Source organism: Demequina zhanjiangensis (assembly GCF_030418315.1).
GTDB lineage: Bacteria > Actinomycetota > Actinomycetes > Actinomycetales > Demequinaceae > Demequina > Demequina zhanjiangensis.
In genome coordinates this window covers 1-56,339 of record NZ_JAUHPV010000010.1, presented here as the reverse complement: position 1 = coordinate 56,339, position 56,339 = coordinate 1, and the positions used below count along the sequence as shown (strand labels likewise).

Annotated in this window: 51 protein-coding genes and 1 tRNA gene (1 of these 52 running past the window's edge); 30 read left to right on the top strand and 22 right to left on the bottom strand. The window is 70.2% G+C overall.

The window, feature by feature from the left end:
* The 7 genes in view from QQX04_RS13660 to QQX04_RS13630 are tightly spaced (at most 50 nt apart) and all read right to left on the bottom strand, a layout consistent with a single transcriptional unit that may run on beyond the window.
* On the bottom strand, positions 1–86 hold the 5' end (the start) of the coding sequence (locus QQX04_RS13660; RefSeq protein ID WP_301130128.1) for an ABC transporter substrate-binding protein. Its footprint begins 1,099 nt before the window's first position; only the first 86 of its 1,185 coding nucleotides appear in the window; it begins with the start codon at positions 84–86; its stop codon lies beyond the left edge, outside the window.
* 50 nt (positions 87–136) lie between these two features.
* Entirely contained in the window at positions 137–904 is a 768-nt protein-coding gene (locus tag QQX04_RS13655) for an ABC transporter permease (protein ID WP_301130127.1), read from the bottom strand.
* Positions 901–1,707 carry an ABC transporter ATP-binding protein gene (locus QQX04_RS13650; RefSeq protein WP_301130125.1) on the bottom strand — a complete coding sequence of 269 codons (807 nt, stop codon included), beginning with the start codon at positions 1,705–1,707 and terminating at the stop codon, positions 901–903. The genes QQX04_RS13655 and QQX04_RS13650 overlap by 4 nt, the downstream gene beginning before the upstream one ends.
* The gene (locus tag QQX04_RS13645) at positions 1,704–2,576 is read right to left on the bottom strand and encodes an ABC transporter permease (RefSeq protein ID WP_301130124.1); all 873 of its coding nucleotides are present in this window, start codon (positions 2,574–2,576) and stop codon (positions 1,704–1,706) included. The genes QQX04_RS13650 and QQX04_RS13645 overlap by 4 nt, the downstream gene beginning before the upstream one ends.
* 14 nt (positions 2,577–2,590) lie before the next feature.
* The gene (locus QQX04_RS13640; protein WP_301130122.1) at positions 2,591–3,607 is read right to left on the bottom strand and encodes a TIGR03842 family LLM class F420-dependent oxidoreductase; all 1,017 of its coding nucleotides are present in this window, start codon (positions 3,605–3,607) and stop codon (positions 2,591–2,593) included.
* A 44-nt stretch (positions 3,608–3,651) separates the two neighbouring features.
* Positions 3,652–5,088 carry a dihydropyrimidinase gene (gene hydA, locus QQX04_RS13635; RefSeq protein ID WP_301130120.1) on the bottom strand — a complete coding sequence of 479 codons (1,437 nt, stop codon included), beginning with the start codon at positions 5,086–5,088 and terminating at the stop codon, positions 3,652–3,654.
* A gap of 28 nt (positions 5,089–5,116) precedes the next feature.
* A complete protein-coding gene (locus QQX04_RS13630) occupies positions 5,117–5,965 on the bottom strand; it encodes a nitrilase-related carbon-nitrogen hydrolase (protein ID WP_301130113.1) in 849 nt (282 codons plus the stop codon).
* Between the two features lie 148 nt (positions 5,966–6,113).
* Here QQX04_RS13630 and QQX04_RS13625 point away from each other — a divergent pair, with 148 nt between their 5' ends.
* The 4 genes from QQX04_RS13625 (at position 6,114) to QQX04_RS13610 (ending at position 10,450) form a co-directional block, all read left to right on the top strand.
* Positions 6,114–7,502, top strand: coding sequence for an aminotransferase class I/II-fold pyridoxal phosphate-dependent enzyme (locus tag QQX04_RS13625; RefSeq protein WP_301130112.1), 1,389 nt, complete (start codon positions 6,114–6,116; stop codon positions 7,500–7,502).
* Between the two features lie 132 nt (positions 7,503–7,634).
* Positions 7,635–8,636 carry a putative F420-0 ABC transporter substrate-binding protein gene (locus QQX04_RS13620; protein ID WP_301130110.1) on the top strand — a complete coding sequence of 334 codons (1,002 nt, stop codon included), beginning with the start codon at positions 7,635–7,637 and terminating at the stop codon, positions 8,634–8,636.
* A 3-nt stretch (positions 8,637–8,639) separates the two neighbouring features.
* On the top strand, positions 8,640–9,686 hold the full coding sequence (locus QQX04_RS13615) for an iron chelate uptake ABC transporter family permease subunit (protein ID WP_301130108.1): 1,047 nt from the start codon (positions 8,640–8,642) through the stop codon (positions 9,684–9,686).
* Entirely contained in the window at positions 9,677–10,450 is a 774-nt protein-coding gene (locus QQX04_RS13610) for an ABC transporter ATP-binding protein (RefSeq protein ID WP_301130106.1), read from the top strand. The genes QQX04_RS13615 and QQX04_RS13610 overlap by 10 nt, the downstream gene beginning before the upstream one ends.
* Positions 10,451–10,474: 24 nt before the next feature.
* Here the strand turns inward: QQX04_RS13610 and QQX04_RS13605 are convergent, their stop codons facing one another.
* A complete protein-coding gene (locus QQX04_RS13605; RefSeq protein ID WP_301130104.1) occupies positions 10,475–11,476 on the bottom strand; it encodes a TIGR03557 family F420-dependent LLM class oxidoreductase in 1,002 nt (333 codons plus the stop codon).
* 166 nt (positions 11,477–11,642) lie between these two features.
* Entirely contained in the window at positions 11,643–12,128 is a 486-nt protein-coding gene (locus QQX04_RS13600; RefSeq protein ID WP_301130102.1) for a rhodanese-like domain-containing protein, read from the bottom strand.
* A 146-nt stretch (positions 12,129–12,274) separates the two neighbouring features.
* Here QQX04_RS13600 and QQX04_RS13595 point away from each other — a divergent pair, with 146 nt between their 5' ends.
* Complete coding sequence (locus QQX04_RS13595; protein WP_301130101.1) at positions 12,275–13,033, top strand: hypothetical protein; 759 nt, start codon at positions 12,275–12,277, stop codon at positions 13,031–13,033.
* A gap of 98 nt (positions 13,034–13,131) precedes the next feature.
* Complete coding sequence (locus QQX04_RS13590) at positions 13,132–13,521, top strand: nuclear transport factor 2 family protein (protein WP_301130099.1); 390 nt, start codon at positions 13,132–13,134, stop codon at positions 13,519–13,521.
* A gap of 3 nt (positions 13,522–13,524) precedes the next feature.
* Here the strand turns inward: QQX04_RS13590 and QQX04_RS13585 are convergent, their stop codons facing one another.
* Complete coding sequence (locus QQX04_RS13585) at positions 13,525–15,030, bottom strand: M15 family metallopeptidase (protein WP_301130097.1); 1,506 nt, start codon at positions 15,028–15,030, stop codon at positions 13,525–13,527.
* Positions 15,031–15,465: 435 nt separating this feature from the next.
* Here QQX04_RS13585 and dnaK point away from each other — a divergent pair, with 435 nt between their 5' ends.
* The 4 genes from dnaK (at position 15,466) to QQX04_RS13565 (ending at position 19,428) form a co-directional block, all read left to right on the top strand.
* Complete coding sequence (gene dnaK, locus QQX04_RS13580) at positions 15,466–17,337, top strand: molecular chaperone DnaK (protein WP_301130095.1); 1,872 nt, start codon at positions 15,466–15,468, stop codon at positions 17,335–17,337.
* A 75-nt stretch (positions 17,338–17,412) separates the two neighbouring features.
* Positions 17,413–18,012 (top strand): nucleotide exchange factor GrpE, encoded by a 600-nt coding sequence (gene grpE / locus QQX04_RS13575; protein ID WP_301130093.1) that lies wholly within the window; start codon positions 17,413–17,415, stop codon positions 18,010–18,012.
* 31 nt (positions 18,013–18,043) lie between these two features.
* Positions 18,044–18,997: a DnaJ C-terminal domain-containing protein gene (locus QQX04_RS13570; protein ID WP_301130091.1), complete on the top strand. Its 954-nt coding sequence runs from the start codon at positions 18,044–18,046 to the stop codon at positions 18,995–18,997.
* Positions 18,998–19,014: 17 nt separating this feature from the next.
* Complete coding sequence (locus tag QQX04_RS13565) at positions 19,015–19,428, top strand: heat shock protein transcriptional repressor HspR (protein WP_301130089.1); 414 nt, start codon at positions 19,015–19,017, stop codon at positions 19,426–19,428.
* 4 nt (positions 19,429–19,432) lie between these two features.
* On the opposite strand, the gene QQX04_RS13560 is transcribed toward QQX04_RS13565, so the two are convergent.
* The gene (locus QQX04_RS13560; RefSeq protein ID WP_301130083.1) at positions 19,433–21,769 is read right to left on the bottom strand and encodes a putative bifunctional diguanylate cyclase/phosphodiesterase; all 2,337 of its coding nucleotides are present in this window, start codon (positions 21,767–21,769) and stop codon (positions 19,433–19,435) included.
* Between the two features lie 196 nt (positions 21,770–21,965).
* Positions 21,966–22,736 (bottom strand): hypothetical protein, encoded by a 771-nt coding sequence (locus QQX04_RS13555; RefSeq protein ID WP_301130081.1) that lies wholly within the window; start codon positions 22,734–22,736, stop codon positions 21,966–21,968.
* Between the two features lie 187 nt (positions 22,737–22,923).
* On the opposite strand from QQX04_RS13555, the gene QQX04_RS13550 reads away from it, so the two are divergent.
* The gene (locus QQX04_RS13550; protein WP_301130076.1) at positions 22,924–25,842 is read left to right on the top strand and encodes a sigma-70 family RNA polymerase sigma factor; all 2,919 of its coding nucleotides are present in this window, start codon (positions 22,924–22,926) and stop codon (positions 25,840–25,842) included.
* Between the two features lie 24 nt (positions 25,843–25,866).
* On the opposite strand, the gene QQX04_RS13545 is transcribed toward QQX04_RS13550, so the two are convergent.
* The 6 genes from QQX04_RS13545 to QQX04_RS13520 all read right to left on the bottom strand — a co-directional run bounded on the left by QQX04_RS13545 (position 25,867) and on the right by QQX04_RS13520 (position 34,061).
* Positions 25,867–26,472, bottom strand: a complete 606-nt coding sequence (locus QQX04_RS13545) for a DJ-1/PfpI family protein (protein WP_301130074.1) — start codon at positions 26,470–26,472, stop codon at positions 25,867–25,869.
* A 56-nt stretch (positions 26,473–26,528) separates the two neighbouring features.
* The gene (locus QQX04_RS13540; protein WP_301130072.1) at positions 26,529–27,815 is read right to left on the bottom strand and encodes a multidrug effflux MFS transporter; all 1,287 of its coding nucleotides are present in this window, start codon (positions 27,813–27,815) and stop codon (positions 26,529–26,531) included.
* Positions 27,816–28,094: 279 nt separating this feature from the next.
* A complete protein-coding gene (locus QQX04_RS13535; RefSeq protein ID WP_301130070.1) occupies positions 28,095–29,504 on the bottom strand; it encodes an aldehyde dehydrogenase family protein in 1,410 nt (469 codons plus the stop codon).
* A gap of 109 nt (positions 29,505–29,613) precedes the next feature.
* Positions 29,614–30,585: an AraC-like ligand-binding domain-containing protein gene (locus QQX04_RS13530; RefSeq protein WP_301130069.1), complete on the bottom strand. Its 972-nt coding sequence runs from the start codon at positions 30,583–30,585 to the stop codon at positions 29,614–29,616.
* A gap of 77 nt (positions 30,586–30,662) precedes the next feature.
* Positions 30,663–32,132: an NAD-dependent succinate-semialdehyde dehydrogenase gene (locus tag QQX04_RS13525; RefSeq protein ID WP_301130068.1), complete on the bottom strand. Its 1,470-nt coding sequence runs from the start codon at positions 32,130–32,132 to the stop codon at positions 30,663–30,665.
* 42 nt (positions 32,133–32,174) lie between these two features.
* On the bottom strand, positions 32,175–34,061 hold the full coding sequence (locus tag QQX04_RS13520) for an FAD-dependent monooxygenase (RefSeq protein WP_301130066.1): 1,887 nt from the start codon (positions 34,059–34,061) through the stop codon (positions 32,175–32,177).
* Between the two features lie 121 nt (positions 34,062–34,182).
* On the opposite strand from QQX04_RS13520, the gene QQX04_RS13515 reads away from it, so the two are divergent.
* From QQX04_RS13515 to QQX04_RS13455, 13 genes are all read left to right on the top strand, one after another.
* Entirely contained in the window at positions 34,183–35,694 is a 1,512-nt protein-coding gene (locus tag QQX04_RS13515) for a fumarylacetoacetate hydrolase family protein (protein WP_301130064.1), read from the top strand.
* The gene (locus tag QQX04_RS13510; RefSeq protein ID WP_301130062.1) at positions 35,691–36,368 is read left to right on the top strand and encodes a GntR family transcriptional regulator; all 678 of its coding nucleotides are present in this window, start codon (positions 35,691–35,693) and stop codon (positions 36,366–36,368) included. Before QQX04_RS13515 ends, QQX04_RS13510 begins: the two co-directional genes overlap by 4 nt.
* 23 nt (positions 36,369–36,391) lie before the next feature.
* Positions 36,392–37,921 carry a 5-carboxymethyl-2-hydroxymuconate semialdehyde dehydrogenase gene (hpaE, locus tag QQX04_RS13505; RefSeq protein ID WP_301130060.1) on the top strand — a complete coding sequence of 510 codons (1,530 nt, stop codon included), beginning with the start codon at positions 36,392–36,394 and terminating at the stop codon, positions 37,919–37,921.
* A 56-nt stretch (positions 37,922–37,977) separates the two neighbouring features.
* Complete coding sequence (gene hpaD, locus QQX04_RS13500) at positions 37,978–39,135, top strand: 3,4-dihydroxyphenylacetate 2,3-dioxygenase (RefSeq protein WP_301130058.1); 1,158 nt, start codon at positions 37,978–37,980, stop codon at positions 39,133–39,135.
* Between the two features lie 21 nt (positions 39,136–39,156).
* A complete protein-coding gene (hpaH, locus tag QQX04_RS13495) occupies positions 39,157–39,942 on the top strand; it encodes a 2-oxo-hept-4-ene-1,7-dioate hydratase (RefSeq protein WP_301130056.1) in 786 nt (261 codons plus the stop codon).
* The gene (locus QQX04_RS13490) at positions 39,927–40,730 is read left to right on the top strand and encodes an HpcH/HpaI aldolase family protein (protein WP_301130054.1); all 804 of its coding nucleotides are present in this window, start codon (positions 39,927–39,929) and stop codon (positions 40,728–40,730) included. The genes hpaH and QQX04_RS13490 overlap by 16 nt, the downstream gene beginning before the upstream one ends.
* A gap of 240 nt (positions 40,731–40,970) precedes the next feature.
* Complete coding sequence (locus QQX04_RS13485) at positions 40,971–42,206, top strand: ABC transporter substrate-binding protein (RefSeq protein ID WP_301130052.1); 1,236 nt, start codon at positions 40,971–40,973, stop codon at positions 42,204–42,206.
* Positions 42,207–42,285: 79 nt separating this feature from the next.
* Positions 42,286–43,149 (top strand): branched-chain amino acid ABC transporter permease, encoded by an 864-nt coding sequence (locus tag QQX04_RS13480; protein ID WP_301130051.1) that lies wholly within the window; start codon positions 42,286–42,288, stop codon positions 43,147–43,149.
* Complete coding sequence (locus QQX04_RS13475) at positions 43,136–44,962, top strand: branched-chain amino acid ABC transporter ATP-binding protein/permease (protein ID WP_301130049.1); 1,827 nt, start codon at positions 43,136–43,138, stop codon at positions 44,960–44,962. The genes QQX04_RS13480 and QQX04_RS13475 overlap by 14 nt, the downstream gene beginning before the upstream one ends.
* Positions 44,959–45,645: an ABC transporter ATP-binding protein gene (locus tag QQX04_RS13470; RefSeq protein WP_301130047.1), complete on the top strand. Its 687-nt coding sequence runs from the start codon at positions 44,959–44,961 to the stop codon at positions 45,643–45,645. The genes QQX04_RS13475 and QQX04_RS13470 overlap by 4 nt, the downstream gene beginning before the upstream one ends.
* 85 nt (positions 45,646–45,730) lie before the next feature.
* Positions 45,731–46,873 (top strand): zinc-dependent alcohol dehydrogenase, encoded by a 1,143-nt coding sequence (locus QQX04_RS13465; RefSeq protein WP_301130046.1) that lies wholly within the window; start codon positions 45,731–45,733, stop codon positions 46,871–46,873.
* A complete protein-coding gene (locus tag QQX04_RS13460) occupies positions 46,866–47,669 on the top strand; it encodes a MoaF C-terminal domain-containing protein (protein ID WP_301130044.1) in 804 nt (267 codons plus the stop codon). Before QQX04_RS13465 ends, QQX04_RS13460 begins: the two co-directional genes overlap by 8 nt.
* A gap of 10 nt (positions 47,670–47,679) precedes the next feature.
* Positions 47,680–48,072 carry a nuclear transport factor 2 family protein gene (locus QQX04_RS13455; RefSeq protein WP_301130042.1) on the top strand — a complete coding sequence of 131 codons (393 nt, stop codon included), beginning with the start codon at positions 47,680–47,682 and terminating at the stop codon, positions 48,070–48,072.
* 165 nt (positions 48,073–48,237) lie between these two features.
* Here QQX04_RS13455 and QQX04_RS13450 read toward each other — a convergent pair whose 3' ends face one another.
* The gene (locus tag QQX04_RS13450) at positions 48,238–49,785 is read right to left on the bottom strand and encodes a GMC family oxidoreductase (RefSeq protein ID WP_301130040.1); all 1,548 of its coding nucleotides are present in this window, start codon (positions 49,783–49,785) and stop codon (positions 48,238–48,240) included.
* 211 nt (positions 49,786–49,996) lie between these two features.
* Here QQX04_RS13450 and QQX04_RS13445 point away from each other — a divergent pair, with 211 nt between their 5' ends.
* Positions 49,997–50,461, top strand: a complete 465-nt coding sequence (locus tag QQX04_RS13445; RefSeq protein WP_301130039.1) for a DUF3237 family protein — start codon at positions 49,997–49,999, stop codon at positions 50,459–50,461.
* 78 nt (positions 50,462–50,539) lie between these two features.
* Here the strand turns inward: QQX04_RS13445 and upp are convergent, their stop codons facing one another.
* Positions 50,540–51,181, bottom strand: coding sequence for a uracil phosphoribosyltransferase (upp, locus tag QQX04_RS13440; protein ID WP_301130037.1), 642 nt, complete (start codon positions 51,179–51,181; stop codon positions 50,540–50,542).
* 52 nt (positions 51,182–51,233) lie between these two features.
* Here upp and tadA point away from each other — a divergent pair, with 52 nt between their 5' ends.
* The 4 genes from tadA (at position 51,234) to QQX04_RS13420 (ending at position 54,109) form a co-directional block, all read left to right on the top strand.
* The gene (gene tadA / locus QQX04_RS13435; RefSeq protein WP_367312969.1) at positions 51,234–51,707 is read left to right on the top strand and encodes a tRNA adenosine(34) deaminase TadA; all 474 of its coding nucleotides are present in this window, start codon (positions 51,234–51,236) and stop codon (positions 51,705–51,707) included.
* Entirely contained in the window at positions 51,704–52,798 is a 1,095-nt protein-coding gene (locus tag QQX04_RS13430; protein ID WP_301130035.1) for an FUSC family protein, read from the top strand. Before tadA ends, QQX04_RS13430 begins: the two co-directional genes overlap by 4 nt.
* 33 nt (positions 52,799–52,831) lie before the next feature.
* Positions 52,832–52,922, top strand: a tRNA-Ser gene (locus QQX04_RS13425).
* 89 nt (positions 52,923–53,011) lie between these two features.
* On the top strand, positions 53,012–54,109 hold the full coding sequence (locus QQX04_RS13420; protein ID WP_301130033.1) for an FUSC family protein: 1,098 nt from the start codon (positions 53,012–53,014) through the stop codon (positions 54,107–54,109).
* 117 nt (positions 54,110–54,226) lie between these two features.
* On the opposite strand, the gene QQX04_RS13415 is transcribed toward QQX04_RS13420, so the two are convergent.
* Positions 54,227–54,460, bottom strand: a complete 234-nt coding sequence (locus tag QQX04_RS13415; protein ID WP_301130031.1) for a hypothetical protein — start codon at positions 54,458–54,460, stop codon at positions 54,227–54,229.
* 132 nt (positions 54,461–54,592) lie between these two features.
* Complete coding sequence (locus QQX04_RS13410) at positions 54,593–55,795, bottom strand: alpha/beta hydrolase (protein ID WP_301130029.1); 1,203 nt, start codon at positions 55,793–55,795, stop codon at positions 54,593–54,595.
* Positions 55,796–55,907: 112 nt separating this feature from the next.
* Here QQX04_RS13410 and QQX04_RS13405 point away from each other — a divergent pair, with 112 nt between their 5' ends.
* Complete coding sequence (locus QQX04_RS13405; protein ID WP_301130028.1) at positions 55,908–56,258, top strand: DUF2200 domain-containing protein; 351 nt, start codon at positions 55,908–55,910, stop codon at positions 56,256–56,258.
* Positions 56,259–56,339: the final 81 nt, after the last annotated feature.

The window sequence follows — 56,339 nt, the reverse complement described above, 5'->3', positions numbered from 1 at the left end:
GAGCAAGCGGCGAGCGTGAGCGTGCCAGCGACCGCCAGCGCCGCTCCGGCCATGACGCGGCGTCCGCGTCGTGCCATCTGAACCATGGTTCTCTCCCTGTTCTCCCCTGTCGGGACCCCCGTCGTGCGCCGGGGGCCTATGTCCCGCTCCTGTGACGGTGCGAGAAGCTCTCAAGTGCGGCGGTGACGCCGTAGAAGACCGTGCCGAGCAGCACCGCGCCGAGCACGTAGGCCCAGGCGACGGTGTAGTTGCTGGCGGCGGCCGACGAGGTGATCGCACGTCCGAGACCCTTGGCGGGCCCTCCGAAGTACTCGGCGATGAGCGCGGAGATGACGGCGAGCGAGGACCCGATCTTGAGCCCCGTGAGGACGTAGGGGATGGCCCCTGGGATGAGAAGCATGCGGTTCGTCTGCTCCTTCGTCGCAGCGTACGAGCGCATGAGGTCGCGGTGCACGGGCTCCACCTGGCGGAGGCCGTGCAGGGTGTTGAGGTACATCGGCACGAACACCGCGACGGCGGCGACGAGCTGGCGCCCTGTCTCGGCGGCGGCGCCGAACATGGCGTAGAAGATCGGCGCGAGAGCGACGATCGGGATCACGGCAAGCGCCGCGACGAGCGGCACGAGCATGCGGTCCAGGAAGGTGAGGGCGTTCGCGATGATGGCGACGAAGATGCCGAGGACGGCGCCGATCAGCAGGCCGATCAGGGCGTTGAGGCCGGTCGCGAGGCTCGCCTCCATGATCCCCGACGCGGTGTCGGCGAACGCGCCGGCGATGCCCGACGGGCTGGGCACCAGGAACGGCTCGACCTGGAAGGCGACGACGAGCAGCTGCCAGAGCGCGATCGCTGCCGCCCCCAGGACCACGGGGGCCAGGAGCGTGCGTGCGGTCGAGCCTGCGTTCATCGGTTCTCCACCCCTCGGGCGCCGGCGGTCTCGCCGCCGTGCAGGGCGTTGCGGACTGCGGTGACGCCCTCGTAGAAGGCGGCGTCCTCGCGCAGCTCCTCGTCGCGGCTGGAGAAGTCCAGGTCGATCACCTCGGTGATGCGTCCGGGCCGGGGCGACATGACGACGACGCGGTCGGACAGGAACACTGCCTCGGGGATCGAGTGCGTGACGAAGATGACGGCCGCTCCGGTCTCCTGGCACAGGGCCACGAGCTCGTTCTGCATGTGCTCGCGCGTGATCTCGTCGAGCGCGCCGAACGGCTCGTCCATGAGCAGCAGACGCGGCCGCTCGGCGAGCGAACGGGCGATCGCGACGCGCTGCTTCATGCCGCCGGAGAGCTGGTCCGGCTTGTGGTCGGCGAAGTCGGCGAGACCGATCAGCTCGAGCAGCTCGTCGGAGCGCTCCTTGCGGTCGCGGGGCTCCCAGCCGTGAATCTCGAGCGGCAGCTCGATGTTCGCGCGGACGCTCCGCCAGGGCAGCAGGCCGGCCTGCTGGAAGGCGATGCCGTAGTCCTGGTCCTTGCGCGCCTTCTCCGGGGTCTTGCCGAAGACGGTGATCTCACCGGACGTGATGCCGTCGAGGTCGGCGACGAGGCGCATGAGGGTGGACTTGCCGCAGCCGGAGGGGCCGATGAGCGAGATGAACTCGCCTGCGGCGACCTCGAGGCTGACGTCGGAGAGCGCGTGAACCTCAGCGCCCTTGCGGGAGCGGAAGATCTTGTCGACGTTCGTGACGGTGACGGCGACGGGCTTGGCGGTCATGCCGGAGCCCCTCCTCTCGTGTAGCGCCTGAGTCCCACGCCGATGAGCGCCACGAGGCCCGCCGAGACGAGTCCGATCAGCACTGCGCCGAGAATGGGTGCGTAGGTCTTGGCGGGGTCGCCGCTCGCGGTGGCGGCGAACTCGATGATCATGCGGCCGATTCCTCCGCCGAGGCCGATGGAGACCTCGGCGACGACGGTGCCGACCACGGCGTTCGCGGCGGCGAGCCGGAGCGCGGGGATGAGGTACGGCACTGACGACGGCAGGCGGAGCTTGCGCAGGGTGGTCCACCAGGAGGCGGAGTAGGCGCGGAACAGGTCGGTGTCGGCGCTGGGAGGCGACTTGAGCCCGCGCAGCGCGCTGACGGCGACGGGGAAGAACGCGAGGTACGACGCGATGACGGCGACGGACATCCAGTTCTCCCACTGGAAGGAGCCGATCGTGATCTCGGAGCCCCAGCGTCGGACGAGCGGAGCGATGGCGATGAGCGGCACGGTCTGGCTGAGCACGACCCACGGCAGGATCGCGGACTCGGCCGTGATCCACCGCTGCATCAGCAGCGCGATGCCCAGCCCGAAGGTGACGCCGATGAGCCATCCGAGCGCCGCGATGCCGAGCGAGAAGGCGGCGGCCTGGAGGACCGCCCACCACAGCACGTCGGCCCCGGCGGCGCGGGTCACGGGTTCGAAGAGGCGGGCGAGGACGTCCCAGGTGTGCGGCATGGCGATGTCGGTGGTGCGCGGCAGCACGGTGACGTCGCCGATCACCACGCCCTCGTCGGGTCCGAGAGCCTTGTAGATCTCCCAGATCGCGAGCGCGGCGATGACTCCTGCGATCCCCCACAGGACCGCTGCCGCACGCTTGGACATCGTCGCTCCCCCGCTCAGCTCTTCGCCGTGATGGAGTCGGACAGCGCGGGGATGACCTTCTCGCCGTACACGCGGAGGGTCTCCTCCTTGTTGTCGTGCTGGAGGTAGCCCGCGAACTGCGTGACGCCGACGGCCTTGAGCGCCTCGAGCTTCTCGATGTGCTGGTCGGCGGTGCCGAGCACGCAGAAGCGGTCGACGATGTCGTCCGGCACGAACTCGGCGTGCGAGTTCCCTGCGCGGCCGTGCTCGTTGTAGTCGTAGCCCTTGCGCTCGGCGATGTAGTCGGCGAGGACGTCGGGGATGTGGTCTCCCTTGCCGTACTTCTCGACGATGTCGGCCACGTGGTTGCCGACCATGCCGCCGAACCAGCGGCACTGCTCGCGCATGTGCTCCCAGTCGTCGCCGATGTACATGGGTCCGGAGATGCAGAACTCGAGGCTGTCAGGGTCCTTGCCCGCGTTGGAGGCGTTGGTCTTGACGGTCTCGATCATCCACTTGGCGATGTCGACGTCGGCGCACTGGAGGATGAAGCCGTCGCCGACCTCTCCTGCCGCCTTGAGCGCGAGCGGCCCGTAGCCCGCGACCCACACCTCGAGCTCGGAGGTCCTGGCCCACGGGAACTGCAGCGTCGCACCGTTGTGCTCCACCGGACGACGGTTGGCGAGCTCGCGGATCACCTCGATCGACTTGCGCATCTCCTTGACGGTGACGGGCTTGCCGTTGAGGACGCGGACGGCGGAGTCGCCGCGGCCGATGCCGCACACGGTCCGGTTGCCGTACATCTCGTTGAGCGTCGCGAAGGTGGATGCGGTGACGGTCCAGTCGCGGGTCGCCGGGTTGGTGACGTAGGGGCCGACCTTGATGCGGTCGGTCTCGGCGAGGATCGCGCTGTAGATGACGTACGGCTCCTGCCACAGCAGGTGCGAGTCGAAGGTCCAGAAGAAGCCGAAGCCGTGCTCCTCTGCCCTCTTCGCGAGCGCCACCGTGCGCTGCGCGGGCGGATCGGTCTGGACGACCACTCCGAAGTCCATGGGTCTTTCCTCTCGGGGGAAGGGTGAGGCCGGGCGGGGCGCGGCTAGATGAGGTACTGGGACAGGCCGCGCTTGACGAACGAGCCGTGGCCCTTGGTGCCGAGGAACGTGTCGTTCTCGACGAGCACGCTGCCGCGCGACATGACGACGTCCACGTGGCCGTCGATCTCCCAGCCCTCCCAGGCGGAGTGGTCCATGTTCATGTGGTGCGTCTTGCCCACGCCGATCGAGGTGTGACCGTTGGGGTCGTAGACGACGATGTCGGCGTCGGCGCCGGGCTGGATGACGCCCTTCTTGCCGTACATGCCGAACATGCGGGCGGGCGTGGTCGAGGTGATCTCGACCCAGCGCTCGAGCGTGATCTCACCGGTGACGACGCCTTGGTAGAGCAGGTCCATGCGGTGCTCGACAGAGCCGATGCCGTTGGGGATCTTGCGGAAGTCGCCGAGTCCGAGCTCCTTCTGGTCCTTCATGCAGAAGGGGCAGTGGTCGGTGGAGACCATCTGGAGGTCGTTGGTGCGCAGGCCGTTCCACATGTGGTCCTGGTGCTCCTCCTCCTTGGAGCGCACGGGGGTGGAGCAGACGTACTTGGCACCCTCGAAAGCGCCCCACTCCTCGGAGGTGGCGCCCAGGTGGTCCTCGAGCGACATGTAGAGGTACTGAGGGCAGGTCTCGGCGAAGACGTTCTGGCCGCCGTCGCGGGCGGTCGCGATCTGGGCGAGCGCCTGCTTGGCGGACACGTGCACCACGTAGAGCGGGGCACCGGTGATGTTGCCCAGCATGATCGCGCGGTGGGTGGCCTCCTCCTCGGCCTGCCACACGCGTGCGACGCCGTGGTAGTACGGGTCGGTCTTGCCCTGGGCGACGAGCTGCTCGGCGATGACGTCGATGACCGGGCCGTTCTCGGCGTGCATCATCGTCATCAGGCCGGTGTCCGCCGCGATCTGCATGGCCTTGAGGATCTGCGCGTCGTCGGAGTGGAAGACGCCCGGGTAGGCCATGAACATCTTGAACGAGGTGATGCCCTCGTCCACCAGCTTCGGAAGCGCGGCGAGCGCGTCGGCGTCGGCGCCGCCGATGATCTGGTGGAAGCCGTAGTCGACGAACGTGTTGCCGTTCGCGAGCTCGTGCCAGGCGGCGAGGCCGTCCTCGACCTTCTCGCCGGTCTTCTGGACGGCGAAGTCGATGATCGAGGTCGTGCCTCCCCAGGCGGCGGCCTTGGTGCCGGTCTCGAACGTGTCGGACGCGTTGGTGCCGCCGAACGGGAGCTGCATGTGGGTGTGAGCGTCGACTCCGCCGGGGATCACGTACTTGCCGGTGGCGTCGATGACGCGGTCGACGGTGGACGCGAGGTCGTGCCCGAGCGACGTGGAGCCGGGCTGGAGCACGGCGACGATGGTCTGGTCGTCGACGAGGACGTCGGCGAGGACGCGGCCGGTGGCCGAGACGACGGTGCCGCCCTTGATGAGTGTGGTGGCCATGATGGTCTCTCCCTTCGTTCCTGATGCCTTACGGGGCGACGATCTCGCCGTAGCTGTCGGGGCGGCGGTCGCGGTAGAACTGCCAGTCGTCGCGCATCTGCTGCACGAGGTCCATGTCGAGCTCGCGGACGATCAACTCCTCGTCAGTGCCGGAGCCGAGCTCGCCCACGTAGTTGCCGCGCGGGTCGACGATCTGCGACTTGCCGTAGAAGTCGACCGCCTCGTCGCCGTACTCGTTGTCCTCGCGGCCCACGCGGTTGGGGGCGAGCACGAAGTAGCCGTTGGCGACGGCGGCGGCGGGCTGCTCGATCTCCCACAGGCGGTTGGAGAGGCCGGGCTTGGTGGCGTTGGGGTTGAACGCGAGGTGGGCCCCGTTGAGTCCGAGCTCGCGCCAGCCCTCGGGGAAGTGGCGGTCGTAGCAGATGACGACGCCGACCTTGCCGACGGCGGTGTCGAAGACGGGGTAGCCCATGTTGCCGGGACGGAAGTAGAACTTCTCCCAGAACTTGTCCACGTGGGGGATGTGGTTCTTGCGGTACTTGCCGACGATGGTGCCGTCCGCGTCGACCACGACGGCGGTGTTGTAGTACACCCCGGTCATGTCCTCCTCGTAGATGGGGAGGATCATCACCATCGAGAACTCCTTCGCAAGCGCGGCGAAGCGCTGCACGATCGGGCCGTCGGCCGGCTCGGCGTAGCGGTAGTACTTCTTGTCCTGGGTGATCCCGAAGTAGGGGCCGTAGAAGAGCTCCTGGAAGCAGATGACGTCCGCGCCCTGGGCCGCGGCGTCGCGCACGAACTGCTCGTGCTTGTCGAGCATGGACTCCTTGTCCCCGGTCCACGTCGTCTGGGTGATCGCTGCCTTGATGACAGTCATTCCATTCGCTCCTCTATGTCGTTGAGGCGTCGCTGAGGCGTCTCGAATGACTGTTATCGTGAGGCTTGAACATTTCTCCTCTGTTTCCTTTCGTGACTGTCTCGTTACGGACGGGACACGACATGAGCACGGACCGGGGGCTGCCGCCATGGACGTCGGGACGTTGGTCCGGGAGATCGAGGAGCCCAATCCGCAGGGCATCGCCGCAGCGCTGTCCATGCTGATACGCACCGGAGAGCTGCCCCCCGGCACCCGGCTCCCCACGGTCCGCGCGCTCGCCGCCGAGCTCGGCGTCAGCCCCGCGACGGTCAGCAACGCGTGGCACGGCCTCATCACCGCGGGCCTCATCGCTGCCCGCGGACGCGCCGGCACCTTCGTGCTCGAGCAGCCGACGCCCTGGCTCACGCCCCGCTCACACCGGCTCGCGGGCCGCGCGCCCTCACCCGAGGGGACGCTCCCCCGCATCGACCTGGCCACGGGCATGCCCGACCCGGCGCTCCTGCCCGACATCAAGGCCAGCCTCGACCGCGCCCTGCCCCGCCACGCGAACGTCGCCACCTACCTGCAGCCCCCGCTCATCCCCGAGCTCGAGGCCCCCCTGCGCCGCATCTGGCCGTACGAGCCGCAGGCGCTCACCGTCGTCGACGGGGTGATGGACGGCATGGAGCGCGCCCTGCGCACCGTCGCCCGCTTCGGCGACCGTGTGGTGGTCGAGACGCCGACGTTCCCCGTGCTGCTCGACCTGCTCGAGCACCTGCACCTGATGGCCGTGCCCGCCACGATGGACAGGCACGGCATGCTGCCCGAATCGCTCGACGCCGCGCTGTCCTCACGGCCCGCCGCGGTGGTCCTGCAACCGCGCGCCCACAACCCGACCGGCGCCTCCCTCACGGCCGGCCGCGCCGCAGACCTGGCCGCCGTGCTCACCCGCCACCGCTACGGCCGTGACGCGGTGGTAATCGAGGACGACCACAGCGCCCTCGTCACCGCCGCGCCCTCCGTGAGCCTCGGCCAGCATCTGCCCTCCCGGACGCTCCACCTGCTCGGCTTCTCCAAGTCCCATGGCCCGGACCTGCGCATCGCCGCGCTCGGCGGACCCCAGGGGGCGATCGACCGCATCGTCGGGCACCGCGTGCTCGGTCCTGGCTGGACCTCGCGGATGACGCAGGCGCTCCTGCACCACCTGCTCGAGGACCGCGCTGCCGAGGCCACGGTCCGACGCGCCCGCTACGCCTACTTCACCCGCCAGCGCGAGCTCGCCGCAGCCCTCCGCGCCGCCGGCGTCACAGTGTCCGCAGCCGACGGCCTCAACGTGTGGGTGCCTGTGCGCGACGAGCAGGCCGCCCAGATCACGCTTGCTGCGCACGGCATCCGCGTGAGCCTTGGCAGCGCCTTCCAGGTGGGCGGAGACGACGAGCCCCGTGGACTCCAGCCCGGACCCCACCGGGGCGACCACATCCGCGTCAGCCTTGGCCTGCTCGTCGAAGGCTTCCCCGAGATCGCCGCGGCGATCGCTCTCGCCGCCCACGAAGGCTGACACCTCCCGGCAACACGTCGTGGCTATGCTGGCACCCAGGGTCCCTGCCGGGTGTGGCATGGTGCGCCGTCCAGATCGGGGCGGCAGGCCCGTACGAGATCGCCGTCGTCGTCGCCACTCAAGGACACCTCCATGCCTCGCCACACCCTGCCCGCGCTCGTCGCGGCCACCGCCGTCGTCGCCCTCGCCGGCTGCTCCGCCACCACCGCGTCGGAGCCCCCCGCCGCCGAGTCGGCAAGCCCCACCGCGACCGCCGACCTCGCCCCCACGAGCGTCGACAACTGCGGCTTCGACGTCCCTCTGGGCGGCTCGCCCGAGCGGATCGTCACCGTCAAGTCGACCACCACCGAGCTCGTCCTCGAGCTGGGCCTCGGCGACCGGATCGTCGGCGCCTCCTTCCTTGACGGCGAGATCGACCTGCCCTACTCCGACGCGCCCACCGACATCCCCGTCCTGTCCGACTTCCTCCCCGGCCAGGAGGCGGCGCTCGCACTCGAGCCGGACCTGATCTTCGGAGGCTGGGAGTCCAACTTCGCGGCCGACGGCGTCGGCGAGCGCGACGTGCTCGCGGACCGCGGCATCGCCTCGTACGTCGCCCCGTCCGCGTGCCGCGAGGACGGCTACCAGCCGGACCCGCTCACCTTCGACCTGCTGTTCTCGCAGATCGAGGAGGCAGGCGCCGTGCTCGGCGCCGAGGACGCGGCGGCGACGCTGGTGACGGAGATGCGGGCGGACCTCGACGCGGTGGTGCCCGACGACCGCGGGCTCACCGCGCTCTGGTACTCCTCGGGAGACGACACCCCGTACGTCGGCGCCGCCATCGGCGCGCCGCAGATGATGATGAACGCCGCCGGGCTCACCAACATCGTGGACGTCCACGACACGTGGACCGCCGTCACGTGGGAGTCGGTCGTCGCCGCCGATCCCGACGTGATCGTGCTCGTCGACGCCGCATGGAACACCGCCGAGAGCAAGATCGAGCGCCTCGAGACCATGGACGCGACCGCCAACCTCACCGCGGTGCAGGAGCAGCGGTACGTGATCGTCCCCTTCGCGGCGGGGGAGGCGGGCGTGCGCAACGCGCAGGCCGTCCAGTCGATCGTGGATCAGCTCGCCGAGATCGAGACCGACTGACACATGGAGGTCCGACCCATCCGAGCACACGCGGCGGTCCCCGTCGCGCTCGCGGTGCTGCTCGCCCTCTCGATCGTCGTCGCCGTGACGATCGGGGTGGCCGGGCTCACCGTGGGGCAGGTCTGGGATGTGGTCGCCTCCCACCTGGGGCTCGGGGCGGGCTCGGCTCCCTCCACCACGACGGATGCGATCGTGTGGGGGATCCGGCTCCCCCGCGTGCTCACAGCGGCCCTCGTCGGCGCGGGGCTCGCGACCGCGGGCGTCGTCATGCAGGGCATCACCCGCAACCCGCTCGCCGACCCGTACCTGCTCGGGCTGTCCTCGGGCGCCTCGCTCGGCGCCGTGTCCGTGCTCCTGCTCGGCATCGGGTCGGCGGTCGCGATCACCGTGGCGCTGCCCGTCGCGGCCTTCGTCGGGGCCCTGGTGGCGCTCGTCGCGGCGCTCGGAATCGCCCGCCTCGCCGGGGCGATCACGCCGACGACGGCAGTGCTTGCGGGTCTCGCGATGTCGCAGCTCTTCGCCGCTGCGACCTCCCTCGTGATCGTGATCGCCGCGAAGGGCGACTCGTACCGGGAGGTGCTGAGCTGGCTGCTCGGGTCGCTCGCCGGATCCTCGTGGTCCACGGTCGCGGTCGCAGCGATCGCACTCGTGGCGATCTACCCGGTCCTGCGGCTCTACGCGCCTCGCCTCGACGCCTTCGCCCTGGGAGAGTCCGCGGCCGAGGCGCTCGGCATCCCCGCGCGACGCACCTACATCGTGCTGTTCGTGCTCGTCGCCGCGCTCACCGGTGCGATGGTGTCCACAAGCGGGGCGATCGGCTTCGTCGGGCTCGTGCTCCCCCACGTGGTCCGCGCCCTCACCGGAGGCCTTCACCGACGGGTCCTCCCGGCTGCGGCGCTCGGCGGTGCGATCTTCCTCGTCTGGGCGGACACGCTGGCCCGCACGGTGCTCGACCCCCGCGAGATCCCCGTCGGCGTGGTCACCGCGTTGATCGGCGTGCCCGTGTTCGTGCTCGTGCTGTGGCGGTCGGGGAGGTCCACATGGAGCTGAACGTCCAGGACGTCACCGTCCACCGGGGGCACCGGGAGGTGCTGTCGGACGTTTCCTTCTCGGCCGGACCCGGCGAGCTCGTCGGCCTGCTCGGACCGAACGGCGCGGGCAAGTCCACCCTGCTCGGCGCGATCGCGGGCATGCTCTCGCCCACCTCCGGGCAGGTCACCGTCGACGGCCTCGTCGCGCATCGCGCGCCCCGCCAGGAGATCGCGAGGCGCCTCGCGCTCATGGAGCAGCAGGCGGACCGCAACATCCCGCTGACCGCGCTCGAGATCGTCGAGCTGGGCTCGCTCCCCCACCACAGGACTTTCGCACGCGGCGACCACGCGCGCCGCAGCGCCGAGGCGCGCGCGGCCCTCGACTCCGTCGGCGCGGGCGCCTTCGCCGATCGCGCCTGGCAGAGCCTGTCCGGGGGCGAGCGGCAGCGGGTCAGCGTGGCCCGGGCGCTGGCGCAGCGGCCCGGCATCCTGCTGCTCGACGAGCCGACGAACCACCTCGACGTCACCGCGCAGCTCGACACCCTCGACCTCGTGTCGCGGCTCGGCGTGACCGTCGTCGCCGCGCTGCACGACCTCAACCATGCGGCCCGCTGGTGCACCCGCGTGATCGTGCTCAGCGACGGCACCGTGGCGGCCGACGGCCCACCCGCCGAGGTCCTCACGCCACGGACGCTCTCCGAGGTCTACGGGGTGTCCGCGACCGTCCTCACCCACCCGAGCGACGGACGGCCTGTCATCGCGTTCGACGGCTCGATCGACTAGCCGCAGGCACCGCCGGCCCGGACCTCAATGCGAGAGCGCCGGGAGCACCTCGGCGCCGAACGCCTCGATCCACTCGCGCTGGTTGCGTCCTACGTGGTGGAGGTAGATGCGGTCGAACCCCAGATCCAGGTAGCGCTGGATGCTCGCGCGATGCTCCTCGAGGTCGGCGCTGATCAGCATCCGATCCTCGAAGTCCTCGGGCCGCACCAGACGCGCCATCTGCTCGATCTCGTAGGGCGAGCGGATGTCGCCATGCGGGAACCGCATCGCGCCGTTCGGCCACTCGGTCATCGCGTGGGCGAGCGCCTCGTCGTACGTGGGAGCCCAGGACAGGTGGAGCTGGAGCACCTTCGGCATGACGGCCGGATCCTTGCCGGCCTCGCGCGCACCCTTGGAGAAGCTCGCGAGCAGCTGTTCGAGGCGCGCGGCGGGCGCGCCGACGGTGATGAGCCCGTCGGCGTTCCTGCCAGCACGACGCGCGGCCACCGGTCCAGCGGCGGCGACCATGATCGCCGGCGCGACCTCGGGCATGGTCCACAGGCGGGTGGACTCGAGCCTGTAGTAGGTGCCCGTGTGGCGGACGTCCCTCCCCGCGAGCGAGGCGTCGAACAGCTTGCGGATGATCTCGACCGCCTCGAACATGCGGTTGATGCGCTCGGGCGGCTCGGGCCAGTACTCGCCGACGATGTGCTCGTTGAGCGCCTCACCCGAGCCGATTCCCAGCCAGTGCCGCCCGGGATGGAGGGCGGCCAGCGTGGCCGACGCCTGGGCGACCATCGCGGGATGCCACCGGAACGTCGGCGTCGTGACCCCAGGGCCCAGGTCGCCGGTCGTGTGCTCGCCGATCGCCGACAGCACGTTCCACACGAACGGCGCCTGACCCTGCTGCGGTACCCACGGCTGGAAGTGGTCGGCGGCCATGACGCCGCTGAAGCCGTGGCGCTCCGCGTGGATCGAGAGGTCGACCGCCTCGCGCGGGGCCAGCTGCGCGAGCATCGCCGAGTAGCCGATCGTCATGCGCGGCATCGTACGCGCCGGATCGGCACCTGAGCGCACGGATAGAACTGGACCTGTGCGCTGGCGTGCCGCACGGACGCTGTCCCGTCAGCCCTCGCCCGCGCGTCCTGGCATCGCGTGAGTGCCGAGCTCCACGCCGATCCCGGCACTCAAGCGATGCCAGCGCTCGGAAGCCTCAGCAGTCGCAGGCGATGCGTTCGCCCGACGTGCTGGCGACCGCGGTGAGCGGGTCCGGGACGCGGGTCGCGTCGATCGTCAGCGTGATGCCGCTCGCCTGGTCGTGGGCCTCCCGGTCGACGGGCAGACCTTCGCGGGCCCAGTACTCGAAGCCGCCGATCATCTCCTTCACGGCGTAGCCGAGCTCGCTGATGATGAGTCCCGCGCGGGTGGCGCCGTTGCAGCCGGGGCCCCAGCAGTAGACGACGAACTGCGTGCCCTCAGGGAACTCGGCGGGGATGCGCGCGGGCATGTCGGGCTTGGGCATGTGGATCGCGCCGCGCACGTGCCCCTGCTCCCACGCCTCGACGTTGCGCGTGTCGATCAGCACGAAGCCAGGTTCACCGGACTCGAGAGCGGCGTGGACGTCGGAGCAGTCCGTCTCGAAGGAGAGACGGGCTGCGAAGTGCGCGGCGGCCTGGGCCGGAGTGGGGACGGTCTCCATGGATAGAAGGTACGCACGCGGGACGGTGCCGGTCCAGAGGCTTCCGGCACCGGGCTGGAAGTCTCAGCTCGCTTCCGGAACCGACCGATAGGGTGCTCCGGTGGCCGCCGCGGGAAGGCTCCCGCGCACGCGAGAGGGAGAGCTTGATGTCACAGACGGGGCAGGGTGCTGAGGCACCGCTCGGCGAGCAGACGAGCCCGGTGAAGGCGCGGCGACGGCGCGGCCCCTGGATCGTGGCCGTCGTGATCGCGGCGGTCCTTGCGACGATCGCGGTGGGCATCGGAGGCGGGTTCCTCCTCTTCTCCCAGGCTGAGGCGGCCGCCTCAGCCGCTCCGACGTCCGAGGCGCCTGCAGCCTCCCCCGACGCTCCGGAGCCGACGCGGGAGTCCGTGATCGCGGAGAACGGATCGGTCCCCTCGTACCTGGGCACAGACCTCGATGGGGTCGCGGTGTGGAACCTCCGGAACTACTGGGGCCATCTGTCGATCCCCGACGGCTGGGCGGACGTCACCGCCGAGCACCTCGAGGCGCAGCCCGAGGACGGGGACTGGCTCGGGGGCGTATGGGCCCTCGATGGCGGCACGGCCGCGGCGTCCGATGCGCTGCTCCAGGTGGACGTCTTCGCCGCAGGCGACTCTGCGTCGTTGCCGATCGAGGACGCGATGGACGGCTACTACCTGCCTGCGGACAGGTCCGGGCTGGGTGCGATGGAGGTGGGCCAGAGCCCGCTCGGATACGAGACCGCGACGGTCGAGCTCACGGGCGACTCCACCGACACGTTGCTGCTGCTCGTGCGGTGCGGAGACTCGGACGTGACGTTCACCCTCACCACCCCGTCGGGCGGGCTCAAGCCGTTCCGCGCGGAGGTGGAGGCCGCCGCCGCCTCGTATCGCGCGGACGGCTGACAGCCCGCTCGCGCGTGTGCGGCCCGGCGCGCTTGCACGGTTCTCCACAGGTTTGCGGATCTCCGCATCGGCGCCGCCGCGCTCACTAGCCTGACCGCATGAGGAACGGACCGGCCGAGGTGGTGGCGCGCTACTGGGAGCTGATGCGGCAGAACCAGTTCGCGAAGATCAGCGAGCTGCTGCACGACGACTTCACCTGCGTGTGGCCCCAGTCGCATGAGCTGATCCGTGGCCCCGAGGCGTTCCGGCTGATCAACGCCGACTACCCGGCCGGCGCGCGCTGGACGTTCGAAGTGGAGCGTGCCGCGGTGGACGGCGGCGCGGTGGTCACGGACACGCGTGTCAGCGATGGCCGCACGAACGCGCGCGTGATCACGTTCTTCACGGTCGACGCAGGACGGATCGTGCGCATGCACGAGTACTGGCCGGACGACTATCCGGCGCCCACGCACCGCCGGCACCTCGTGGAGCGCTGGCCGGCGGCGTGACCATCACTTGGTCTCGGGGAGCAGGCTCTTCACATTGGCGACGAGCTCCGGCTCGTCGACGCTGATCGTCCCGCTCACGCCGGGCGCCACGAACTCGAGGTGCCACCACTCGGGCTTGGAGCCTCCCGGCCGTGCCCAGCGCGGGTGGACCCAGCCGTAGTCCGCGCCGTTCGCCGCCATCCACCTCGCGGAGTCGTAGTCGAAGTCGATCGCCATGCCCCAGCCGTGGTTGGAGGTGCCGGGCGCCGCGGTGGTGGTGGGCTTGGCCGCCCGTGCGGCGACCTGGGCGGAGTAGGACCGGTACGAGTCGGTGAAGCTCAGGTTCCGGCCGGTCTCGGCGCGGTAGGCGGCGTTCGCCGCCACGAGCGAGCGGACCGCGTCGCGGTGCAGCATGTGGCTCGGCGCGAACGGGATCGCGGTCAGCGCGGAGGACGGGAGGCGGCCGTTCGAGTAGGAGACGCCGGGGGGCGCGCCGCTCCAGCCGTTCTGCCGGGAGGCGACCGCGGCGCGATAGGCGGAGGTGAGCTCGTCGGCGGCCTCGGCCTTCGCGACCCTGTACGCCTGGGTGATCTCCGCGTTCTCGGCGTCGATGCGCTCGTTCTCGGCGTCGACCCACTCGAGGTGGGACATGCCGACGCCGATCATGGCGTCGTCGAGCCCTGCCTTGGCGTCGCTGATCTGGGACACGAGCGTCCGGACGGATCGCAGGTCATCGAGCTCGACGCTCGACGCGAGGGCGGCCTTGAGATTGTCGCGGGCGTCGGTCGCGGACTCGATGGTGAGCGGGTCCATGACCCTGTCCCCCACGGTCGCGAGGCTGTCGAAGGTGTCGGCGAGCTGGGAGTTCGCGGCGATGACGTCGGCGTGAAGGGTGTCGACGGTGTCGGCGAGCACGGCACGGGCGGTGGCGTCATCGACGTCCTTCGCGGCGCGATGCACCTCTGCGGCGGCCTCGTCGAGCGCTGCTGCGGTCGCCTCGAGCTCCTCGGTGGCGGCGCGGACGGCATCGAGGCCGACGGGCTCGCGGTCGAGGACCTTCTGGACCTCCTCGTTCTGGATGACCGGCTCCTCGGCCGTCTCCTCCTGGTCACCCGGGTCGCCGTCGGCGGCCTCCTCGGCCGAGGGGTCGACGCTCAGCGGAGAGGGAGCCTCTGCAGTCGGCTCCACGAGCGGCGGCGTGGCGACGATCTCAGGGATGTCGACGACCACATCGAGGCTCTCCGCAGTGGAGGCGGCGGCGGTGATGGTGCTGTCGAGCTGGCCGACCGCGGTGGACACCGAGTCCTCACCGAGGTGCGCCTCGGCGACGATGGTGGCGGACTGCGCGCGCTCGATGGAGGCCGCGAGTCCGTCGCGCTTGTCCTCGACTGCGCGTGCGGCCTCACGGGCCTGGTGGAGGGCGACCTCGACGGTGGCGGCGTGAGCGCCTGCGGCGCCTGCTCCTGCGCCCACAGAGGCGACGATGGACGCGGCCGCGAGGTAGCGGAGACGTGACGTGGTGAACTTCATAGGCAGGGGGGGACGTCCGGATGGCCGGACCGGGGCACTCCATATCTCGACGGGGAAACGCCGAGGGGCGTGCGGGCCGGCCCCGCCTGGATGGCGGAGCGACCGGAGACCGTCCCTCAGCGTGGCGATGCGGATGCGATCAGGAGACCTGGCATCCGCATTGCGACTGCCCTTCCAACGATCGCAGGTCACGATTCGTGCCCCAAGCGCGTGTTGCCCTTATCACAGGTGGATTTCTGCGATATGTCGCCGCCACGCGAGCGCCCGCTGCGCCAAGGATTCGCAGTGCACCTGAGAACTTGAGCAGAGTCGACTCAACTTCGGCCCGCTCGGCTTGACAGGCACCCCGGCTGTGGATAACTTGAGTGCAGGTCGCTCAACTATCGAGCGAGCATTCGAACGTCGCGGCACCCGGCCGCAAATGGAGGTACACACATGTCCCGTGCAGTGGGAATCGACCTGGGAACCACCAACTCGTGCGTCGCCGTCCTCGAGGGCGGCGAGCCCACCGTCATCGCGAACGCCGAGGGCGCCCGCACCACCCCGTCGGTGGTCGCGTTCTCGAAGACCGGCGAGGTCCTCGTCGGCGCGATCGCCAAGCGTCAGGCCGTCACCAACGTCGACCGCACCATCTCCTCGGTGAAGCGCCACATGGGCACCGACTGGTCGCAGGAGATCGACGACAAGAAGTACACCGCGCAGGAGATCTCCGCGCGCATCCTCGGCAAGCTCAAGCGCGACGCCGAGGAGTACCTGGGCGAGAAGGTCACCGAGGCCGTCATCACCGTCCCCGCGTACTTCAACGACGCCGAGCGTCAGGCCACCAAGGACGCCGGCGAGATCGCCGGGCTCAAGGTCCAGCGCATCGTCAACGAGCCCACCGCCGCGGCCCTCGCGTACGGCCTCGACAAGGGCAAGGAGGACGAGCTCATCCTCGTCTTCGACCTCGGTGGAGGCACCTTCGACGTCTCCCTGCTCGAGGTCGGCAAGGACGAGGACGCGTTCTCGACCATCCAGGTGAAGGCCACGGCAGGCGACAACCGCCTCGGCGGCGACGACTGGGACCAGCGCATCGTCGACCACCTGGTCAAGGAGGTCAAGAACACCGAGGGCGTGGACCTCGCCAAGGACAAGGCCGCGCTGCAGCGCCTCCGCGAGGCCGCGGAGCAGGCGAAGAAGGAGCTGTCGTCGGCCCAGTCCACGCAGATCTCCCTCCAGTACCTGTCGATCGGTGAGAACGGCCCCGTCCACCTGGACACCCGCCTGACCCGCGCGCAGTTCGAGCAGATGACGCAGGACCTGCTCGAGCGCACCAAGGCGCCGTTCCACCAGGTCATCAAGGACGCGGGCATCAAGCTCTCCGACATCGACCACGTGGTCCTCGTGGGCGGCTCGACCCGCATGCCCGCCGTCACCGAGGTCGTGAAGGAGCTGACCGGTGGCCAGGAGCCCAACAAGGGCGTGAACCCTGACGAGGTCGTCGCCGTCGGCGCCGCCCTCCAGGCCGGCGTGATCTCCGGCGAGCGCAAGGACGTGCTGCTCATCGACGTCACCCCGCTGAGCCTCGGCATCGAGACCAAGGGCGGCGTCATGACCTCCCTGATCGAGCGCAACACCGCGATCCCGACCAAGTCCTCCGAGGTCTTCTCGACCGCCGAGGACAACCAGCCCTCCGTGCTGGTGCAGGTCTACCAGGGTGAGCGTCAGTTCGCCCGCGACAACAAGCTGCTCGGTACCTTCGAGCTGTCCGGCATCGCCCCGGCGCCTCGTGGCATGCCGCAGATCGAGGTCACCTTCGACATCGACGCGAACGGCATCGTCCACGTCTCCGCGAAGGACCGCGGCACCGGCAAGGAGCAGTCCATCACGGTGACCGGCGGCTCGGCGCTGTCCAAGGACGACATCGACCGCATGGTCAAGGACGCCGAGGAGCACGCGGAGGAGGACAAGAAGCGCCGCGAGGACGCCGAGACCCGCAACAACGCGGAGACCTTCGCCTACTCGACCGAGAAGATCCTGGCCGAGAACGAGGACAAGGTGCCGTCGGAGGTCGCCGACGACGTCAAGGCTGCGATCGCGGACGTGAAGACCGCGCTCGAGGGCGAGGACGTCGAGGACATCAAGGCCAAGCACGAGACCCTCGTGGAGAAGGCGCAGAAGATCGGCGAGGCCGTCTACGCCGCCGACCAGGCCGCAGGCGTGAACGTGGACGCCGACTCCGCCGCCTCCGCCGCGTCGGGCCAGCCGACCGCCGACGACGACGTGGTCGACGCAGAGATCGTCGACGACGAGGACGACAAGAAGTAGCGGTTCAGGCGGGCGCCCGGCACCATGCCCGGGCGCCCGCCGTCCGCGCTTCCCCCACGTCCTGAAGGAGGACCCATGACCGACGAGAACAAGAACCCCGAGTCGGAGGACCCGCTGGCCCAGGCCGAGAGGATCCTCAACGACGCCGCGGAGAGCGTCCCGGAAAGCACCTTCCTCGACGAGGACGCCGACGGCAGGGACGACCTCCAGGCCGACGAGGCGGGCGCAGACGACGCGCTCGACGCGGCCCAGGCCAAGGCGGCCGAGCACCTTGCCGACCTCCAGCGTCTCCAGGCGGAGTACGTGAACTATCGCAAGCGCGTGGACCGCGACCGCGAGCTGATCGCCACCAACGCGACCGCGAAGGCGATCGAGGCGCTCATCCCCGCGCTCGACGACATCGCGGCGGCGCGCGAGCACGGCGACCTGGCCGACGGCCCGTTCGCATCGATCGCGGAGAAGCTCGAGACCGCGCTCGGTCGCCTGGGCTGGTCCAGCTTCGGCGCGGCGGGCGAGCTCTTCGACCCGCTGCACCACGAGGCGCTGATGTCGCAGCCCAGCAGCGAGGTGACCGAGCCGACGATCCAGCAGGTCGCGCAGCCGGGCCACCGCATCGGCGATCGCGTCGTCCGCCCCGCGCGGGTGATCGTCGCCCAGCCCGAGGACCAGCAGTAGAGACCGCACGACCCCAGGAAGGAGGCAAGGCATGACGAGTCAGGACTGGTTCAGCAAGGACTTCTACAAGGTGCTCGGCGTGACCAAGGATGCCTCCGCCGACGAGGTCAAGAAGGCCTACCGCAAGCTCGCGAAGGACCTCCACCCGGACCGCAACCCTGGTGACGCCGCAGCCGAGCAGCGCTTCAAGGAGGTCGGCGAGGCCTACGCGGTGCTCGCCGACGCCGAGCAGCGCAAGCAGTACGACGCCGTCCGCGCCATGGGCGGCGGGGCACGCTTCACCGCGGGCGGCCCGGGAGGCGGCGGCTACGAGGACATGTTCTCCGGCATGTTCGGCGGCGGCGCTCCCGGGGGCGCACCCGGTGGCGGCCAGTACCGCGCGCAGGGCTTCGAGGACCTGCTCGGCAACCTCTTCGGGGGCGGCCGGCGCGGGCCCCAGCAGGGCAACGACGTGGCGGCTGCCACCGAGGTCACCTTCCGGCAGGCCGCCGAGGGCGCGACGGTGTCGCTCCGCATGGACACCGGCTCGGTCTCGACTCGGCTTCCTGTCGGCGTCAAGGACGGCCAGAAGATCCGCCTGCGCGGCAAGGGCAGGCCCGGCGCGAACGGCGGCCCGAACGGCGACCTCCTGCTCACCGTGCACGTGGCGAAGCACCCCGTGTTCAGCATGGACGGCAAGAACCTGAAGGTGCGCCTGCCCATCTCGTACGACGAGGCGGTGCTGGGCTCCGCCGTCGAGGTCCCCACGCTCGACGGCCAGCGCGTCAAGGTCAAGGTCCCCGCAGGCACCTCGTCAGGCACCACGCTGCGCGTCAAGGGCCGTGGGCTCCAGACGAAGGACGGCGCAGGCGACCTGCTCGCGACCGTCGAGATCGCGGCGCCGTCCAAGCTGTCGAAGGTCGCGAAGGAGCTGCTGCAGAAGTTCGCGATCGAGACGGCGAAGGACGACCCGCGCAAGGATCTGTACAGGGACGCAGAGATCTGACCTCAAGGAGGGTGACCGTGGAGCAGCCGGACGTCGACGAGCCAGTCTTCCTGATCTCCGCCGCCGCGGAGCTCGCGGGCATGCACCCCCAGACCCTGCGCCAGTACGACAGGCTCGGCCTCGTCGTGCCTCAGCGCCGGCCAGGAGGAGGCCGGCGATACTCGCTTCGGGACGTCGCGACGCTGCGCGAGATCCAGCGCATGAGCCAGGACGAGGGCATCAACCTTGCAGGCATCAAGCGCATCCTCCACCTTGCTCACGAGGTGCAGCGGCTCGAGAAGGAGGTCGAGCGTCTTCGCCCCAGGGCCGATGTCGGCTCCCGGGTGTTCACCACGGGCCCGAGCGGCAACGTCGTCATCGTGGAGCGCGGCAAGCGTGCGCGACGCGACGAGGGCCGCTCCCTCGTCCTGTGGCATCGCCACGACCACTGACGGGTCAGGATCCAGGCACGACCTCTTCGTCGGCCACTCGCATCGTCGCCATCGTGGCGATGGTGCGGTAGGTGCCGAACCAGGACTCGAAGTCGGCCGCCGGCAGCGGCCGCGTCCAGTGGAAACCCTGCGCGGCATCGCATCCGAGCGCCGTGAGCGCATCCGCCACGCGAGACTCCTCGATCCCCTCCGCGACCACCCGCAGGCCGAGCGCGTGGACCAGGTCGATCGTGGAGCGCACGATCGAGGCGGAGCGCTCGTCCTGGAGCAGCGGCAGCACGAAGGACCTGTCGATCTTCACCTCGTCCACGTCGAGCTCCTGCAGATAGACCAGCGACGAGTAGCCGGTGCCGTAGTCGTCGATCGCCGACCGCACGCCCATCGCGCGCAGGGCCGTCAGGACTGTACGCGCTCGATCCCGGTCCTTGAGCAGCGCCTCCTCGGTGATCTCCACCTGGATCGCGGAGCCCGGGAGCCCGTAGGACGACAGCAGTCCCTCCATGAGCACCGGCAGCCGGTCGTTGCGGAACGTCATGGCGGGGATGTTCACGGCGATGGGCAGGTCGATGCCGATCGCCCGCCAGCGTGCCGCCTGGGCCGCCGCCGCATCGAGGACTGCGACCGTCACCTCCCCCATGAGACCTGCACGCGTGGCGAGCGGCAGGAACCCGTACGGAGGGACGACACCGATCCCCGGGCGGTCCCAGCGGACCAGAGCCTCGACCCCTTCGAGGTCGCCGGTCGCGAGCGAGATCTTCGGCTGGAAGTGCAGCACCAGCTCGCCGGCGCGGATCCCCTCGCGCAGCTCCGCGACCCGCTGCAGGTGGTCCTCGCCCGCCATGTCCACCTCAGGGTCGAAGACCGCGACGCCCAGGCCGTCGACCTTCGCGCGGTACATCGCGATGTCAGCGCGTCGAAGAAGGACGGGAAGGTCGGCCCCATCGTCAGGAGCCGCCGCGATGCCGACGCTGACACCCAGCGCGACCGCGGTGCCGTGCACCTCGAACGGCTTCTCGAGCGCAGCCCTCATCCTGTGCGCGAGCAGGGCCGCGTCGGAGCCGTCGAGCTGCGGCACGAGCACCGCGAACTCGTCGCCGCCGAGCCTGCCCAGAAGCGGGTCCACTCCGGCGACAGCGAGGGTGAGTCGTTCGGTGACGGCGCGCAGCACCTGGTCTCCCGCCTCATGGCCCAGGCTGTCGTTCACCTCCTTGAACCCGTCCAGGTCGGCGTGGAGCAGCGCTGCTCTGCCGTCGGTCTCCACCTCGAGCAGCAGCTGCGCCCCCTCGATCGCGAAGCCGCGACGATTGAGCAGCCCGGTGAGGTCGTCCGTCGTCGCCTCACGCCGCGCGTCCATCAGCTGGAGGGTCGACCGCACCGTGGCGTTCAGCCTGACGAGCACGCCGCCCATCGCGGCGATCGCCATGCCGATCGTGAGAACGGGGATGGGGACGGCGGTGCCGATGACGAGCGTGGCGGTGGCGGCGATGAGCGTGGCGCCCGGCACGACCATGAGGCCCCGCGATCCCGAGGCCGCCGTCTGCCTTGAGGCGGCGGGGATCCACGCCGCTGCGGCGAGCAGGAGCGCGCTGAGGGGCCAGAGGCCGTCCATCCAGGTGCCCTCGTCGTAGGAGTCGGTCGCGAGGAGGTTCCAGTAGAGGAGGTCCGCGAGCGCGGAGACCACCATGGAGGCTCCGATGAGGACGAGCGCCTCCGCCCGCCTGATGCCGACGAGCGCGATGCCGACACCGGCGATGAGCATGACGATCGTGTCGCCCACCGGGTAGGCGACGCCGACGAGGATCGCGGCGGTGCCGCCCGTGAGGGTGTCGGTGAGGGGTGCGAGGAAGACCGCTCCCACGAGGCCCGCCGTCGCGAGCGCGAGCATGATCCCGTCGAGCCAGACGGCGCCGGGAATCTGCCTTGCCCTCGCGCGCACGAAGACGACGACCCCCGCGATCGCGAACGGGTAGTAGCCCAGATAGAACGGATCGGCGATCGACGGGAAGGGTTCCGGCTCCCGGCCGGACACGACCTGCGTGTAGATGAAGTCGCCGAGCGTCGCCAGGATGAGCGCGGTGCCGAGGAGGAACCAGACGGACCTGTCGCCGCTGCGGCGGCAGCAGCCTCGCATGAACGTCAGCACCGCGGCGCCGCCGACGATCGAGAGGTAGAGGGTCATGTCGCGGTGCGGATGGTCGCCCGGGCCGAGGGCCACCAGCCATACCTCCAGCGCGACCCACGCGACGATCAGCGCGGACAACGTGAGCATGACGATGAGCGGCACCTGACGAGCGCCTGCGCCCGCGAGGTCACCGCCCACCGGGCTGACACGTCCATCCATGAGGTTCCTATCGACCCGAGGAGGCCGTCGTTGAGCGTCGGCGCGCACGCGTGAGCGCGAGAGATTCAAGGCGGGAGGGGCCGGTCGCGCCGCGCACGACGACGCCCCGCCTGCAGCATGCAGACGGGGCGTCGGAGAGAAAGATGCGGCGCGTGACGCCCTCAGCTCGTCACGCGCCGCAAGACTGTGTGTCGCGCTAGCGCTGGAGGGACTCCAGGAGCTCGCTCGCGTACCGGTGCGTGCCCGGGAGCGACTCGATCCACACGCGCGGAGGCTGGCGCACGAGGTTCGCGACGCGCATCGCGACCGCCTTCGCGCCGATGTGGTCCCGGAGCTCGGCGATGCCGATGCCCAGGCCGGCGCCACGCTCGACGAGCACGGCGTAGAGCCCGTCGCCCATGCGGGCCATCGGGTGCCCCGCGCCGTAGGCGCCGGTGAGCGCCTGGCCGACGGCGGCGTTGCGTGCCATGCGCTGCCAGGGGTCGTTGTCCTCGACGGAGACGTCCACCATCACGAGCGCGTGAGTGTCGATCACCTTGAGCCCGGTGCGCTCCGCGGCTCCGTAGACCTCCGCGAGGCGCTGCACCATGTACTCGGGGGTGCCGAGGCCCGACTCGGGGTCGTGCATCTGCGTGGACACCTGCGCGGTGGCGTCTCCCTCGGTCCACCCCTCACAGAGCGAACGGATCGAGCGGATCGGCGCCGACTCGTAACCGGCCGAGCGGAACAGGACGGCCATGTCGTCGATCGCCTCGGTGATGCCGACGCCGGCGGCGGCGCGGGCCTGGCCCAGCCGATACGCGGCGGGGGCGGTGTCGAGTCGCGCCTCAAGCGCCTCGACCAGGGCCTCGGCGGCGGGCGTGTACCAGTCGCCGGGGCGCAGCCACACCGAGTCCACCGAGGCCGACTCCCACGTGCGCAGGAGCGAGCCGACGGCGGTCCTCGAGACGTTCACATCGCTGCTCATGCCAGATGAGACGGGCGGCCATGACACCTATGACGCGGTTCTTCGAAGAATTTCTTCGGCGAGTCGCGCCGGTGTCCGGTTTATCCATCTGTGACCAATTGCTCACGCCGTGGCCTTGAATGTTCCTTCGCGTACACGAGAAAATAGCGGCACCCGCCGAACCCCTGCGGCGGCGACGAAGGAAGCCATGAGTCACGAGGCCATCGCACTGTGGACGGATTCGTCCAGCGATCCCGAGCTCATCGCGGGCGTGCGCGCCGGCGATGCGGCGGCCTTCGGCGTGCTCTACGAGCGCCACGTCGACGCGGCCCGCAAGGTCGCCGCGCAGTACACGAACACTGCAGCCGACATCGACGACGTCGTGTCCGAGTCCTTCTCGCGCGTGCTGCGGGCGCTGCAGCGTGGCGATGGCCCCGACCTCGCCTTCCGCGCCTATCTCTTCACGATCGTCCGCCGCACAGGCATGGACGTCATCAATCGCGGCGCACGCACGCGTCCCCGCGAGGACATGGGCGAGTACGAGGCCGCGCTCGGCTACGGCGCCTCGTCCGAAGAGCCTGCGATAGAGGGCTTCGAGCAGGGACTCGTCGCGGACGCCTTCCGTTCGCTGCCTGAGCGCTGGCAGGCCGTCCTCTGGTACACCGAGGTCGAGAAGAAGAGCCCGAAGGAGATCGCCCCGCTGCTCGGTCTGAGCGCGAACGGCGTCGCGGCGCTCGCCTACCGTGCGCGCGAGGCTCTCCGCCAGGCCTACCTGCAGCAGCACCTGGCCACGTCGGACCAGGTGGACTGCCTTGAGGCGAACACCCAGCTGGGCGCGTACGTGCGCGGCGGGCTGAGCAAGCGAGAGACGTCGCGTGTGGACGTCCACGTGCAGTCGTGCGAACGATGCACCGCACTGGTCGCCGAGCTCGAGGACGTCAATCGAGGCATGCGGGGGATCATCGCCCCTCTAGTGATGGGCGTCCTCGGAGTGGGGGCGCTCGAGGGGGGACTTCCGATCGGCGGCGCGCTCGGTGCTGGGGCCGCGGGTGCCGCATCCGGCAGCGGCGCCGCGGGCGGAGCAGGAGCTTCCGGCACGGGTGCCGGTGCCGCATCCGGCGGAGCGACCGCCACGTCGGCCACCTCCGTGGGCGGTGTCGCGGCGGGTGCCGCAGGCGCCGGCGGGCTCGCCTCGGCGGGCGCGGCGGGCACCGCGGCGACGGCAGGCACCGTCGCAGGCTTCCTCGGCACGGCCGCGTCCCTTGCGTTGCCGATCGCTGCGACGGTCGGCGTGGTCGCGCTGGCCGCGACGGGAGCCTCCTATCTGGGCCTCTTCGGCCCCGGAGACGAGCCGGCGGCAGCGCCCGTCCCGTCGGAGACCGCGGCCACGGCCTCGGCGGAGAGCCCCGCCGCTGGCGCGAGCACGCCGGCCGAGGCGTCGCCCGAGGCGAGCGTGGCCCCCGACGCGGAGGAGGAGCCGGAGAGCAGCGGTACCGCCGAGGCGGCTCCGGTGATCGAGCTCGAGCCCGCCTCCCAGACCTCTGACGACGACTCGACCTCGTCGGACGACGCGGCGGCGCCGAACGAGACGGAGGCTCCCCAGGAGCCCACCTCCGAGGACACGCCCGAGCCCGAGCCCGAGCCGACGACGCCTCCCACCACCATCAAGCCGACGACGCCTCCGACCACTCCCCCGCCTCCGCCGCCCACCGAGCCGCCGGTCGCGCTGGCGAGCCTGTCGATCCAGCAGGCGCCGCTGGGCTTCCTGTCGATCTCGTCGAGCGCCCCGTCCGTTCCCGTGACCGTGGACAACGACGGTGAGGGCGCGGCCGAGGATGTGACCGCGGAGATCACCCTTCCGGACGGCCTGACGTTCTCCACTCCGGACGCGGGCGGCATGGGCTTCTCGCTCCTGCAGTCCGACCTGCTCGGCGACTACCTGACGTTCGCCGCGGAAGGCACCTTCACCGTCGGCGGGTGGGAGTGCACCCTCTCCGACGACAGGTCCACCGCCTCATGCGATCTGGCGAGCCTGGGCTCCGGCGAGTCGACCACGCTCGACCTCGACGTGGACATTCGAGGCGCACTCGCGTCCGACGCGACGACGTCGTTCCGGGTCTCCGCGGGTGACGACACGTTCGAGTACACCGTCCGCACCGGACTGTCCTCCGCGTCGTCCCTGCTGGTGCCCGCCTACTGGACGTCCGGACAGGTCGCCGCGACCCAGGTGGGCGCAAGCCTCCTCGAGTGCCGCACCGGCGACCACTCGTGCGGTCACGCCGCCGACTTCAACGGCAACGCCTCGATGCCGTCCCTCAACGGCCGCTACTACGACCTGGTTCCCGCGGACGGGCTCGCGGGCCGCGACGCGTCGAACGTGACCGAGCTCGACCTCCCGGCAGGCGCGACGGTCGAGTACGCGATGCTCGAGTGGGCGGCCAGCAGCTCGGTGCACGATTCGACCTTCGATTCGGACACGGCAGCCGCGAAGCTCCACGTCCCGGGCGCGACCGAGCTGCTTGACATCACTGCGGACGACGTGGATGTGAGCACCGACGCCGACGGCCGCGCCGTCTACCAGGCGCGCCTCGACATCACGGACCTCGTCGCGGCCGCCGGGGCCGGCACCTACGGTCTCGCCGACGTGGCGCTCGCCAACGACCCGCACGACCCGGCGGCCGTCCGCGACTACTACGCAGGGTTCACTCTCACGGTCGTCTACTCGGACGACTCGCTGCCCGAGGCGTCCGTCGCCGTGTACGACGGCACCCAGTGGGTAGTCCCGGGCACGATGGCTCGACTCGACCTGTTCGCGCCCCGTGCCGCGAACGTCACGGTGGGCGTCGTCGGCTGGGGTGGCGAGCGCGGCACCATCGGCGAGCAGCTCGACATCGACGGCGACACTCTCGCCCCGCTGCACTGGCGCAACGGCTCGGTCTCGACCGCCGACTCGGGAAACGCGATGGACTCGACCGCCTTCGGATTCGCGAACGCGAACTCGTTCGGCGTCGACGCGAAGAGCTTCCGTGAGAAGACCGTGGGTGAGGGCCTTCACACGCTGACCCTCCACGGATCCGCCGACAGCTACCTGCTGGGCTCCGTCACCTTCACCGCGGTCGAGCGCTGACGCTCGCCGCGCCCGGTGCGCGGCTCAACGCTCGGGGCGCGGGCTCCAGTCCAGGTCGATCTGCCTCGCCGTCCGGGAGGCGAGCTCGTCCCCGTGCTGCCGTGCGACGACGTGCAGCGCCATATGCATGCCCGAGATCAGCCCGCCGGACGTCACCACGTCCTCGGCGTCGACCCACCTCATCCCCGGCACCGCCTCGCCGACGGTGGCGAGCTCGGCCAGGTCAGGGACGTCCTCCCAGTGGGTGGTGGCGCTCTTGCCCGTGAGGAGGCCTGCGTCTGCCAGGAAGAAGGCGCCGGTGCATACGGAGGTGACGAGGGTCGCCTCATCGGAGAGGGTCCGCACCGCCGCGGCGAGCACGCGATCGGCACGCCCCGTGGCAAGGTCGATGATTCCTGGGACGACCAGCACGTCGACCGCTCCCGCATCCGCTGCGGACGTCAGCCCCGTGACGCCAAGACCGCCGTACGCGGACACGTCCGCGCCGTCGGGGGCGATCATGGTGATCGAGTACAGCGGCGCTCCCCCATCCCTCTCGGACAGGCGCGAGGCGGTGAGGAACACCTCGTAGGGCCCGGCGACGTCCATGAGGTCGAAGCCGTCGAAGACGAGGATGCCGACGTTTCTCATGGGAGCACGGTAGCCGCCGTGCGGGGTTCCACGGAAGCGCGCAGCGGCGCTGGCGCCTAGCGCATCACCTCGTGGCTGACGCTGGGCCGGACCACGAGCCACAGGCTCAGGTGCGCGATCGCAAGCGTCACGCACATCACCGTGGCCATCGCGATGACGGAGATGCCGAGCATGCCTGCGACCGGGGAGACCACGCCGGCGATGCCGAAGTTCACGGCGCCGATGAGCGACGCCGCGGTGCCCGCCTCGCGCGGGTGATCGGCGAGCGCGAGGATCTGCACCGTCGGCATGACGAACCCGAGCGGCGCGACGCAGAGGAACAGCGACGCGAGCACGCCCACGAGGCCCAGGTCGAAAAGGCCCACGATCAGCAGCGACACGGCGCCGAGCGCCACGAGCGACAGCCCCAGCGTCATCACCATGCGCGGCGGATAGCGCCTCATCAGGCGCGCGCCGGTCTGGTTGAAGGCGACGAGTCCGACGGCGTTCGCACCGAAGACGAGCGCGAACTGCTGGGTGGTCAGTCCGTAGATGTCCTGGAGCACGAAGGTCGAGGAGGAGAGGTAGGAGAAGAGGCCGGAGAACGCCATCGATCCGATCGCGATGATGCCCAGGAAGGTGCGGTCGCGCAGGAGCACGCGGTAGCGGCTCAGGACCACGCGGCGCTCGAAGCGGCCGCGTCGGTCGGCGGGCATGGTCTCGAAGAGCAGGATCGAGGCGACCACCGTGACGAGCAGACCGTAGGCGGCGAGCACGGCGAACACGCCGCGCCACTCGACGAACTGGAGCACCTGCGCGCCGACGATCGGCGCGAGCACGGGGGCGAGCCCGGTGATGATGGCCATGCGTGCGAGGGTGCGGATGAGCTTCTGACCGGAGAAGAGGTCGCGCACGATCGCCATGGACACCACGGCGGCGCCTGCGGCGCCGAGGCCCTGGAAGACCCGGCCGATCATGACGGCCTCGACGTTCTGTGCGAACAGGATGCTCACCGAGGCGAGCACGTGCACCGAGGTGGCGACCAGGAGCGGCCAGCGTCGGCCGACCGCGTCGCTGAGGGGTCCGATGATCAGCTGGCCCAGGCCGAAACCGATCATCGTGGCGGTGAGGGTGAGCTGGATGGACGCCTCGGTGGTGCCGAGGCTCTCGGCGACCTGCGGGAACGCGGGCAGATACATGTCCACGGTGAAAGGGCCGAGGGCGACCGCCGCGCCGAGAAGGGTGATGAGGAGGCCCCGTTGGCCCTTGGTGAGCGCGTCTCCAGGGTGCACGTCCACGCTCGCGGGCGACGCGGGTGCGGCGTCGGCGACGGCGGGACGGCGGGTGTTGAGGTCAGCGGTCATACGGGTGGTGCTCTCCAGAGGAACGAGATTCGAGTGGCCACAGCGGCGCGGGCGCGGTCCTCTCACATCCGTTCGTCGGGGGATCGCGTCGTGGATCGCGGCTCGACTCCCATGCGACGGCACGCGACTCAGGTAGTAACGACTCCGTGGGGAAGTGTATTCCACGTGTCATGAAACGACCAGAGCGGAGAGCCACGGTGCGCGGCACGTCACACTCCGCCAGACGCACGACGCGGCGGCCACGTCGTCACGTGGCCGCCGCGCGGTGAGGAGAGATGCTCAGCGGGAGATCACCTTGGGGGACGCGACCGCCTTGAGGCCGTGCGCGCCGAACTCCTTGCCGTATCCGGAGGCCTTGGTGCCGCCGAACGGGACGGCCGGGTTGAGCCCTCCATGTCCGTTGACCCACACGGTGCCGGCCTGGAGACGGGTCGCGACCTTGAAGGCCTCATCGGGGTCGTTGGACCAGACGGAGGCGCCGAGCCCCTGCTCGGACGCGTTGGCGCGACGCACTGCGTCGTCCACGTCCGAGTACTTGATGACAGGGATCGCGGGACCGAACTGCTCCTCGTCGACGAGCCGCGCGCCGTCGTCGATGTCGGCGACCACGGTCGCGCGGTAGAAGAGCGGGCCAAGGTCGGCGGCGGGCTCGCCGCCGACGACCACCCGGGCGCCGCGAGACTTGGCGTCCTCCACCAGGTCGCTCACGATCTGGAACTGCTTCTCGTTCTGCAGCGGCCCCAGCACGTTGCCGCCCGCGAGCCCAGGACCCATGGGCATCTGCGCCGCCATCGCCGCGAGGCCCTCGACCACGTCGTCGTAGACGGACTCGTGGACGTAGAGGCGCTTGAGCGCGGCGCAGGTCTGGCCGGTGTTGATGAAGCAGCCCCAGAAGAGGTCCTCCATCATCCCGGACATGTCGGTGTCGGGCAGGACGATGCCGGCGTCGTTGCCGCCCAGCTCGAGCGTGAGGCGGGCGAGGTTGTGGGCCGACGACTCCACGATCTTGCGACCGGTCGCCGTCGAGCCCGTGAACATGATCTTGTCCAGGCCCGAGTGCGCGGCCATCGCGGCGCCGACGTCGCGGCCACCGGAGATGACGGTCAGCAGCCCGTCGGGAAGGTGGCGCGTGAAGATCTCCATGAGCGCCATGACCGACAGCGGGGTGAACTCGCTGGGCTTCACGACGACCGCGTTGCCCATCCGCAGGGATGGGGCGACCTGCCAGACGGTGATCATCATGGGCCAGTTCCACGGTCCGATCGCGCCCACGACGCCGAGCGCGTCGTAGTGGATCTCTGCACGCGCGGCGCCGTCCTCGAAGACCACCTCGGGCTCGAGCACGGTGTCGGCGGCGCTCCTGGTCCACACCGCGCACGCGCCCACCTCGAACCGCGCGTTCGGGCCGTCGAGCGGCTTGCCCTGCTCACGCGACAGGATCTGCGCGAGCTCCTCCGCATTCGCCTCGATGTCGTCGGCGATGGCGTGCAGGATGGTCGATCGCTCCTCATGGCTGAGCGCGGCCCACGCGGGCTGCGCGGCCTTGGCGGCGGCGATGGCGGCGTCGAGGTCCGCGACGGTGTGCTCGGGGGCGTATCCGATGATCTCTCGGGTGGCGGCGTCGGGGATCGGCCGGCCGGTGCTCGCGTCCGCGCTGATGGCGTCCAGGATCGTGGCAGTGGTGCTCATCACATCCTCCTTGATGTTGCTGCCCATTCCACCCGATGGCGGCGTGGGCCCATTGTCTTGACGCGCACGGTGGATGACACGGCGCGCAGCCCGGGATCGTCGTGGCGGGTCACGCCGCCTTGCGCACGTCCGACGGCGCCTGGCCGAAGTGCGCACGGAAGGTGCGGCTGAAGTGGGCCGGGTCGGCGAAGCCCGCGTCGAACGCGATGCTTGAGACGAGCCTGCCCGCCTGGCGCGGGTCGACCAGCGAGTCGTAGGCCCGCTCGAGGCGGCGTGTGCGGATGACGGTCGAGACCGTGGTGCCCTGCTCGGCGAACAGCCCGTGGAGATGCCGCAGGGAGATGAAGTGCACGGAGGCGATCGACGCGGGCGTGAGCTCCGGCGAGACGAGGTTCTCGTCGATGTGGTCCAGGATGCGGCGCATGAGCGCGTCGTGCCCGTGGTCGCTCGCGCGGGTTCCGACCGCGGTCTCGATGACGGTTCCCACCATGTCGAGCGCGGCGCGCACGAGCCGGCGGGACGCGTGGGGCTCGAGCGTGCCGAGCTCTCTCGCGAGCCCGCCGATGTAACGGCCCACGAGGGCACCGGCACCGCTGTCGGAGCCGAGCCGCTGCGCTGTCACCTGGGCCAGCGCGGACTGCGGGATCTCGAGCAGGTCGCGGGGGAACATGACCACGGACATGCGCATGTGGTCGTCGAACAGAAGCGAGTAGGGCCGTTCCGTGTCATAGACGATGAGGTCGCCCGCGCCGACGCGCGTCTCCCTCCCGTCCTGCACGACCATCCCGCTTCCTCGTTCGATCACGCTGAACTTGAGGTAGTGCTTGGGGCTGCGGGCGATCAGGCCCTGCGTGCGGTGCACGGAGTGCTGGTCGGCGTCCACGTCGAGCAGGTGGATGTCGCCGGTGGTCGCGGCGTTGACCAGTCCTTTGAACGTGTCGGGGATCGACGACTGCACGTCGAGCGCCACCACGGCTCTCGAGACCGCGTCACGGTACTGGGGGAACCCCACGGGCACGTCGGCATCGCCGTCCTGTCGGACGGAGAAGTCCTGCTTCGCTAGCGTCGTTGCTGAGCTCATCTCGCCACCTCTTCATGGAAGATACCGGGCATCGTATATGATCTGTCATCTTTTGGGAACCCGAAAGGTTCCCGCGATCACGCGCGGGGATCCGGCGTGAGGGTGTACTTGGTCTGCAGGTACTCGTGGATGCCTTCAGCCCCGCCCTCGCGGCCCAGGCCCGACATCTTCCAGCCGCCGAACGGCGCCGCGGCATTGGAGACGACCCCCACGTTGAGGCCCATCATCCCCGTGGCCAGCTGCTCGATCATGCGCTGACCGCGCGAGAGCGACTCCGTGTAGACATAGGAGACGAGACCGTACTCGGTGTCGTTCGCGATGCTCACCGCCTCCTCCTCCGAATCGAACGGCACGATCGCGAGGACCGGGCCGAAGATCTCCTCGCGGAGGATCTCGCTCCCCGCGGCCACGTCCGAGACGACGGTGGGCTCGAAGAAGGTCCCCGGGCCATCGATGGCACGGCCACCGACGCGCAGCTGAGCGCCCCGTCCCACGGCGTCGGCGACCAGCTCGGAGGCCTTGGCCACCGCACGGTCGTCGATGAGCGGACCGATCGCCACGCCCTCCTCCGTCCCCGCGCCGACCTTCATCCCGGTCACCCGCTCGGTGACGCGGCGCGCGAACTCCTCGGCAATGCTGCGATGCACGATGAAGCGGTTGGCGGCGGTGCACGCCTGGCCGATGTTGCGGAACTTCGCGGCGATCGCCCCGTCCACGGCCTTGTCGAGGTCAGCGTCGTCGAAGACGACGAACGGCGCGTTGCCGCCGAGCTCCATCGAGGTGCGCAGCACGCCGGAGGCGGCCTGCTCGAGCAGCCGGATGCCCACCTGCGTGGATCCGGTGAACGAGAGCTTCCGCAGACGCGGATCCCGCACGATCGGCTCCGACATCGCGCCAGAGTGGTGGGTCGTGAGGACGTTCAGCACTCCGTCGGGAAGCCCGGCCTCCTCGAAGACCGAGGCCAGCAGCAGCGTCGTGAGGGGCGTGAGCTCGGCAGGCTTGATGACCGCGGTGCAGCCCGCGGCGAGGGCTGGCGCGATCTTGCGGGTCGCCATCGCGAGGGGGAAGTTCCACGGCGTGATCAGGTAGCAGGGGCCGACGGGATGCTGCGTCACGATCATCCGGCCGGTGCCTTCGGGGTTCGCCCCGTACCGCCCGGACACTCGCGGCGCCTCCTCGGCGAACCATCGCAGGAACTCGGCCCCGTAGGCCACCTCTCCCCTGGCCTCGTGCAGGGGCTTGCCCATCTCGAGGGTCATGAGCAGGGCGAAGTCCTCGGCGCGGGCGGTCACGATCTCGAACGCCTTGCGGAGGATCTCGGAGCGGACGCGGGCGGGCGTGGCCTCCCACGCGGGGCCGGCGTCGCACGCGGCGTCGAGCGCCGCCTTGCCGTCCTCGACCGTGGCCGAGGCGATGGTGCGCAACACCTCCCCCGTCGCGGGATCGCGGACGTCGAGCCTCGCTCCGTCGGAGGCCTCGCGCCACTGTCCGCCGATGAACAGCCGGTCGGGAACCTGGGCGAGGAGGTCGTGCTGGTGGGGACTCATGCGATGTCGCTCCTTCTGGCGGACGCGGCCGTCCGCCTGGTGTCAGTGGCTCATGGAGGGTTCGGTGGAGACGGCGTGGAGGTGCTGCGCGAGGAAGGCGGTGAGCGCCTCAGGCTCGGACAGGGGGAGCACGTGCGCCACGTACTGGTCGGGCCGCACGACGACCACGCAGCCGTCGCGGGAGATGCCGCGAGCGTCGAAGATGTCGTCCTCGGGGTCGGCGGCGTAGACCTTCTCGTAGTCGATGAGCCCGAAGGGACCGACCCGTGGCAGGAACAGCGGGTGAACCCTCTCAAGCGCAACCTCGTCGTAGGGCTCCTGGTAGATCGCCTTCACGTCGAGCACGGAGTCCAGGTCTGCGCCGAGCGGGGTGACGCGGGCGACGGCGCCGTCGCGGACGTCGGTCACCGCCTCCGCCCAGTCGTGAAGCGCGAGGCCGCCGCGGTCCGCGAAGGCGTACACGCGCCACCTGCCGTCGGCCTTGGCGTGATGGCCCAGGTGCGCCGGCACCGTGTCGGCCACGCGCCGGACGGGCCACGACCGGAAGCGCTTCCCCACTGTCACCTTCGCCGCGAGCGCCTGGTGCGTGTCCGTACCGACGATCATGGAGGGCGGGTAGCAGGTCATGAAGCCCGCGGGGAACTCTGCCGTGCGCGTGTAGAACTCGGCAAGGGCGTCGGGGTCGCTCGACTCGTCCGGCTTGCTGGCCATCATCGTGGACCAGGTGCGGTCGAAGTCGATGAGGTTCTGCGCGATCTCGTGGCGTTCGGCATCGTAGGTGGCGAGCAGCTCCCGCGGCGCTCCCCCCCGCAGCACCGTCGCGAGCTTCCAGCCCAGGTTGAAGCCGTCCTGCATGGACACGTTCATGCCCTGACCCGCCTTGGCGCTGTGGGTGTGGCACGCGTCGCCAGCGATGAAGACGCGAGGAAGGCCGTCGGCGCGCTGGGGTGCGTCGTCGAAGCGGGGGGCGATGCGGTGGCCCACCTCGTAGACGGAGAACCAGGCGACGTCGCGGACGTCGAGCGTGTAGGGCGCGAGGATCGCGTTGGCGCGAGCGATGGCCTCCTCGACGGTGGTGCTGCGCACGCGACCGTGGTCCTCGGGGGCGAGGTCGCCCAGGTCCACGTACATGCGGAACAGGTAGCCGCCCTCGCGCGGGATCAGCAGGATGCTTCCCTCGACGGACTGGATGGCGCACTTGGTGCGGATGTCGGGGAAGTCGGTGACCGCGAGCGCGTCCAGCACCGCCCAGGCGTGCATGGCCTGGTTGCCTTCGATCTTCAACCCCATCGCTTCGCGGACGCCGCTGCGGGCGCCGTCGCAGCCGACGACGTACTTGGCCTTCACGACGCGCTCGGTCCCCTGCTGCTCGCCCGCGGTGTGGGCGAGGGTGACCGCGACGGGGTGCGGCTCCCCGTCGTGCACCTCGAGCGAGACGAACTCGTAGCCGTAGTCCGGGGTGAGCCTGGTGGGGGCGGCGGCCATGGAGGCGGCGAAGTAGTCGAGCACGCGCGCCTGGTTGACGATGAGGTGCGGGTACTCGCTGATGCCGGTGGGGTCGTCGATCGCGCGGCTGGCGCGGACGATGCGGCTGTGGTCGGCGGGGTCGGGGGCCCAGAAGTTCATGGAGCTGATCTGGTACGCCTCGGCGGTGATCTGCTGGGCGAAGCCGAAGGCCTCGAAGGTCTCGACGCTGCGTGCCTGGATGCCGTCGGCCTGGCCTACCTCGAGGCGCCCGGGCCTGCGCTCGACGACTCGGGCGACGATGTCGGGGAACTGCGCGAGCTGGGCCGCGAGGATCATGCCCGCCGGCCCGGCGCCGACGATCAGCACGTCGACCTCGTCGGGGAGCTCCTCGGGGGCGAGCGTGGCTGCGGCCGGGCTGATCCTCGGATCCCCGGACACGTAGCCGTGGTGGTGGAACTGCATGCCGACTCCTTCGTCCGCGTCAGTCTCGGGCCTGTCCCGCCGGTCCTCGTCGACCGTCAGGGTTGCCCCGTCCCGACCGATCATATACGATTTGAAATACCAATCAAGTGCGAGGGAGCTCATGAGCGATCAGACGGCCACCGGGACCACCACCCCGGACCCGCGGTTCACCGCCCTCCCGTCACGCCCGGGCAAGATCATCGCGATCCATCAGGCCTACGAGTCCCGCGCCGCCCAGCGCGGCCGTCGTCCCGACGCCCTCTCCTACTTCCTCAAGCCGTCCAGCTCCGTCGCCGCGTCCGGCGGCACCGTCGAGCGCCCGCACGGCACCGAGCTGCTCGCCTTCGAAGGCGAGATCGCGCTCGTGATCGGCACCGCCGCACGGCACGTGCCGCTCGAGGAGGCTTGGAGCCACGTCGGCTGGGTCACGGCCGGCAACGACCTGGGCCTGTACGACCTGCGCGCCAACGACCGTGGCTCCAACGTCCGGTCCAAGGGCGGCGAGGGCTTCACGCCGCTCGGCCCCACCCTGATCGATGCACGCACCGTGGACCCCACCGCGCTCAGGGTCCGCGCCTGGGTCAACGGCTCCCTTGCGCAGGACGACACGACCGCTGGCCTCATGTTCCCGCTCGCGCAGATGGTCGCCGACCTGTCGCAGCACCTCACGCTCGAGCCTGGCGACGTCATCCTCTCGGGCACCCCCGCCGGCTCCTCCGTGATCGTGCCAGGCGACGTGGTCGAGGTCGAGGTCGACTCCCCCGCCACCGGCGCCAGCAGCGGCAGGCTCACCACCACCGTCACGCAGGGCACCACACCGTTCGACCCGACGCTCGGGTCCATGCCCGCCATCGACGACCTCCAGCGCACCGAAGCGTGGGGATCACGCGAGGCCGCGGGCCTGCCCCCCGCCGCACCTGCCGGACCCGCGCCGCTCGACGACGAGCTGCGTGCGATCCTCGAGCAGACCCCCGTCGCGGCCCTCTCCGCCCAGATGCGACGCAAGGGGCTTGAGAACGTCACCATCGACGGCGTCCGCCCGCTCGTCACCGGCCGCCGCATGGTCGGGGTGGCCCGCACCCTGCGCTTCATCCCCCGACGCGAGGACCTGTTCGCCTCCCACGGAGGCGGCTACAACGCGCAGAAGAGGCTCTTCGACACCGTGCGCGACGGAGACGTCATCGTCATCGAGGCCCGCGGCGAGTCAGGGTCCGGCACGCTCGGCGACATCCTCGCCATCCGCGCCCACTCACGCGGGGCACAGGGCGTCGTCACCGACGGAGGCGTCCGCGACGCCGCCGCCGTCGCGGCCACAGGGCTGCCCGTCTACACCGCCGGGCCGCACCCCGCCGTGCTCGGCCGCAAGCACGTGCCCTGGGAGATCGACACCACGATCGCCTGCGGAGGCGCAGCGGTGCAGCCCGGAGACATCCTGGTCGGCGACGACGACGGCGTGATCGTCCTCCCGCCGACGATGGCGCGCGAGATCGCCGAGGCAGCGCTCGCCCAGGAGGCCGAGGACGCCTGGATCGCCGACCGCGTCAAGGAGGGCAACCCCGTCGACGGACTGTTCCCCATGAACGCCGAATGGCGTGCCCGCTACGACGCGACGCGGGAGGATCAGGACTCATGACCGTCACCCAGAGCAAGTCCCAGCGCGCCTACGACTGGATCAAGGAGCGCATCACCGACCAGCGCTTCAGCCCCGGCTACCGGCTCGTGCTGGGCACCATCGCAGCCGAGAACGACATGAGCGTCGTCCCCGTGCGCGAGGCCATCCGTCAGCTCGAGGCCGAGGGCCTCGTGGTGTTCGAGACCAACGTCGGCGCCCGCGTCGCCATGGTCGACGACCAGGCGTACCGGTACAGCATGCAGTCGCTCGGGATCCTCGAGGGCGCCGCCACCGCGCTCGCCGCCCGGAGCCTCGACGCCGAGGACATCGCGAAGGCGCGCGCCGTCAACGCCCAGATGATCGACACGCTCGACCACTTCGACCCGCGCACCTTCACGCAGCTCAACCGCGAGTTCCACACGACCCTGTTCGAACGGTGCAGCAACCCACGCATGGTCGAGCTCGTGTCCGCCGAGTGGGGACGGCTCGGCCACCTGCGCGAGTCGACCTTCATCTTCGTCCCCGGACGCGCGCAGGAGTCGGTGAGGGAGCACGAGGTGATCCTCACCCTCATCGAGTCCGGCGCGCCCCTGTCCGCCATCGAGGACGCCGCCCGTCGGCACAGGGTCGCCACCCTGAACGCCTACGTCACCCATGAACACCCCGACGAGGCATCCAGCCTCATCGACATCTGAGATCCGCCACCCCGGAGGCCACCATGACCGACTCCACCACGCTCACCGTCGAGCGTCACGTCCCCGCCGATCTTCCCGACCGGATCCTGCACTACATCGGAGGCGAGTCGGTCCCGTCGCTCGACGGCGACACCTTCGGAGTGCTCGACCCGGTCTCGAACGAGGTCTACGTGGAGGCGGCCGCCGGCAAGAAGGCCGACATCGAGCGTGCGGTCGAGGCGGCACGCACCGCGTTCACCGAGGGCCCGTGGCCGCGCATGCTCCCCCGCGAGCGCTCGCGCATCCTGCACCGCATCGCCGACGTGGTCGAGTCCCGCGACGCCCGGCTCGCCGAGCTCGAGTCCTTCGACACGGGCCTGCCGATCACCCAGGCTCTCGGCCAGGCGCGCCGCGCCGCCGAGAACTTCCGCTTCTTCGCGGACCTGATCGTCGCCCAGGCCGACGACACCTACAAGGTGCCGGGCCGCCAGATCAACTACGTCAACCGCAAGCCGATCGGCGTCGCCGGGCTCATCACGCCGTGGAACACGCCGTTCATGCTCGAGTCGTGGAAGCTCGGCCCGGCCCTCGCGACCGGCAACACCGTCGTCCTCAAGCCGGCCGAGTTCACGCCGCTGTCCGCCTCGCTGTGGCCCGAGATCTTCGAGGAGGCCGGGCTGCCCGCGGGCGTCTTCAACCTGGTCAACGGCATGGGCGAGGACGCGGGCGACGCGCTCGTGAAGCACCCCGACGTGCCGCTCATCTCGTTCACCGGCGAGAGCAGCACCGGACAGCTCATCTTCGGCAACGCCGCCCCCTACCTCAAGGGCCTGTCCATGGAGCTCGGCGGCAAGAGCCCTGCGGTGGTCTTCGCCGACGCGGACATCGAGGCCGCCGTGGACGCCACCATCTTCGGCGTCTTCTCCCTCAACGGGGAGCGCTGCACCGCCGGCAGCCGCATCCTGGTCCAGCGCGACGTCTACGACGAGTTCGTGGAGCGCTACGCCACGCAGGCCAAGCGGGTCCGCGTGGGCCTCCCCCACGACCCCGCCACCGAGGTGGGAGCGCTCGTCCACCCCGAGCACTTCGAGAAGGTCATGAGCTACGTCGAGCTCGGCAAGTCCGAGGGACGCCTCGTCGCAGGCGGCGGACGCCCCGCCGGGCACGAGACGGGCAACTTCGTCGAGCCCACCGTCTTCGCCGACGTCGCACCCGACGCCCGCATCTTCCAGGAGGAGATCTTCGGCCCCGTCGTGGCGATCACCCCGTTCGACACGGACGAGGAGGCGCTCGCGCTCGCGAACAACACGAAGTACGGGCTCGCCGCCTACATCTGGACCAATGACCTCAAGCGGGCCCATAACTTCTCGCAGTCGGTCGAGGCAGGCATGGTGTGGCTCAACTCGAACAACGTGCGCGACCTGCGCACCCCGTTCGGAGGTGTGAAGGCCTCCGGGCTCGGCCACGAGGGCGGCTACCGCTCGATCGACTTCTACACGGATCAGCAGTCCGTGCACATCACGCTCGGCAAGGTCCACAACCCCACCTTCGGCCGCGAGGCGACCGACCACTAGCCACGCCGCACGGCCGTCACGGCCGGTCCACCACTTCGACGCAAAGGAGCGCCACCATGAAGGACCGCAAGCCCACCAGCTCGGGCTTCTTCGTCACCGAGGAAGCCCCCATCCACACGGACAACCCGATCCCCACGCCCAGCGTGGAGCCGCCGGACATCCTGCGCTGCGCCTACATGGAGCTGGTGGTCACCGACCTCGCCGCCTCGCGCGCCTTCTACGTGGACGTGCTGGACCTGACCGTGACCGAGGAGGACGACGAGGTCATCTACCTGCGCTCGCTCGAGGAGTTCATCCACCACAACCTCGTGCTCCGCAAGGGTCCGGTGGCCGCCGTCGCCGCCTTCTCGTACCGTGTCCGCACGCCCGAGGACCTCGACAAGGCGGTCGCCTACTACACGGAGCTCGGCTGCCGTGTGGAGCGTCGCGCGGAGGGCTTCACCAAGGGCATCGGCGACTCGGTGCGCGTGGAGGATCCGCTGGGCTTCCCCTACGAGTTCTTCTACGACGTGGACCACGTGGAGCGCCTCGCCTGGCGCTACGACCTGTACACGCCCGGAGCGCTCGTGCGGCTGGACCACTTCAACCAGGTCACCCCGGACGTGCCGCGCGCCGCGAAGTTCATGCAGGACCTGGGCTTCCGCGTCACCGAGGACATCCAGGACAAGGAGGGCACCGTCTACGCCGCCTGGATGCGTCGCAAGCCGACCGTCCATGACACCGCCATGACCGGCGGCGACGGCCCCCGCATGCACCACGTCGCCTTCTCCACCCACGAGAAGCACAACATCCTCGCGATCTGCGACAAGCTGGGCGCGCTGCGCCTGTCGGACAGGATCGAGCGCGGCCCCGGCCGCCACGGCGTCTCCAACGCCTTCTACCTGTACCTGCGCGACCCCGACGGCCACCGCGTCGAGATCTACACGCAGGACTACTACACGGGCGACCCCGACAACCCCGTCATCACGTGGGACGTCCACGACAACCAGCGTCGCGACTGGTGGGGCAACCCCGTGGTCCCCACCTGGTACACCGAGGCGTCGCTCGTGCTCGACCTGGACGGGAAGCCACAGCCCGTGATCGCGCGCACCGACGACTCCGAGATGGAGGTCACGATCGGCGCCGACGGATTCAGCTACACCCGCGCCAGCGACGACCCCGAGGACCTGCCCGCCTGGAAGCAGGGCGAGTACAAGCTCGGCCACCAGCTCTGACCCACGCCCGAGGAGGCATCCATGCTCCCCCCTGAGACGATCGTCGCCATCGCAGACGAGCTCGCCGAGGCCGAGCGGACGCGCACGCCCGTGCCGCTGCTCACCGCCCGCTACCCGGACATGGAGGTCGAGGACTCGTACGCGGTCCAGAACGAGTGGCGGCGTCGAGGCATCGCCTCGGGCCGCCGCTCGGTCGGCCGCAAGATCGGGCTGACGAGCAAGGTGATGCAGGCGGCGACGGGCATCACTGAGCCGGACTACGGCGCGATCTTCGCGGACATGGTGTTCGAGAACGGCTCGACGATCGAGCACGCGCGCTTCTCCAACGTCCGCATCGAGGTCGAGCTCGCCTTCGTCCTCGGCGAGCCGCTCGAGGGGCCCGAGGTGACGGTGTTCGACGTGATGCGCGCCACCGAGTACGTGATCCCTGCGCTCGAGATCCTCGACTCGCGGATCGAGATGCACGGCCGCACGATCGTGGACACCATCTCCGACAACGCGGCCATGGGCGGCATGGTCTACGGGGGCAACCCGACGGCCCCGGACGCCGTGGACCTGCGCTGGGTCTCGGCGCTCCTGTACCGCAACGAGGTCATCGAGGAGTCGGGCGTCGCCGCGGCCGTCCTGAACCACCCGGCGACCGGCGTCGCCTGGCTCGCCAACAAGCTCGCGCAGCACGGCGACTCGCTCGAGGCGGGCGAGATCATCCTCGCCGGCTCGTTCACGCGACCCATGTGGGTGCACCCTGGTGACACGGTGCTCGCCGACTACGGACCGATGGGGACGATCTCATGCCGCTTCGTCTAGACCCGACCCTGCGCGACCGGCTCGACGCGTCCGACCGACCTCTCGCCGGGATGTGGGTGTGCTCCGGCTCGCCCGTCGTCGCCGAGATCTGCGCGGGCGCGGGCCTGGACTGGCTGCTGATCGACATGGAGCACGCACCGAACGGCCTCGAGTCCGTGCTCGCGCAGCTCCAGGCCGTCGCCGCCTACCCGACCACGCCGGTGGTGCGGGTGCCCGCGAACGACCCTGTGCTGCTGAAGCAGGTGCTCGACCTCGGCGCGCAGACAGTGCTCGTCCCCATGGTGGCGTCGGCCGAGGAGGCGCGGGCCGCCGTCGAGGCGGTGCGCTATCCCCCGCTCGGACGTCGCGGCGTCGGCTCCGCGCTGTCGCGCTCGGCACGCTGGAACAGGGTCGACGGGTACCTGGCCGACGCTGGATCCCACGTCTCGCTCCTGGTCCAGGTGGAGACGGCCGAGGCGGTCGACGCCGCAGGTGAGATCGCCGCAGTCGAAGGCGTCGACGGAGTGTTCGTCGGGCCGAGCGACCTGGCCGCCTCCATGGGGCTGCTCGGTCAGCAGACCCACCCCGACGTGGTGGCCGCCGTGCTGCGCGCCTTCGCCGCAGTCCGCGCGGCGGGCAAGCCGGTGGGCGTCAACGCCTTCGACCCGAATGCCGCTCAGCAATACCTCGACGAGGGTGCGAGCTTCGTCCTCGTCGCCGCAGATGTGGCCATGCTCGCGCGCGGATCCGAGGCCCTCGCGGCCCGGTGGACGCCCGAGCCCGGCGCCGATTCGCGCCCCTCGTACTGACGCCATGACGATGCGTGCACGACACGTTCACGCATAGACAACTCCCGTGCCCCGTTGGTCTAGGGCATCATCCAGGCCCTTCCTAGCCTGAGAACAAGGGAGTGCACCGGCCCCGGAACGGTCCCTATCGCTGCGAAGACGCAGCGCGAGCCACCGTCGAGCGGGTCATCGTGCAACGTGACACGAGCGCTCCTCGCGCGAGACAACGCCGTCCCGCCATGACATGAGAGGCACGCACCCATGCACAGTTCACGCAACCTGAAGGCGGTCGCAGCCATCGCCGCGGTCGGCGCGCTCACGCTCGCCGCCTGCTCCGGCACGTCCGCCAGCGACGACCCCTCGAGCGAGGGCAGCGCAGCCACCGGCGACCCGATCGTCGTCGCGGCGCTCAGCGGCCTGACCTTCTTCCCCGAGGCGCCCGAGGCCGTCCAGGCGGTGTTCGACGACTACAACGCCGCCGGCGGACTCGACGGACGCCCGATCGACTACACCGTCTACGACGACAAGACCGACCCGGCAGCCTCCGCGACCGCCGCGCAGGACGCACTCTCGTCCGGCGCGGTCGCGCTCGTGGGCGGTTCCTCGCTGCTCGACTGCGCGGTGAACCACACCACCTGGGAGGAGAACGGCATCGTCTCCATCCAGGGCACCGGAGTGGACCCCTACTGCTTCGCGACACCGAACATCGCCCCCACCAACACGGGTCCGTACTTCGACACGTTCGCGACGCTCTACTACGGATCCGAGGAGCTGGGCTTCGAGAACATCTGCGCGATCATGGTCCCGGATGAGGCTGCCGCGAAGGCGGCCTACGAGCAGGCCATCGCCTCCTGGTCGGCCTCGACCGGCAAGGAGCTCTCCTACCTCGACACGACGCTCGTGCGCGGCCAGGCGAGCTACGCGGGCAACGTCTCGAGCCTCAAGTCGGAGACGTGCGACGCGCTCTTCGTCGCGGAGGTCGGCGACGCCGTCCTCGCGCTCCTCGGTGAGGCCTCCAACCAGGGCGTGGACCTCCCCGTCCTCGTCCTCACCTCGGCCTACTCCGACCAGTTCGCCGCCTCGGCCGCCTACAGCTCGGACATCTACCTGCCGGCCGAGTGGGCGCCCTACGGCGACATGACGATCGACGGCATGCAGGACTGGGCCGACTCGATGGATGCCCACGGCGTCCCGAAGACCGCCTTCTCGCAGGGCGGCTACCTCGCGGCGCAGTACTTCATCGACATCCTCGAGTCGATCGACGGTGACGTCACCCGCGAGAGCTTCACGGCCGCGGCGAAGGGCATGACCGACCCGATCGACTCGCCGATCGCCCAGGCGCCGTTCCTCTTCGGCGACGCCGACTTCCACCAGCCGAACAACACCGCCTACCCGGTGGTGCTCCGTGCCGGCACCAACGAGTGGGAGTCGCTCGGACCGCTGCTGATCGGCGACGAGATCGGCTGGCAGTACTCCACCGTCCCGGCCGGCACCTGACCCGACCGGGATCCCACCGCCGCGAGGGGGTCGACAGACCCCCTCGCGGCGCCCCGGCAACGACAACCCAAGGAGCATCGTGGACATCCTCGGTTCCCTCGTCGTCGGCCTGAGCTCGGGCGGCCTGTACGCCGCATTCGGCGTGCTGCTCGTCCTCATGGCCACCCTGACCCGCGTCATCAACTTCTCGCAGGTCGCAGTCGGCGTCTTCGGCGCCTACCTCTCGCTGAGGTTCATCCCGCTCGACCTCCCCACCTGGGTGATCATCCTGATCGCGATGGTGACGGCGGCGGCGATCTCCGCGCTGCTCGGCTGGATCATCGCGACCTGGCTCGGCGAGTCGAGCACCACCGCCCGCTCAGCCGTCACGGTCGCGACGCTCCTGGGGCTCATCTCCCTGTCGTTCCTCGTCTTCGGCACCAGGCCGCAGGCCAATCCGCCGCTCCTGGTGGGTCCGCTGTTCACCTTCGGGGACATCGCCGTCACCAAGGTGGGCGTGCTGATGCTCGCGCTCGCGGTGGGCATCGCGGCGGTCTCGAGGCTCCTTCTCACGAAGACCTCCCTGGGTGTGCGGCTTCGCGCCATCGCCGACCGCCAGACCGCCGCCGAGCTGCTCGGCATCAACGTCAAGGGCCTCCAGCTGTTCGTGTGGGCGCAGACCGGCGCGATGTCGGCCCTGTTCATCTCGATCGTCGGCAACGCCCAGGCGGGCAGCGCCAACTCGATGATCGTGCTGCTCATCCCCGCCGCGGCCGCCGCGCTCGTGGGCGCGTTCACCAACGTGTGGCTCGCCGTCGCCGGCGGCCTCCTCGTCGGCGCCCTCCAGGGCGTCCTCACCGGCTTCCCGAGCATCACCCTGCTCACCGACTGGGTGCCGCTCACCGTCATCGTCCTGTTCCTGCTGTGGAACCAGCGCAAGGAGGTCTGGGATGTCGCTCGCTGACACCACCGCCGCCACCTCGAGCCGTCAGCCCGACGCCGGCTCCCCCGCTCCCCGCCGCCACGGTCCGTGGTGGTTCCCGTGGGCCGTCGCCCTGGGCGTCACCGTCCTCGCCACCGGCCTCGCCTTCGCACTTCCCGACTACTGGCTGCTCATCGCGACCTCCGTGCTCGTGGCCATGATGTCGCTGCTCGGCCTCGGAATCGTCACCGGCACGGCAGGCATGATCGCGCTCTGCCAGCTGTCCTTCGCCGCCGTCGGCGGCTGGGTGATGGACCTGCTGATGACGCAGACGGCCCTGCCAGAGCTGCTCGGGGGCGCCGCGTTCGTCGTCGCCATGCTCGTCGGCGCGACCGCCGCCTCACTGCTGGGCCTCATCGTCGGCCTGCCGGCGCTGAGACTGCGTGGCGTGAACCTCGCAGTCGTGACGCTCGGCGTGGCTGCGGCGCTCGACATGACGCTGCAGAAGGTCTCGTTCCCCGACCAGTGGACCAACGAGCGTGTCCAGCGCCCGTTCGGCATCCCCGGCGCCGAGGACCTGTCGGGCAACCGCTCGTACTTCCTGTTCGTCGCCGGCGTCGTCATCATCGTCGCCCTCGGGGTGTTCTACCTGCAGCGCTCCCGCTGGGGTGCGGGCTGGCGGATGGTCGCGTTCTCGGAGCGAGGCACGGCGTCCACCGGCACCTCGGTCACCTCGGCCAAGCTGAGCGCCTTCATGGTGAGCGCCTTCATCGGCGGCATCGCGGGCTCGCTCATGGTCGGCCAGATCACCACCGCGAACTACATCACGTTCCAGACCCTCAACTCGCTGGGCCTGTACGTGCTGTCCATGGCGGTCGGCGCGCACCTCATCGAGATGGCGTTCTTCGGCGGCATCCTGTTCGTGCTGATCCCGGAGATCCTCAAGCAGTTCAACATCCCGCTCGAGTGGGCGAGCATCATCTACGCGGTCCTCGGAATCCAGGCGCTGACCACCAAGTCGAGCATGGGCAACGACCTGCGACGCATGATCCTCGCGTGGCAGCGCAAGCGAGGCCTCAACTCGATCGAGTCGACGCTCGTCTCGCTTGAACCCGTGGGCGCACCTGTGCCCGCGGCGAGCGACAACGTGCTGCTCGAGGTGAAGGACCTGAGAGTCGAGTTCGGCGCCGTGGTGGCGCTGTCCGACGTGACGATGCAGCTCCACGAGGGCGAGATCCTCGGCCTGATCGGTCCCAACGGCGCAGGCAAGTCCACCTTCGTGGACTCCCTCACCGGGTTCCTTCCGCATCACACGGGCTCGGTGACGCTGGACGGGGTCGAGCTCGACTCGCTGGCGCCGCACAAGATCGCACGGGCCGGCCTGCGACGCACGTTCCAGCAGGACCGCGTGCCCTCAACCATGACGGTCGGCGCCTACGCCCGCTTCGTCGGTGGCAAGGAGGTGGATGAGGACCTGATCGACGAGGTGCTCGCCTTCTTCGGATGCCCTGGCACGCAGGCGCCGCTCCAGATGGTCGACGTGGGCACGCGCCGCCTCATCGAGGTGGCAGCCAACATCGCTGCCGGGCCCAAGCTGCTGCTGCTCGACGAGCCAGCGGCGGGCCTCTCCCACGAGGAGCATGTCGCCTTCGCCGATCGGTTGAGGGCGGTGCCGGAACGGTTCGGCGTGAGCCTCCTCATCATCGAGCACGACCTGGACCTGGTCCGCAGCGTCTGCTCCAACCTCGTGGTCCTCAACTTCGGCCAGGTGCTCGCCACCGGCCGGCAGGAGGACGTGCTGGCGAACCCCGAGGTCCTCAAGGCCTACATGGGAGAGACGGAGATGGTGTCATGAGCCTGGTCCTCGACGATGTCACGGTGCGACGCGGCATCGGCCCGGTGATCTCGAACGTCTCGCTCGAGGTGGAGCCGGGGAAGATCACGACGCTGGTCGGCCCCAACGGCGCCGGCAAGACGAGCCTGCTGGAAGCGATCTCGGGCGTCGTCCAGGCTGCCGGCGGGACCATCACGATGGATGGCACCGATCTGCGGAAGCTGTCACGTCGGCGCCGCTCGACGGCCGGGCTCAAGCATGTGGAGCAGGGCAGGATGATCTTCCCGTCGCTGACGGTGCGGGAGAACCTCAAGCTGACGGCCCGCACCCAGGCGGACTTCGAGGAGGCGCTCGCGCTGTTCCCCGAGCTGGAGAAGCGGATCGACAACGCGACCGTGCTGCTGTCAGGTGGCGAGCAGCAGATGGTGGTGCTCGCCCGCGCGTTCGCAGCCAAGCCCCGCTATCTGCTGCTGGACGAGATGTCGCTCGGGCTGGCGCCCGTGGTGTTCCTGCGGCTCATGCCCATCATCAAGCAGATCTCCGAGACCGGCGTGGGTGTGCTGCTCGTGGAGCAGTTCGCGCACATGGCGCTCGGCGTCGCGGACGACGCGGTCGTCGTGACGAGCGGCCGCGTCTCCTATCAGGGCGAGCCTCAGGGCCTGCTGTCCGACGAGGACCTGTTGAAGCAGGCCTACCTCGGATGACCTCACGAGCCGCGGGGTCCGTCGCGCGAGGCCACGCTCGTGCGGCGGACCCCGCTCCCATTCACGCCGACCCGGAAGGCAGACGATGACCGACAGCACGCTCGCGATGAGCAGACAGGTGGTGTTCTCCGCGGCGGACACCCTCACCCACGAGACGGCGCTGGTCCCCGCCCCCTCGGACGACCAGCTGGTGGTGAAGGTCATGCGCGTCGGCATCTGCGCGACCGATCTGCACCTGCTCGCGGGACACATCGGCGACCCGTTCCCCCTGGTGCCCGGCCACGAGTTCGTGGGCGAGATCGCCGCGATCGGCGCCGCCGCCTCCGCCACCCGCGGTGTCGGGGTGGGCGACAGGGTCGCGGTCGAGATGCTCCTGCCGTGCCGCTCGTGCGCGCGCTGCCGCGAAGGTCGCTACAACCTGTGCGAGCAGGACGACATGGCGACGGGACTCACGCGTGGCCGCCAGTACGGCGTGAACATCCCCCGGACGGTGGCGCCCGGCCTGTGGGGCGGCTACTCCCAATACCTCCACGTCCCCGCTGAGGCCGTCGTCCATCGCCTGCCGCAGGACATGCCGTGGGAGCGTGCCGCACTCGTGGAGCCGCTGGCCGTCGCGCACCGCGCGATCGCGCGCGGCCGCGTGACTCCCGGTGACGTGGTGGTCGTGATCGGGCCGGGACCCGTCGGCCTGCTGGTCGCCGCCGCCGCACGCAGTGCGGGCGCGGGCAGGGTCGTGGTCGTGGGCACGCGCGACGAGCGGCTCGCGCTCGCCACCCGGATCGGCGCAGACGCGACAGTGAACGTGCGCGCGGTCTCCGACACCGCCAGCGCGGTGAAGGACGCTTGCGCGGGGATGGCCCCCGACGTGGTGATCGAGGCCGCCGGCCTCACCGGCGCCCAGCAGGACGCCGTACGGATGGTGCGGCGCGGAGGACGGGTCGTGCTCGCAGGCGCCTGCGGCGCCGCGGCACCGGTCACGTTCCTCGCTGACGAGGAGCTGCTCACCCGCGAGGTGGACGTGCTGCCGAGCTTCCTCTCGGCGGGCGGCTTCGAGCCCGCGATCGCCCTGCTCAGCCGCGACGACCTCCCGTTCGAGGAGATCGTCACCCACACCTTCGGCCTCGATGAGGTCGCCGACGCGTTCGCTCTGATCGAGTCGCGCGCCGACGGCGTCGTCAAGGCCGTGCTCGACCCCTGGAGAACAACCGAGGAGGACACGCATGACTGAGACGACGACCGACCCGGCACTGGACGAGTGGCGGACCTACGACGAGTTCGCGGCCGGGATCGACACGTACCGCCTGCCGAACGAGGACCTCTCGGGGACCCGCATCGCTCTCACGCTCGACGACGGCACGTCGCTGTCGCTGGACTTCGGCGCGTCCGAGGTGACGTGGAGCGCGACAGGCACGATCGAGGCCGCCGACGGCACCATCGACCCGTACGACGCGGTCGCGGTGCGGCCGGACGTCCACTACGTGAACCTGCCGCTCACGAGCCGCGAGCGCACCGCGCTCACCCTCATCTGGTCGTCGCGCACGCATCGCGCGATGGCGATCGTGTCCCACATCGCCGACGAGGCGGTCGAGGGCACCCCGCAGGTCACGCAGGAGTTCTGGGCGGGCGTCACCGATGGCGGCGAGCCGACCGGGGACGTGCCGGGGCCCAGCCGCGACCTGATCGGCAAGCGCAACGTCTACAGGTACAGCCCGTACCACCTGTACGAGCACGTGTACCTGTCCAGCCAGCGCTACTCGTGGCAGTGCCTCGAGGGAGTGCAGCGCGGCCACGGCGACACGGACCTGTCGACGGTGTGGCGCTTCGAGCACGGCATCTACCTGTTCTGCTTCCGCGAGTTCAGGATCGCCGTGGCGAGCGTGTGGCTGCATGACCTGGGCTACCAGCTGCGCACCACGGGCATCTTCCTGGGTCTCAACGGCCAGGGCGAGTCCGAGCACTCTCGCGCAGGAGGGCACATCTACCCGCTGGGCTCCGTCGAGTATCCCGACGCCCAGCCCGTCTGAGAGGACCACGATGAGCAACGCTGACATCATCAAGGACCACTACGCCGCCTCCGATCGCGGCGACATGGACGGCATGCTCGCGCCGCTCGCGCCCGACGTGTCGTGGACCGAGGCGGCCGGCTTCCCGTACGCCGGCACGTACGTCGGGCCGCAGGCGGTGCTGGAGAACGTGTTCGCGCGGATCCAGGCCGACTGGGAGGGCTTCCAGCTGGTCATCGAGGACGTGATCGACGGCGGCGACACCGTCGTGGGCCTCGGCACGTACTCGGGCACGCACCGTGTCACGGGCCGGCCATTCAGTGCGCGAGTCGCCCACGTGTGGAACCTCGCCGACGGGAAGGTGGTCCGCTTCGAGCAGGTCGTGGACAGCGAGCTGGTGAACGCCGCGGCACAGGACCGCTAGCCGCAACCGAATCCAGGGAGGGCCCGCCGACCACCGGCGGGCCCTCCTTTCGCGTCCAGGGGCGGTCACGCGGCACCCGCGCATGCAGAAGGGCCGGCGATCGGGATGCTGCCGATCGCCGGCCCCGTCAGGGAGGAGGAGAGAGACCCTGAGCTGCGACTCCCGTCAGGCGACGGCAGTCTTCGCGCCCACCGTGAGCGCAAGATCCTCGAGCATGAAGCGCGCGCCCAGCTCGCCGATCAGGACCGCCGGGGCGTTGGTGTTGCCGGTCGTCACCGTCGGCATGATCGAGGCGTCGATGACGCGCAGACCCTCGATGCCATGCACCTTGAGGCGCGGGTCCACCACTGCCTCGTCGTCGACACCCATCCGGCACGTGCCCACCTGGTGGTGGTACGTGACGATCGTGCGACGCACGTAGTCCTCGACCTCGTCGTCCGCGACGTCGGGGCCGGGGTAGATCTCCTCGGCACCCCACTCGTCGGCAAGCGCAGGCTGGCGGCCGATGGCGCGGCACTTGCGGACTGAGGCGACCATCGAGCGCACGTCGTCCTCATCGGCGAGCACCTGCGGGTCGATCAGCACCGGGTCGTCGAGGCCCGGACCGGACAGCGCGATCGTGCCGCGGCTCTTCGGGGTGACGATGCCCGCCATGAGCGAGAAGCCGTCGTCGCCGCGCGGCTCGAGCATCTCGCCGTACATCGGCACGGAGAAGTGGATCGGCTGCGTGTCGGGGACCGGAAGCTCGGGAAGGCTCGTCCAGAAGTGATGGGACTGGGTGACGGACATGCCTGACTGCGGCGGGCCCACCTCGCGCTTCGTGGTCGTGAAGATCACGGGCGCCAGGAAGTGGTCGTGCAGGTTCTTGCCCACACCGGGCGCGTCGCGGACCACGTCGATGCCGAGCGCCGAGAGCTCGTCGGCCGGGCCGATTCCCGAACGCATGAGGATGGGGGGAGAGTCGAGCGCGCCCGCGGCGAGCACCACCTCGTCGGCCCTGAGCTCCACATACTCGCCGTCGAAGCGGTAGCGGACTCCGACCGCGCGGCCGTCCTCGATGAGCACGGAGTGGACGTGCGCGCCGACGAGGATGTCGAGCCTGTCCCGCACGGGCTTGAGGTACTCGGTCCACGTATTGGCACGCACGCCGTCGCGCATCGTCACCTGCTGCTGCGAGACACCCTCGAGGCTCTCGCCGTTGTAGTCCTCATTGAGGGGAAGGCCTTCCTCGACCGCCGCGTCCATGATGGCGCGCTGGATCGGGTGCAGCTCGTAGTCGTCGGTCACGGGCAGCGGGCCGCCGACGCCGTGCAGCTCCGACTCGCCGCCCGAGAAGTCCTCGATCGCTTTGTAGACGGGAAGCACGTCCTTCCAGGCCCAGCCGGTGTTGCCCTGGGCGGCCCACGCGTCGAAGTCGGCAGGTGCGCAGCGCACCCAGATCATCGCGTTGAGCGCGTGCGAGCCACCGAGGACCTTGCCACGGGGCAGGTGAAGCCGCCGGCCTGCGGCGTGCTCCTGAGGGACGGTCCGGTAGTCCCAGTCGTCCTCGCTGTGCCACAGCTCACCCATCCGGGACGGATCGTGGATCGCAGGATTCGTGTCCTCGCCGCCCGCCTCGAGCAGCGTGACGGACACCCCCGCGTCGATGAGGCGGCGCGCCACCACGGCACCCGCCGAACCCGCTCCCACGACGATCGCAGTCCTCGTTGACATGTGACTTCCCTTCGCTCAGGCCAATGAGCCCTCGACGCGGAGCCGCCCACCGCGACGGGAGCTCGACCCCCGGGGCGGTAGGAAGCGGCCGATCATCGTCGACGGGCCTGCCGGTGCCATTGTGCAGGCCGACGCCTGGAGGGGGCTTGACGCAGAGCGCGCCGCTGATGACGGAGGACGAACAGCCTCCTGCCGCCGGTAGCGTGAGGACATGACCGACGCGCCAGTGCCGACCCTCACCCGCTCGTTCCACGTGGAGGTCGAGCTCGGCCCGCTCGAGGACCACGGCATGACCCGCGTGGGTCACCGGAGGGTCGTGCCGATCGTCGGTGGCACCGTCAGCGGCGAGCTCGAGGGAGTGCTGCTCCCCGGCGGGGCGGACTGGCAGATCGTCCGGCCCGACGGCGCGATCGAGGTGGATGCGACCTACACCGCGAGGACCTCGACGGGAGGCTTCGTGCTGATCCACGCGCGAGGACTCCGCTCAGGTCCTCCCGAGGTGCTCGAGGCGCTGCTGCGCGGCGAGCAGGTCTCTTCCGACGCGTACACGTTCCGCACCGCGGTCACGCTCGAGTCGTCCGACCCCGAGCTCGCGTGGACGCAGCAGTCGCTCTTCCTCGCCTCGGCCGTGAGGGGCGCGGACACCGTGTCCTACACGGCGTACCGGGTGGGGTGACCGGACGCGTCGGGGCGTCCGGGCGCGAGGGCCGTCACGGCCGTCGGACGACGGGCGCCGCTGAAGGCGCGTCGAGGACTAGTGGTCGATGATGCCGTAAAGACGGTCGCCCGCGTCGCCGAGGCCCGGCACGATGTAGCCGACCTCGTTGAGGTGGTCGTCCACCTTGGCCACGACCACGTTCACGTTCGCACGGTCGCCGACAGCATTGCGCACGTTGTCGATGCCCTCGGGCGCAGCGAGCAGGCACACGCACGTCACGTCGGTCGCACCGCGCTCCAGCACGTACTCGATCGCCATGATGAGCGAGCCACCCGTGGCGAGCATCGGATCCACAAGGAACACCTGGCGACCGGTGAGGTCATCGGGCAGGCGGTTGGCGTACGTGATCGCCTCGAGCGTCTCCTCGTCGCGCTTGAGGCCCAGGAAGCCGACCTCGGCGTTCGGCATGAGCCGCGTCATGCCGTCGAGCATGCCGAGACCCGCGCGCAGGATCGGCACGATGATCGGCTGCGGGTCCGAGATGCGGGTGCCCACCGTCTTCGTGAGAGGCGTCTCCACCTCGCGCGCCTCGACCCGCACGTGACGCGTCGCCTCGTACGCGAGCAGCGTCACGAGCTCGTCGACGAGCAGACGGAAGACAGGCGACGTCGTCTCCTTGTCGCGCAGGATCGTGACCTTGTGGTCGATGAGCGGGTGGTTCGCGACGTGGAGCTCCATGGGGGACAGCCTACCCAGCACGTGGGCCCCGCGGGGCAGTACCGTGGCCGCCATGAACAGCCTGCATGACGCCGCCTACGGAGAGGCGATGGACGCTGCGCTCGTGCTCGCCCGCGAGGCGTCAGCCGAAGGCGACGTCCCGGTGGGCGCGGTGGTGCTCGACGAGTCGGGAGCGGTGATCGGCACCGGCAGGAACCGCCGCGAGGTGGACGCCGACCCGAGCGCCCACGCCGAGATCCTCGCACTGCGCGACGCCGCCCACCGCAGAGGCACCTGGCGGCTCGACGGGTGCACCCTCGTTGTCACCCTGGAGCCCTGCCTGATGTGCGCGGGCGCCGTGCTGCAGTCCCGGGTCCCGCGCCTCGTGCTCGGCGCGTGGGACGAGAAGGCGGGCGCCACCGGCTCGCAGTGGGACGTGGTCCGTGACGCGAGGATCGGCGCCAAGGTGGAGGTCGTCTCGGGCGTGCGCGAGGACGCCTGTGCGCAGGTGCTCCGCGACTTCTTCGAGAGCCGCCGCGAGCAGTGACCGAAGCACCCCGCACGCGCGATATCTGGCGCGACGGCATGAGGCGCGCGGTCGCGACCCTCGGCACGATCGCACCACCGGGCGAGCCCCGCTGGCCGATCGCTCTCCAGGCGACCGTCGTGATGACGGTGCCGCTGCTGATCGGAGCGGCAACAGGGCACGTCGAGGAGGGCCTGCTCGCATGCGTGGGTGCCTTCACGGTCCCCTACTTCGCGGCGCTCCCCCGGCTCGAGCGCCTCCGCCTGAGACCACTCGCCGGCCTGGTGCTCGTCGCCTCCTCTGCGCTCGGCGCCGCCGTCGGAGCCCACCCGCTTCTCACGAGCCTCGGCCTCATCCTGGTCGCCGTCGGAGTCGGCGCGGCCGTGCACGCCTACCGGCTGGGGCCGCCCGGACCGCTCTTCCCCGTCATCGTGTACGGCATGTCGGCACACGCCACAGCCGCGGGTGAGCCCTGGACGACGACGGTGGGGTGGGTGAGCGTCGGATGCGCCTTCGCGGTGGTCGCCAGCATCGTGCCGCTCGTGCGACGCGTGCACTGGCTCGTGGTCCCCCGCTCGCTGCGCCAGATCCTGGCGCGTCCCGAATGGGACCGCGGGGCACGGGAGATGCTGATCCGCACTGCCATCGTCGCCGTGCTGGGCACCGCGATCAGCATGCTCTACACCGACCCGGAGCGCGCCTACTGGACCGTGGCCGCCGGAGTCGTCGTGGTCGGCATCGTGCCCGGGCGCGGCATCGCCGCCACCCGCGGGCTCCACCGCACCGTGGGCACGATCGCAGGCGTGGGCGTCTACATGCTGCTCGGAATGACCCCGATGAACCCCTGGCTGCTCGCCCTCACCCTTGGCGTGCTTCAGTTCATCACCGAGCTCGCGATCACCCGGCACTATGCGATCACCACGGCCGCGGTCACCCCCCTCGCGCTCATCATCGTCACCTCGGCAGCGGGCGAGTTCGGCACCCCGGTCGTGGTCGGCGAACGCATCCTCGACACCGTCGTAGGCGCGGGCCTGGCCGTTGCGACAGCACTCATCCACGCCCCTGGACCGCCTCAGGCGGCGCGGCTCAACCTGCCGCCCACAGCCGATTAGGCGGCACGGTGAACAACGGGTATCCTTCTTCGCGGTGACGTGTCCGAGCGGCCGAAGGTGCAGCACTCGAAATGCTGTGTACGGTAACCCCGTACCGTGGGTTCAAATCCCACCGTCACCGCCACAGAGGAAGCCCTCGGCGCCGAGCGCGCCGGGGGCTTCACTGCTTCCCCGGTCGGTGATCCGACCCGCGCGAGGGCCCGAGGAGACCATGTGACGCAGGAACGCGGAGACCGCCCGTCTCGCACGCGGCGCGCCATGGACACCGCGGCACACGCAGTCCGCAGCCTCGGCGACGTGCGGCCCCACCCCCACCGTCGATGGCCGCTCGGCCTCCAGGCGGCGATCGCCGTCGCGGGGCCCATCCTCATCGGCAACGCTGCGGGCCACGCGGAGATCGGCTTCCAGGCTGCGCTCGGCGCCTTCGCACTGCTGTACTTCGGCAGCGCGAAGCACGTGGACCGCGCGCGGACGGTCCCGTTGATCGGAAGCGTTCTCCTGCTGTGCGCCGCCCTCGGCGCAGCCGCTGGCGGCTCAGCGGTCGCCACCGCCGTCGGCCTGATCTCGATCGCCGTGGCCGCGGGCCTTCTCACGCAGGTCTTCGACGTGGGGCCTCCGGGGCCCATCTTCTTCGTCCTCGTGTTCGGCTCGTCGGCTCACATCACGATGGCGACCGACGGAGTGCGCCATGTCGACCCGGTGTCGTTCGTGGGCGCTGTCGCGTCAGGCGTGGCGTTCGCCTCCCTCATCGCCGCCGCGCCGCTGGCCCTCTCCCGCCATCGCGTTACAGCGACTCCGCTCCGCACGCTCGTACCGGGACCCTCGTGGAGCGTCGACGGCCTGACGGTCGCGATCAGGGTCGCCGCCGTCGCACTGACCGGCACCATCCTCAGCGTCGCGATCGTGGACCCCGATCGCGCCTACTGGACCGTGTGCGCAGGAGTGGCGGTCGTCGCGATGCGCGCGCCCCGCCGCGCCGTCGCCTCACGCGGTCTCCACCGCGTCGTCGGCACGGTCACCGGCGCGCTCCTCTTCGCAGGCCTTGCGCAGCTCTCGCTGAGCACCGTCGCGCTGGCCCTGGTGCTGGGCGTGCTCCAGTTCACGATCGAGCTGCTCGTCGTGCGCCACTACGCGCTCGCCCTCACCTTCATCACCCCTCTCGTGCTGCTGCTGGTCACGTCGGCGGGAGGCACAGCAGGCTCCACGGTCGCACCCGAGCGGGTGATCGACACCCTCGTCGGAGCGACGCTTGGAGTGCTCGCCGCGCTCATCCCCGCACCTCGTCGGGCGGGCAACGCAGCGCCGCGCTGACGCGCCCCTCAGACTCCCCTCAGGTCCGCCTCAAGTCTGCGCGAGCCGACCGGACGACGATCTTTCGGTGCCCTGACCGGGGCCACACGAGAGAGGAGTCGACATGGTCAAGTGGAATCACCCGGCGACCGATGCCGCGCACACCAGGCCGCGAGACCCACAGCCCCACGCATCCCACGCACGGACCGTCCGCGCATCCCAGGTGAGCAGCACAGCGCTGCGCGACCGCTGGGTCACCGAGCCGGCGCGCAGCGCGTCGGCCCTGATGATCGGGATGCGATGACGGAGGCGCTCGGCTGGATCGGCTCCGCCCTCCTGCTGCTGTCGCTGACGCAGCGCGACATGCTGCATCTTCGGCAGCTCAACCTGGCGGCCTCAGCGCTGCTGCTCGTGTTCAACGCACTGATGCTCATCCCGTCGATGGTGGTCCTCAACGGGATCCTCGTGGCGGTGAACCTCTACCACCTTGTGAAGGTCAGCAGGTCACGACGCAAGGAACGCGTCGATATGGGACAGGAACTCAGGCCAGGCAGGTTCCGCCGCGCCGATGAGATGGCTCGCGCTGTCGAGCAGCACCAGGCGGCTGTCGGGGATGAGCGCGGCAAGGTCGCGCGCCTCTGACACCGGCACCCTCCTGTCGTCCCTCGAATGGAGGATCAGCGTCGGACATGACACCTGCGGAAGCAGGTCCCTCACGTCGATGCTTCCGAACTCCTCCAGGAACCTCACGGCGTTCGCACCGGAGCAAGTCCGCTTCTGGAAGCGCGTGAAGTCGTCCCAGTCGTCGAGGGTGCCGCCAGGGAGGAACTGGGACGCGAAGACCCGCATGAAGCTCGGGTCGTCTCGCTCCCAGCCGACGCGGGCGAGGTCGAGGTCGAGCACGGCCTCGGCCCGCTCGCCGTCGTCTCGGGCGCGCACCATGCGGCCACGGGCGTAGGCCCCGGCCAGCACCAGATGGGTGACACGCTCCGGATGCCGGACCGCGTACGCGAGCGCAACGGCGCCGCCCTGCGAGACGCCGAGAAGCGGGAACCGGTCCAGCCCGGCAGCGTCGACCACGGTCTCGAGGTCGCTCACCCAGTCCTCGAAGGTCGAGCTGGGCACGTCCTGGTCCGACATGCCGCATCCGCGCTCGTCGTAGCGGATCAGGCGTCGGCCGTCGGCCAACCCGTAGAGCCAGTGGCTCCACACCGCACTGCCCCATTCGAGGTCCAGGTGGGTGATCCAGTTGGCAGCCTTCATCAGCACGGGGCCCTGCCCGACCTCGGCGTAGGCGATGCGCACGCCGTCCTCGGCGTGACAGAAGCGGACCCGCTGCGCGCCGGGCGACGGCGGGGCGTGCGGGATCGACACCTCCGCCTGCGGCGTCTGCGTCGCCACGCTGGCCACGAACTGGTAGCCGCGGCCGTGCACGGTACGGATCACCCGTTGCGCGCTGCCGCTGTCCCCGACGGCGAGGCGCGCGGAGCGGAGCGCGGTCGTGAGCGCGGCTTCCGAGACGAAACGCGTGCCCCACAGGGTGTCGAGCAGCTCCTCCTTGGTCACCACGCGATCGCGGTGGGTGACCAGATGCGCAAGCAGGTCGAACACTCGAGGCTCGACGGAGACCTGCGTGCCCCCGCGCGCCAGCGTGTAGCCGGCGACGTCGAGCTCGCAGTCCCCGAATGTGTAGCGACCCCCACCCACACAGCGAGGGTAGCCGGTGAGGCGCACGGAGTCACTGCCCCGCGGGCCGCGCCCACGCGCGCGGCACGGTGCGCCTACCCTTGACGGCAGCGATCCATCCCGGAGGAGTGTCATGGCTGGCCACAAGATCTACCGCATGAGCTTTGCGAGCATCTACCCGCTCTACGTGAAGAAGGCGGAGCGCAAGGGCCACACCCAGGACGAGGTCGACCAGGTGATCGCGTGGCTCACAGGCTACGACGACGCGGGGCTGGCCGAGGCGGTGGCGGACGAGCGGACGCTCGAGGAGTTCTTCGCCCAGGCCCCGGCGATGAACCCGCACTCCGGGCTCATCACGGGAGTGATCTGCGGCGTGCGCGTCGAGGAGATCGAGGAGCCTCTGATGCAGCAGATCCGCTGGATGGACAAGCTCGTCGACGAGGTGGCCCGCGGCAAGCGCATGAGCTCGATCCTGCGCGCCTGACGGACTTCCGGCGCATACGGCAGGAGCGGGGGGGCCCCGGGGGGGGCGCGCCCCCCCGGGCCCAGGGGTCGGCGGGCCTCC

Excerpts from the sequence above, each read along its gene's own strand:
- QQX04_RS13585 (WP_301130097.1), bottom strand. The coding sequence starts at position 15,030 with ATGAAGTTCACCACGTCACGTCTCCGCTACCTCGCGGCCGCGTCCATC.
- QQX04_RS13560 (WP_301130083.1), bottom strand. The coding sequence starts at position 21,769 with ATGGATGGACGTGTCAGCCCGGTGGGCGGTGACCTCGCGGGCGCAGGC.
- QQX04_RS13455 (WP_301130042.1), top strand. The coding sequence starts at position 47,680 with ATGAGCAACGCTGACATCATCAAGGACCACTACGCCGCCTCCGATCGC.
- QQX04_RS13650 (WP_301130125.1), bottom strand. The coding sequence starts at position 1,707 with ATGACCGCCAAGCCCGTCGCCGTCACCGTCACGAACGTCGACAAGATC.
- QQX04_RS13510 (WP_301130062.1), top strand. The coding sequence starts at position 35,691 with ATGACCGTCACCCAGAGCAAGTCCCAGCGCGCCTACGACTGGATCAAG.
- QQX04_RS13460 (WP_301130044.1), top strand. The coding sequence starts at position 46,866 with ATGACTGAGACGACGACCGACCCGGCACTGGACGAGTGGCGGACCTAC.
- QQX04_RS13570 (WP_301130091.1), top strand. The coding sequence starts at position 18,044 with ATGACGAGTCAGGACTGGTTCAGCAAGGACTTCTACAAGGTGCTCGGC.
- QQX04_RS13545 (WP_301130074.1), bottom strand. The coding sequence starts at position 26,472 with ATGAGAAACGTCGGCATCCTCGTCTTCGACGGCTTCGACCTCATGGAC.
- QQX04_RS13405 (WP_301130028.1), top strand. The coding sequence starts at position 55,908 with ATGGCTGGCCACAAGATCTACCGCATGAGCTTTGCGAGCATCTACCCG.
- QQX04_RS13610 (WP_301130106.1), top strand. The coding sequence starts at position 9,677 with ATGGAGCTGAACGTCCAGGACGTCACCGTCCACCGGGGGCACCGGGAG.
- QQX04_RS13540 (WP_301130072.1), bottom strand. The coding sequence starts at position 27,815 with ATGACCGCTGACCTCAACACCCGCCGTCCCGCCGTCGCCGACGCCGCA.
- QQX04_RS13515 (WP_301130064.1), top strand. The coding sequence starts at position 34,183 with ATGAGCGATCAGACGGCCACCGGGACCACCACCCCGGACCCGCGGTTC.
- QQX04_RS13620 (WP_301130110.1), top strand. The coding sequence starts at position 7,635 with ATGCCTCGCCACACCCTGCCCGCGCTCGTCGCGGCCACCGCCGTCGTC.
- QQX04_RS13655 (WP_301130127.1), bottom strand. The coding sequence starts at position 904 with ATGAACGCAGGCTCGACCGCACGCACGCTCCTGGCCCCCGTGGTCCTG.
- dnaK (WP_301130095.1), top strand. The coding sequence starts at position 15,466 with ATGTCCCGTGCAGTGGGAATCGACCTGGGAACCACCAACTCGTGCGTC.
- hpaH (WP_301130056.1), top strand. The coding sequence starts at position 39,157 with ATGCTCCCCCCTGAGACGATCGTCGCCATCGCAGACGAGCTCGCCGAG.
- QQX04_RS13520 (WP_301130066.1), bottom strand. The coding sequence starts at position 34,061 with ATGCAGTTCCACCACCACGGCTACGTGTCCGGGGATCCGAGGATCAGC.
- hydA (WP_301130120.1), bottom strand. The coding sequence starts at position 5,088 with ATGGCCACCACACTCATCAAGGGCGGCACCGTCGTCTCGGCCACCGGC.
- QQX04_RS13415 (WP_301130031.1), bottom strand. The coding sequence starts at position 54,460 with ATGCAGCATGTCGCGCTGCGTCAGCGACAGCAGCAGGAGGGCGGAGCC.
- hpaE (WP_301130060.1), top strand. The coding sequence starts at position 36,392 with ATGACCGACTCCACCACGCTCACCGTCGAGCGTCACGTCCCCGCCGAT.
- QQX04_RS13485 (WP_301130052.1), top strand. The coding sequence starts at position 40,971 with ATGCACAGTTCACGCAACCTGAAGGCGGTCGCAGCCATCGCCGCGGTC.
- hpaD (WP_301130058.1), top strand. The coding sequence starts at position 37,978 with ATGAAGGACCGCAAGCCCACCAGCTCGGGCTTCTTCGTCACCGAGGAA.
- QQX04_RS13630 (WP_301130113.1), bottom strand. The coding sequence starts at position 5,965 with ATGACTGTCATCAAGGCAGCGATCACCCAGACGACGTGGACCGGGGAC.
- QQX04_RS13490 (WP_301130054.1), top strand. The coding sequence starts at position 39,927 with ATGCCGCTTCGTCTAGACCCGACCCTGCGCGACCGGCTCGACGCGTCC.
- upp (WP_301130037.1), bottom strand. The coding sequence starts at position 51,181 with ATGGAGCTCCACGTCGCGAACCACCCGCTCATCGACCACAAGGTCACG.
- QQX04_RS13615 (WP_301130108.1), top strand. The coding sequence starts at position 8,640 with ATGGAGGTCCGACCCATCCGAGCACACGCGGCGGTCCCCGTCGCGCTC.
- QQX04_RS13535 (WP_301130070.1), bottom strand. The coding sequence starts at position 29,504 with ATGAGCACCACTGCCACGATCCTGGACGCCATCAGCGCGGACGCGAGC.
- QQX04_RS13605 (WP_301130104.1), bottom strand. The coding sequence starts at position 11,476 with ATGCCGCGCATGACGATCGGCTACTCGGCGATGCTCGCGCAGCTGGCC.
- tadA (WP_367312969.1), top strand. The coding sequence starts at position 51,234 with ATGAACAGCCTGCATGACGCCGCCTACGGAGAGGCGATGGACGCTGCG.
- QQX04_RS13645 (WP_301130124.1), bottom strand. The coding sequence starts at position 2,576 with ATGTCCAAGCGTGCGGCAGCGGTCCTGTGGGGGATCGCAGGAGTCATC.
- grpE (WP_301130093.1), top strand. The coding sequence starts at position 17,413 with ATGACCGACGAGAACAAGAACCCCGAGTCGGAGGACCCGCTGGCCCAG.
- QQX04_RS13600 (WP_301130102.1), bottom strand. The coding sequence starts at position 12,128 with ATGGAGACCGTCCCCACTCCGGCCCAGGCCGCCGCGCACTTCGCAGCC.
- QQX04_RS13470 (WP_301130047.1), top strand. The coding sequence starts at position 44,959 with ATGAGCCTGGTCCTCGACGATGTCACGGTGCGACGCGGCATCGGCCCG.
- QQX04_RS13465 (WP_301130046.1), top strand. The coding sequence starts at position 45,731 with ATGACCGACAGCACGCTCGCGATGAGCAGACAGGTGGTGTTCTCCGCG.
- QQX04_RS13475 (WP_301130049.1), top strand. The coding sequence starts at position 43,136 with ATGTCGCTCGCTGACACCACCGCCGCCACCTCGAGCCGTCAGCCCGAC.
- QQX04_RS13625 (WP_301130112.1), top strand. The coding sequence starts at position 6,114 with ATGGACGTCGGGACGTTGGTCCGGGAGATCGAGGAGCCCAATCCGCAG.
- QQX04_RS13550 (WP_301130076.1), top strand. The coding sequence starts at position 22,924 with ATGAGTCACGAGGCCATCGCACTGTGGACGGATTCGTCCAGCGATCCC.
- QQX04_RS13530 (WP_301130069.1), bottom strand. The coding sequence starts at position 30,585 with ATGAGCTCAGCAACGACGCTAGCGAAGCAGGACTTCTCCGTCCGACAG.
- QQX04_RS13595 (WP_301130101.1), top strand. The coding sequence starts at position 12,275 with ATGTCACAGACGGGGCAGGGTGCTGAGGCACCGCTCGGCGAGCAGACG.
- QQX04_RS13450 (WP_301130040.1), bottom strand. The coding sequence starts at position 49,785 with ATGTCAACGAGGACTGCGATCGTCGTGGGAGCGGGTTCGGCGGGTGCC.
- QQX04_RS13640 (WP_301130122.1), bottom strand. The coding sequence starts at position 3,607 with ATGGACTTCGGAGTGGTCGTCCAGACCGATCCGCCCGCGCAGCGCACG.
- QQX04_RS13555 (WP_301130081.1), bottom strand. The coding sequence starts at position 22,736 with ATGAGCAGCGATGTGAACGTCTCGAGGACCGCCGTCGGCTCGCTCCTG.
- QQX04_RS13590 (WP_301130099.1), top strand. The coding sequence starts at position 13,132 with ATGAGGAACGGACCGGCCGAGGTGGTGGCGCGCTACTGGGAGCTGATG.
- QQX04_RS13525 (WP_301130068.1), bottom strand. The coding sequence starts at position 32,132 with ATGAGTCCCCACCAGCACGACCTCCTCGCCCAGGTTCCCGACCGGCTG.
- QQX04_RS13445 (WP_301130039.1), top strand. The coding sequence starts at position 49,997 with ATGACCGACGCGCCAGTGCCGACCCTCACCCGCTCGTTCCACGTGGAG.